Here is a 57,671-nt window from a genome sequence, read left to right as displayed (position 1 = left end):
TGAGTTTGGTGCAACATTCAGATCCCCTGGACACGTTTGTCTTTTAAGAGGAGCAGACGGACTTGTAAAAAATAGACAGGGACACACTGAAATCGGTCTTGCATTATGTGAAATGGCTGGTGTCACTCCTGTTTGTGTAGTCTGTGAAATGATGGATGGTGAAACCGGACAGGCTACTTCTGTTGCAGATGCTCGCAAATACGCAGAAGAAAACGGATTGGTCTTGCTTAAAGGCGAAGACATCATCAATAAATATTTAGAAGAATAACTAATGAGTCTCATTAGACTTATTAGCTATATAATTTGCAATAAACTCAGTTATTTGCTTAATTTTATAGGAATTATAGATGCTGAATGTGACGTATTTTCCGTCACGCATTTTAATTTCTAAACCGTCCCTTACTTCTTTTGACTGGCTTATATGAGCCACTAAATTCCATGTAATTCTTAAATTTTTACTTTTAAGAGCTTTTTCAATATAAATTCCGTCATCTTTGAATTTGACGATTTTTACTAGACGGCGATTCTTATCAGAACCGATCTGTATATCTCCATTTTCATCAAATACATAATCCGGAATCAGGCATGTTGCTTTCCAGCCCTGTTTCATTTTTGATAAAACATGAGCTCTGTCTTTTTTTGTTAGTTTAACACCAGTTTCTGGGCTTAAATTAAGAGCCATTATATCACCTTACTTTTTATTTCTTCATATGAATAGATTTTGTTGAACTCCACTTCACGGGCCATACTGATAATTTCATCGATATTTAAATTATTTTCAATCAGATCCATGGCATGTGATGTAAACAGTTCATATCTGATTTCCACTTCGGGAATGAATCCTCTCATATCAGCGGACTTTAATTTTGGAAGTTTTAGTACTTTTTTGACATTTGTATTGTTTTCAATATAAGGTACCACATTGTCGAATATACTGTCATTGTATACTTTATTGAGCAGAATTGCCTCTACATCAACACCGAATTTTTCAAGCATATTCGCATGTGATACCAGATCTATTGCTGCTGATTCAATTCCACCTTTATTTACACCTGAAGCTAAAATCATTGGAATATTTGAAGACATTGCAATTTCTGCAGCGGAAAATGGTACTTTTTCATTTAAAAGACCGGTAAATACGCTCATAACTCCTTCAATAAGTACTATATCATAGTCTGATGAGTTGAGTTTTGCTATTGTAGATTCAATGTCCCTCCAACCTAAATGACCGATTTTTATTGATGCAAACTCTTCCATTTTGCCTTTGGTCAGGTAAAGTCCAGGTATAATGTCACGAACATCAGGACCAACTTTCAGAAGTGCTACTTTATAACCTCTTTTTCTAAGTGCTCCTGCAAGTCCTGTAAGTATGAAAGTTTTTCCGGAGTCGGACCCGTTACTTCCAATCATCAAGTATTTTGGTTTTCCGGTTGTTTTAATTGAAGGTACTTTAATGTTAGTGTTGATTCCTACTTCACTTTGTAAGAATTTTTTAACCTGTTTATTTCTACTGTAAATATCATCCATGTCATGTAGATGTATGTCTATTTGTTCTTTTAAGTTTTCTACAAGAATCGGATTTTCATCTAAAATTCCATGTATCATGGTACCGATAACATTTCCGTCATCGTTGCATGCACCGGAAAAGATATTGTAATCGCCTTTTTCGTTAGTGTCCCCGTAATTCATTCTCTGAACTTTAGAATAGAACAGCGGCTTTGCATCCCCTTCGACTTTGCCGTAGGTATGTGTGTGAAAACCGTCAACATCTTCTTTTTGATTTTTTACCAGAAATGAATTGTCAAAGACTTTTGCCTTGACACGGTCACTGGTAATTAACGGTGAGAAATTAACGTCAATAATACCAAGTCCGTCCTTAACGATTGGCACTGGTGATTTACGGCCGATATCTATCTGATTGGAAAGCAGCTGAAAACCTGCGCATATTCCTATTATAGGTTTCCCGTCACGTGCCATTTTTTTAATTTCCTTGTTTAATGGCATGTTAATGTCATTTGATTCAATCAGTGTACCGCCTGGAATAATTAAAGCATCAAGTTCTTGCGAAGCCTTATTACCGTTAACAAGTCCGTTTTCCTTAACAATGTCTGTTGGTAGGTTTCCAAAATCTTCAAATCCTGGAACTGCTCCACTAACATAAGCAAGTCCGATTTTTGTCATAAAAATACCTCTTGATAATCTATTGTATTTTATGCAGTATAAAATTTAGAGGTGTATTTCAAGTGTAAAAATTTCAATAAAAAAAAGAAGTTTATTGAGTGTTTTCAAAAACACTCATAGCTTTAATAATTTTTAAGTCATCCAATGGTTTAGCCTGAATCTGTAAACCAACAGGGATGCCGTCCACTTCACCTGCAGGTATGCTTGCTGCCGGAATTCCTGCAAGGTTAGCTATTACTGTTAAAATATCGTATGCATACATTTCCATTGGTTCTAACTCTTCACCAATTTCGTGAGGAAGTTTAGGAACTGTTGGTCCTACAATCATATCAACATTTTCAAGCATTGAAGTGATTTCAGATCTGATTACAGATCTTGCTTTTAAAGCTTGTTTGTAGTATTTACCACTGAATTCAGCTTCAGCAATGTGAGAACCTATTTTGATTCTTCTTAATACTTCATCACCGCATACTTCTTCAATTCTGGAACCGTAATCTCTTCCGTCATATTTTCTTGTAGCGGAGAAGAATTCCACATAGTTGATTAAGTAATATGTTGGTAAACATAAGTCGATGTAGTCAAAACTGACTTCAACAAGTTCAGCGCCTGCATCAACCAGTTTGTTGATAGCCTTATTCACTGTTTTGTTGATTTCATCGTCTGTAACATCAATGAATTCTTTACATACAGCTATTTTCATTCCTTCAAGGGAAGTATCTTCTAAAACTTCGGTAAAGTCAGGTTTTTCCCAGTCAAGAGTGGTACATTCGGTTTCATCATATTTTGCAATAGTATTTAAAGCTACTGCAATTCCGCTTACATCATTTGCAAGAGGTCCGATTTGGTCTAAACTCATTGACAAGTCAAGAAGACCTTGTCTAGAAACTGCACCGTAAGTTGGTTTAAATCCAACAACTCCACAATGGGATGCAGGGTTTCTGATGGATCCTCCGGTATCTGAACCGATAGAGATATCACACATGTCAGCTGCGATAGCTGCTGCACAACCTCCACTAGAACCTCCAGGAATTCTGCCCATAGCAGCTGGGTTTTGGGTAGGTCCGTAGTATGAAGTTTCGGTTGAACTTCCTGCTGCAAATTCATCCATATTTAAAATACCGATGATTATTCCGTCTTCTTTAAGAATTTCATCAACGACAGTTGCGTTATAGCTTCCGTAATAGTCTTCTAAGGTTTTGGAAGCTGCTGAAATAATCATATCTTCAACATTAATGTTTGCTTTTATACCAAATACTAATCCAGCTAAAGCACCAACGTCTTCACCATTAGCTATTTTTTCATCTATGGCTTCAGCTTGTTTTAATGCATTTTCATAGTTCAATTCAATAAATGCATTAATTTTTTCGTTATTTTCATCGATAACTTTAATGAAGCTTTCCACATTTTCTTTAGCTGTCATTTCTCCATTTTTTATGGAGTTTAACTTTTCAATAACGTTCATTAAAACACCTAAATAATCATAAATTATAATATTATTATTTTATTTTTCAAGGTTTATATAGGTTGTTTTTTTTAAGGTGTTTTAAAAATAAAAATGATTAATTATCAATAACTTTGATGTTGGATTAAAAAAAGAAAAAAGTTAGTGAGATGGAATCTCACTATTTAATTGTTATTTTTACTGATTTGCTTGAAGCTTTGTATGTTACGTCACCATCGTATTTAATGGAAGCTGCGAATTTGCCTTTTTTGGTTATTTTAAGGCTGAATGTTGCCTGACCTTTAGCATTGGTTTTTGCTGTGTAGGTTTTTCCATTGATTTTCATGGTAACTTTTTTGCCTGCTGCAAGGTATGTTTTTCCATCGATGGATGATCCTGGGATGGTTTTTAAAGTTACTGTGTATTTTTTGGTTTTTGCAGTAGCTTTAAATGTTTTTGCACTTGCAGAGATGGATGTAGGTTTTTTGTCGATAACTACTTTGTGAACTGCCATGGAAGCGTTGTAGTTTTCATCACCAAGGAATACTACTACAAATGTGTATAAACCTGCGTTTTTGAGGTTAATTTGAACATTTGCGAAACCGTTTTCATCGGTTGTTCTGTTTAATGTTACACCGTTGTAACCGATGTAGATGGTTTTATTTGCAAGAGGATTGCCTACCATGTCCAAGAGCTGGAATGTGAAGTTTCCACCACGTTCTCCTTCATAGAAATCACAGGCATATTGTGTGAAGTCACTACTGTTGATAACAGTAGCGGTTCTTGTAGGAGCTACGTTTTCTAACTTAATTGAAATGTTAGTTGGCAGGTAGTAATCGTCACCAGCGTATGAAATTTCAACATCAGTACTTTTAGTAATGTTTATTATGAATGCACCATATTCATCAGTTGTAGTGTTGTATTTTACACCATCTAATGTGTAGAATATGACTGTGTTGTTCATTGCATCGCCAAGGCTGTTTACTAAAACACCATCAATGAATCCGCTTCCGTCAAGAGTTAGGTTTGTAAATTCAGTAGCGAATACTTCAAGATAGAAACCTGTTACGTTATATGATGGGTTAAGAGTGTCATCTCCAGAATAAATTGCAACAATTGAATGTTCACCTGCAGCAATAGCATCCATAATATAAGTTGCAATACCATTTTCTAAAGGTAATACATTAACAGCACCGTCAACAATAAGAGTAACATTTCCGGTTGCGTTTTCAACTGAAATAAGAACAGCTAAATCGTCTCCAATTTTGATTTCTTCAGGAACTGTAATTACAGTAGTTGAATTTTCTTTTACAACTCCGTCAAATGTGAAAGTTTTATTGCAACCAAAGTTACTGCCTGTTGCTTCAAATTTAATTAATGCTTCACCGTTAGCAACGCATGGAATGTTAAAGTTACCATTTTCATCAGTGGTGACATTTCCTTTAACATCACCGATTTCGTATGAAACAGTTGCATTGCTTAGAGGTTTGCCGTCAATATCAGTTAATGTAGCATTAATGCTTAAATCTTTATTGATGGAATCAATGCTTATTTGGGTGTCTTTTCTTACAACAGTTAAGTTGACAGTTTCATTGTCAACAGTTGCTTCAATTTCATAACTGTCACCGTCAACACTAACAGGAGTTGTAACTTTATTTGCAATAGTTCCGTTGTTGGTTCCTAAAACAGCACCTGTTGCATTAATTGTGAATTCTCTAGCAGGTAAGGATCCGTCATAATCAGTTAAGTTTTCACCATCAAATGATTTGAATGCTAATTCAACATCGTTTCCAGTTTGGTTTAAGGTTAAAACCAGATAGTTTTCAGGGTTTACTACTTCTGAGCTGATTTCTCTGAGTTTTAAAACATAATTGGAAATGAAATTGGAAGTTCCAATAGTAGCATTCTTAAATGTAGCGTTGTTGCTTCCCCACCAGTTGTTGGAAACATCCATTTCAAGAGTTTTACCGGAAGCAATTCCTATTTTGGCAGTATCATTTGATAAAATAACAGAATTGTGTATGTCTACTGAGAAATTACCTGAGTTGAGAGCTGCGATTATATATTCTACATTTTCAAATAAACATCCGTCAAATAATCTGTGGGAAGCATATGAAGTTCCGTCAGTTCTTGAGTAGAATAAGCTTACTGCCTGTAAATTTCTGAATGTTGAGTTATAGACCTCAATATCTCCAGGTACTATGGTATAACCTCCTCCTGCAAGGTTCCAGGAGTTGATTCCGCCAAATGCATTTGGAGTGTATCTTCCACCTTGATCTTCGAATGTAGAGTTGATAATTGTTACATGTTCACTGGATCCGATTGCAAGGCATGTCAATGAATTTTGAGGCATGTATATGCGGTTGGACAGTTCATTAACTGTTCTGTTGGTAACAGTGAAAACAGTGTTTTCTATTGTGATATTACCTTTTTGACCGCCAAATGCACCGATAGCCACTAAGTCCATATTCATTGCGTAAGCGTCAAGGCTGTCAATTACCTGTGAATTTTTCATGTATAATGTACCTTGACTTGCAATAGTGGATAATCTGCCTGCATGGTTTGCTTCAAATGTTGAATTATCAATTATTAAAACACCATCATTGTAAATAGCTCCACCATAATAAGCGTTTGCTCTTTTAGTTACATCTGCATAACCGTTATCGAAGAAGTAGGAATTGTTTATAGTTAAAGTACCTGCAGTATTGATAGCACCACCATTGTTACCTTGTCCGCCGATGAATTTGACAGTGTCAATTTCTACATTAGCGCCTTCTTCAACATAAATTGCAGATTGGGTATCACGAGCAGCTCTGTTTAAAGTTACATTAGCTAATGTTAATTTAGCATTACCTGCTAAAGCAGTAATGAAGTAATCAGCAGCACTGTCTGAGACAATGACTTTGTCTGCGTCTTCACCGACTAACAATACGTCAACAGTTGTTGGAATTCTTAAATTGGTATTTAATTCACCGGTGTAATTACCTTCTAAAACATGAACAGTAATGTTTGTGGATTTTGTATAACCTTCACTTAATGCTTTAGAAATGGATTTGAATGGATTGTCTTTACTACCTGTTCCGTTTTCATCATCACCAAGGCTGTCAGATACATAGAATTCTACGCTTTCTAAAGCATCAGCAATGTTTGTAGATATAGTACCGTTTACATAGGTATCGTTTTCGGTTGCATATTCATAAACGCTTGTGAATTGATATTCAGTATCATTTTTAAATCCGACGTATTCTAAGGTTGCATTTTGATTGATTAAATCAGCCTTACCGACTACATTACCATCGAAGTAGAAGGTTACTTGACCCCCTCCAATGATTGCACCTGATGGGTGGGATACGGTTACGGTTATGATGTCTGATAATTCAGTTACATTTTTGCTGTTTGCAGTGATTGTTAAATCAGTTAAGTTTGCAAATACATTGTTTCCTTGACCTGGAGCAATGAATATATCATTTCCGCAAGATGCAGTATTATTTTCAAAAGTAACATCTTCAATGCTCATTTCACTTACTTGAGCTGTTTTTCCGTGGTTTAATAAGTATATTGCACCACCATTTCCTGCAGCAGTGTTGTTTATGAATTTTCCGCCTTTGATATTAGCACCGGTAGTTACTAATCCTGCACCATTTGCAGATGCCCTATTGTTGATGAAAGTAATGTTTTCTACAATAATTTCACTAGCATAATTACCGTTGCTTCTATATTGAGCAACATAACTTGGAACTTCATTATTGATGAACTTATCATTGATTGAAGTAATGTTATTACCTGTTGCATAAGCAATATTTGATGCACTTCCGGTTACGGTATTTGAATCAAAGGTGTTGTTGATACTTACTAAATCAGATTGAACATAATATGCTGCACCACCTGAATAACCCTCGATTGTGTTGCCTTTAAAGGTATTGTTTTCTAAATATGTTACACGATCGCCATTGGTAGTTAACCAGAGTAAACCGGTTGAAGTTTTACCATTACAGTTTTCAATCACTGAATTGGTTAAAACTAAATTATAAGCGTTGATTGCTTGATTTGTTCCGTTGATGATTTTTATATTGTCAATGATTACTCCTTCATTTGGTGATTGAGCACGGATAGTGCTGGAGTTTATTACAATATTATCTTTCATTGTTAATCCATATGCATCTACAGGATTACCTTCACAGTTGATTAAGGTTAAGTTAACCAATTTGATTTCAAGGTTTTGACCAAATTTGAATATGTTTGATCCGGATGCCCACCATCCTTCGCCGGATTTTGCATGTTCAGCATCGATGATGACATTTCCATAGGATTCACCGATAATTGTAATTTTTCCAACATTGGAATAGGATAAATCTCTGTTTTGAGATCCGTTGTATAAACCATTTTTAATGTGTACGGTTAAATCTACAGTAGCTGCAGTTCCATAATCTAAAGCTTTTTTAAGGGTTAAGAACGGATTGTCTTCACTACCGTTACCTGTTTCGTCATTTCCTTCAGTTGAAACCCATACCTCTGCAGGGGAGTGATCGAAGTCTACAGTTGCAGTACCGTTATTTACAGTTACATCAAATGGATTTTCATTATCATATGCTTGTGTACCGGAAATTTGGTGTTCGCCGTTTTCCAATAATTTGTTTACATTTAAGGTTGCAACACCCTCTGCATTTGAAGTTGCAGTACCGACATTTGCACCGTCAATAGTGAAAATTACTTTTGCACCTACAACTGAATTTCCCATGTCATCTGTTACATTAGCTTTTAAGGTAAAACTTGTACCGTCGACAGCTACATCTTCAAAAGCAAGTTTTGCATTGAAATCAGTTACAGAATAAAGTAAAGATGTTCTGGATGTGCAGTTGATGAATTTGTTACCTTTAAGATATGAATTTTGGAAAAATACAATTCCTCCATTTGAACCTGTGTAGGTACAGTTTATGAAGGTATTGTCAGTAATATTTGCAAAATTATCTCCGTTATTGTATCTTACAGCTAATGCTGCTGCACTGCGGGAGCTGGTTAAATTTTTAAAGGTATTTCCTCTAATAACTGGTTTACCAGTACCTACATAAACTGCAGGAGTATCTGCCCAGGAGCTTGTTGCAACACCGTTTTCAAATGTGTTGTTTATTAAGGTTACAAAACCATCATGTGAGAAATATAAATCAACATATTGGTTACCTGAATTTTTGTTAAATTTAGAATTTGTGATAGTTAAATTACCTTTTTCAGAATAAACAGCAGCTAAATTGGTAACATAATTTTCTTCAAATACACAGTTATCAATAGTTAAGTCACCTGCAGAAGTTACTACAGAACCCATATTTGCTTTACCATTTTTGAATATGATGTTTTTTAAAGTAACAATTGAGTCACTGCTTATTGCCGCAATAATTGGAGATTCCTCGCTTCCGTCAATTACAGTGGTACCGTCTTCAGCACCGATTAAGGTTAAACTTCCACCATAATTTCTATGGGATAAATCAATTTTTAAGTTTGTATTGTTATCTCCAGAATAAGTTCCACTACCTAAATAAATAACAGTATTATCGGATGCATTAACATCACTGATTGCTTTATTTATTGTTGCGTATGGACTTGCTTCACTTCCCGCTCCGGTGTCTGAACCTTTTGCAGTTTCAACATATACTGTTTTGTTATATGTTGTTGAAGCGTCGTCACTAAGTTTTGAATCGTCATTTATTGTTAATTGTATTGAATTGTCCTGGCTGACTGATGTTACATCATCAGTTCCATTATCTTGAGCACTTACTGCTCCTAAAGATAATATGGCCATTAAAACAATTGTAAAAAATAAAATCTTATTAAATTTCAAAAGTTTCGACCTCTATAAAATTTATGTAATCAACTGAATTGATTACATGGAAATTATGTTTGTCATAAAGTATATTTAAATTTTTTTAATATATAATTTAATAAAATAATAATTATTAAACTTAATTTTAAATGAATTATTCAATAAATAGATAATTTCGATGAATAAAAAAAAGTAATTTAAAAAATAAGGTATATTTTTCCCTATTTTTTAATAGTTATTGTATTGGTAATTTTGGATTTTCCATAAATGGATTGTATCTTGTATTTTCCAGGGCTTAAAGTTAATTTAATGGTAGCTATTCCTTTACTATTTGTTTTTGCAGTATATTTATTGTTTTTAAATTTAAAAGTTATTTTTTTGTTTTTAGCTACTTTTCCTTTATTTGTAACGAGTTTTGCTTTAAAGGTAACTTTTTTAACATTCTTTTTGGAAATATTTTTTGCAGTCAATAAAGGTTTCACTGTTATCTTATTTGTTGCTTTATATTTTCCATATTGGGTTGTTACTGTGTATTTTTTGGCTTTCAAGTTAATTTTTAATGATGCATAGCCGTTTTTGTTTGTTTTAGAAGTATATGTTTTTCCATTAATTTTAAATTTAACAGTTTTTCCTGCACCGACTGCTTTTCCGCCTGCAGCAATGATGCGCACTTTAAATTTAGATCCGCTTGTGAAATACATGGTTAAATCTTTATTTTCACTTATTGGACTAAGAACTTTAACTGTATTTTCGACATATTCTCCGGTTATAGGATTTATTGCTGTTACAAGATAGCTGTCTGGATTAAATTCCATGCTTAATTTTATTTTACCGTTGCTATCTGTTTTGTAAGTGTGATTAATTCCATTAATGATAACATTAACGTTTTTATTTGTCACCGGTGAGTTATTTTTATCATAAAATGTTGCTGTGTAGTATTGGCCGTCTCCCAATACTTTTATAAGATTATTTACTATTACTGTTGGTTTTATTGTCAATTTATAGCTTTCAGATAATCCGTCAAAAGGATTTATAACTGAAATTACATGATTTCCAGCATTCAAATTCAAATCAAAGTAGAATATTCCTTCATCATTTGTGGTTGCAAAATAATTTGTTCTGTCAATTCCTATCACGAAATCCTTATTTTTGAGTCCATTTCCTACGCCATCTAAAAACTTAATAGTTAGATATGGGCTATCTCCATAAATTTTAACTTCGTCCTGGCCTAATATTGTTGTTAAAACATCAATAGTTGTTTTGTTGAATGAATATTCTTCAGAGCTTTCATTTGCAAAATGACATTCCACATCATAGTGGCCCGGTTTTAAGTTAATGTCTAATGTTATCCAGCCGTTTTCATCTGTAGTGCAGTTGTATATTGCATTATCCAGGATTACACTGATAATTTGATTAGCCAGTGGCCTTCCGGAATCGCTTGTAAGCAATGCATGGAATTGTGTTGAATTTCTGTAATATTTTACTAGGCTAGGTGCATAAATTTTTGTAGATAAATTGGAAACATACAATTTAACCTTATTGAAACTAGGTCTTAGATTGTCATCACCATTAAAGACTACATTAATGTTGTGTATTCCTGATGCTACATCAGCTTTAACGAAAGCTTCTCCTTTGCTGTTTGTTTTTGTGCTATATGTCATGTTTTTGAAAATGAATGTAATTTCTTTATTTGAAAGCAATTTTCCGTTTTCATCACATAAAACGATATTGAATGTATCGTTAGCGCTAATCTGAACGTCACCTGTATATATCACGGTTTTTGTACGATTATCACTGGTTTTGATGTTAGCTATATTAATGCTGCTGCTTGCCAAATACAAATCATTTCCCTTGAAGTCTGATTTAAGTGTATATCTTCCATAATCCAAAGTGAACTTAAATATGACATTGCCGTTTGCATCACTAACGTCAGTAATCTTTTTGATTGTTTTTCCTTCCAGGTCAATAATTTCAAGTGTAACTTCACTGTAGGATATGCCGTTATGAAGGCAGTCTGTTAATGTTAATGTGAAATTAATCAGATTGTTTTCATCTTCAGTAATATCCTCAGCAATTATCTGTGTAGATGTTTGTTTGGTGTCAACAACTAAAATCTTATTTGTATTTGATGAGTAAATGTAGTTAGGATGTGTTAAGCTGTATTCGATTTCATATTCTCCTATATTTAAATTAAGAGGAAGGCTAGCTACTCCCTTGTCGTTAGTTGTAATATCATATTCCTTTCCATTTAATTTCACATGAATCTGCATATTTGAGATTGCTTTGCCGTTAGTGTCTTTTAATGTTGCCTCGAAGAGTCTTTGATCATTAACATTCATGATTAAGTCATTAGATGTTAATGTTACTGGCATTTTATAGACAGTTATTTTATTTGAACCGCTTCCATAAATGTTATAATATTGATTGGAGTATTTGTAAGTGACATTGTACTCACCAGGGTTTAATTTTATCTGTAAACGTGCAGTACCAAACGCATCTGTTACAGCTTCAAAAGACTGGGACCATTTTTCATTAGATATGCTCACGGTTATTGTTTTTCCGTACTGATCATATGCATTCGGATCGTTAAAGTCAATTGCAAAGAACTTGTTTTCGCCATAGTATTGCACTAAATCTGTCGCATTAAGACGTACAGACTCCAGAACTGCGTTTTTATCAACCACTATTGTCGCTGCATTTGTTGCATCACTATACCATAGACTTCCGTCATAATCTATTGTTGTCAGATAGGTTCCTTCAGCCAAATCGATTATAAATGAAGCTTCTCCGTTAGGGTCGGTAGTGTTTGTGTAGGTTTTCACCAGCTTTCCCTGATAGCAGTTCAGTGTTACAGTTCCATTGTTAATTCTTTTTCCGTACATGTCGCTTAAAACAACAGTATAAAGACCATTTAAAGGAATTATTTTATGATGGAAGCCTGAAACTATTGTTAAAACCTTATTAACAGTAATTTTACCTGAATCTTCAGCAGAACCATAGATGTCATCTCCTTTGTATGTTGCTTTAACATTATAGGTTCCGGGCATATAGTTTACAGTTAAGCTCGCTATTCCATTTTCATTTGTTTGCAATATGAAATTGTCTGTTTTGTTTGCCTGTGAAATTGCAACTTGAATGTTTTCCCCTCTGATTAAAGTTCCATATGAATCTTTTAATGTGATATTGTAAAGGTTTCCTTCACCGTATAATGTCACATCAGGCACTGTAATTGTTGAATTGACAGGTTTAATTATTATGTGGGAGTAACTTGAACTGTATGCGTACCATGAATCTCCGGGATATTCTACTTTAATGTCGTATTCTCCAACGGCCAGATTAAGTATGATTTCACTTCTGCCATAATAATCGGTATTTGAAGTGACTGTTCTTTTCTCTCCGTTAGCAGAGATGATTGTAAATGTTAAATTGTAGTTAACTAAATTTTTACCGTTTTCATCCTTTAAAATTCCATAAAATACATTATTCTTACCGAAATAGGTGTAGTTGTATGAAATGACTTCAGTAAAGGAGGTTACAATTTCAATTTTTGCCAAAGCGCTGGATTTTTCATAGTATCCGTTTCCATAGTAATTAACCAGAACTTCATATTTTCCGGTAGGATAGTCAATGTCAAAACTTCCACGGCCATTTTCATCAGTTTTAATTGTAAACACTTTGCTTTCATTGTTTGAATTAATAATCTGCACTGTCAAAGTCTGATTTGCAATTTTAAAACCGTTTGCATTAATCAAATCAATATAATATTTGTTGTCGTTTCCTTTAACAGTAACATTTTCTATTAATATCATTGTATTTGTGTTTCTGAGGTTTAAATCTAAAACCTGATTGTCAATAGTAGCATATACCTTAAAATCACTGGAATTTAAATCATAACTTATATTTGCATAAGCGACATTTCTTTTAAGATAATCAAAGCTAGGAGTAATGTTTCCTAAATCAATAGCGAAATAAACAGGTCTTGAAGGAAGTATTTTTCCAATTTTTTTGATGCTTCCGTCATCATCTATTAAATTATCAAGGGATGCTTCAACAGTATTTTCATGGTATGATTCAAAGGTCATTATTACCCAGTCGGTTAATTTTAAATTTCCGAGGAAAATGAATATTTTGGAGTCATCCGGCTTTTTATTGTCTCCCCACCAGTTGCTTGAATAGTCAACGTCACCTGAATTGGAGTAGATGTCGTTACCTGAATAAAGTGCAGTGTTATTTACAAATACACAGTAGTGAATTTCTTTTGAATTTGAAACAGCTCCGCCGAATGATGCCTCATTGTTTATGAAGGTTGAATAGGTGATTGTCTGTGCGCTGGCTATTCCTTCACCGTAGGATGCCTGACTGTAGTCTGTGTATCTGTTTAAATTACTGATAAAAACGGAATTGTTAATCAGTTCAGCTTCAATTAAAGCTCTGCCTCCATAATCAAGTCCATGATTGTTGTAAAATGATGAGGAATTAACTGAAGTTGCCTTAGCTATTTTTCCGGTGTTGTCTTTAAAGGTACAGTTGTTTATATATCCATAAAATGTCCCGTAACTATCTGCAATATCAAATCCTACGCCAATAGTTGAGTAGGAATTGCCCATATTTGTAAAGAGATTCTTTGTAAATGTTGAATTTTCAATATAAGCGTATCTGTTCTGGTTGGAATACTGGGAATTTGAAGCTCCAAGTAATCCGGAACCTGAATATGTGTACGGGTGAAGGGTTATGATTCCCATAGTGTTGTTTGTGAATTCGGAGTTGTAAATTTCAATTGAGGATGTGACTGTAAACAGTGCATTGTAGTTTTCCATACCTGCAACTGAATAGAAATTGGAAATTTTTTCAAAAGAACAATTATCCACATTTACTTTGGCAGGTCCGCTAACAACAGATCCTTTAATGTCTGAAAATTCACTGTCTCTTATTTGTATTAAACCGTTATTGCTGACTCCGGGGGAGGTATAAATAACTGACGCTGAACTAATTGCGCTAAAGGTACAGTTTTCAATAGTTAAAGTACCTCCTGTAACTGTAAACAGGTTATCATTATATTCTCTTACTTCGCAGCCGAAATTAATGTTTTTAACAATAACGTTTCCTAATTCACGCACAGTCATTATGCTGGCGCCGCTAACTCTTAAAAAATTAACATTTCCAAGTCCGATTATTGTAAGGTTTTTTGAAATGGATATTTTTGAATTTTCACTGCCGTTGTAGATTCCTTCAAGCAGACATATTGTATTTCCGTCTACAGCTTTGGATATGGCATATCCAAGGGTCCTGTACGGATTTTCTGAACTTCCCGCTTCAGGTCTGTCTTCTCCCCATGGAGCTACAAAATAATTATATGCGGAATATCCATTTCCAATTGTTAAAGTTAATTTCTGATTGTCAACTGTTGAATAAACACTGCAGTCCAGTGTATTTCCAATCAGATAGTTTTCAAATGATTTTGTTAAGCTTCCGGTAGTGTATAAAAATCTTCCGTTTTGCGCTTCAAAGTGAACCGGACGTGTTGGAATTGATTCATTTTCTTTTAAATCGAAGCTATTGTTTCCATCAAACCATTTAAATGAAGTAATAAATTTTGATGTGGTTCCTATAGAATTGTTTCCGTCTTCTATTTCAAAAGACGCTATAGCCCAGTTTCTTATATCTATATTTTTGAAATATTCTATTTCAGGGCCTGAATTAACTCCCCACCAGTTGTAAGGAGCATATAATACAGATTTATCTCCTCCGCCTAAAATTCCATGTAAAATAGAAGAATATGTTATGTTAAAGTCTGTGTGTCCGCTTGATATTGGTGCATCAAAAATTGTGTTAATTGCTGTAAAATTTGATTTAAAGATTGATAATGTGTTAAATAGTCCTGAGGATGGAATTATTTTACTGTTTTCAACATATACATTACATCCGTTAAATGAAAATCTCCTGTTAATGTTTGAATTTAAAAGCTTTATATCTGCTTTTTCGGCTTCTATAAGTGTTAAAGTTGAATTTTTAATTAGAATGATGCTTGTCTGATATGATGATGCATCATATTCGTCATTTGACTTTAAATGTGAAATCTGAGATTCTATAATGTCGATATTTTTAAAGTTATATACGTTAGGTAAATCACTGTCGCTTGCAGTTGCATCATTCAATTTTGAATTGGATATTGTACAGTCACCTAAATTTGTTATACTTTTTGCAATGTTTTTGGATTTTGAATTTGAAATGATTGAATTGTCAATAATTAATTCACCTTCATTGTAAAATGTTGACATTACTGTATCCATTTTACTAAATGAAGTATTGTTAACCAGTAGTTTTCCCTGATTTTTAATTGCTCCCAGCTGTGAATATGAGTCGGTATAACCATTAATGAATTTTATATTATTCAGTATCAATGATGAATCCTTATTTACTTTGAAGAAATAATTTTTACCTTCACCATTTAATGTAACGTCTCCTTGAGTTTCTATTGTTAAATATTTGTTGATGTTAATGTTGGTGTTTGATGATCCGATGTATGTTCCGTCTTTTAAAATAATTTTGGAGTTGTTACCAGCCATATCAACTGCATGGGATATTGATTGGAATGGAGAATCGCTGCTTCCTATTCCTTCCTTATCACTTCCGTCAGGGCTTACATATATTTCATTTATATTTAGTTCGTCATTAGGTTCTATAAATGTCGCATTGTCATCATTAGCACTAACAACCATCATTGATGATAGAATTACAGTTAATAATAACAATACTAATGTGATTTTCTTTTTTAAAATTAATAACACCTCAACAAATTTATAAAATAGTCAATTATAATATAAATTTATTAAAAAATCTTATAAAAAAGTTTTCATTAAAAAAAGTAAAATAGAAAAGAAAAAATGAATTTATTCTTCATTTTCCCTTTCTTTTCGTTTATAACCGATAATTAACAACAACAATACAATTATTGCTAAAGCAATAAAGGTCATCATTGATTTGTCATCATCGATTAATTCATCCAATTTTTCTTTTATTTCGTAGGATTTACTTACACTTTGTGCACCGGACTGTGAACTGTCTGTGCTGGAAGTTTCACCCTGTCCTCCACCATCAGAACCTGATGATGCAGCGGCATTGGATATCATTCCAACTGTAGACAGGCTTGAATCATGATTTGAACTGTTCACTTTACTTTGACTGTTGGAATTTGATGTTCCATCAACCTTTGAGTTCGCATTTGATGAACTTGAATTATAGTTTCCAGTTACTTTCTGACCAGTATAGGTATTTCCCGGAATATGTCCGTATGCATTTGTGTTTCCACCGTCTCCCGGATTATATGGTGTTCCAGGATGGCCTGTACCACTGCCTGTTCCGCCAGTACCGCTTCCAGGACCATAATTGTTTCCACTACCGTCATTATTTCCGTTTCCACCAATATTTCTGCCAGTTGAAGTACTTGATTCTGTTGAACTTGGATTGTAGTCAATTGAAGGTTTGTCTTCATTTCCTCCATGTCCTTTAGAATCGTCATCAGGATTAACGTCAATTGCAGGGTTTGAAGGTTCATCGTCAATGACTTGAGGATTCCAATTTATCATTTCTCTTGTAATTGGATAGAAACTGTCCCGATTCATTGCTTTCCAGACTGAATCATCGGGACCATTCTTTCCCCAGTAGTTATATCTCATATCAATGTCCTGCTCGCCTCCAATAACTGTGGAATGGAATGTATTTCCGCCTGGTGCTACATTGTCCACAATATTTGTATTGCGTACGGTAATATTTGCATATCCTATGTTAAATGCACCACCGCCATTTAAAGCTCTGTTGTGTGATATTGTAGAGTTATAAATGTTAATGTGGTCTTGAACATGGCCATAATATTCATATGAATTGTATTCGATAGCACCGCCGTATCTGGCTGAATTGTTTGAGATTATGCATCTTTCTATGATGAAATTTTTAGAGATTTCCAATACGCCACCGCTTGTTCCTGCAGTGTTTAGCATAAATATTGAATCTAAAAGTTTTCCATCATTAGCTTTTGCATAGATTACTCCACCGTTATTGGTTGCCTGATTGTAATAGAACTCTGAATTTCTAGTTTCTAAGTTATTATAAGCTCCATAAATTACTCCACCATTAAATCCACTGTAATAACGATAATTGTTTAAATCAATAGATCCTGAAGATTTTCTTGTATCATTTGCTCTATTGTTTATAAATTCACAGTTATTGATTTTTAAATTAACTTTGGCATTGCTTGAACGTGATGTCAAACTGTCAAGCGGTGCGGAAATGACTCCTCCGGTTTTAGCGCAATTATCTCTAAATGTTGAATTTTCCATTAGGATGCCTGTATTTTTACTGTATATTACTCCCCCTTCACCAACAGGATTTTCACAAAGTGAAGAGTAGGTGTAAGTGTATCCTTTGTCGATTGACCATGTGCTTGCACCAATTCTTACAGTACAATAATCAAGGGATGTCAATGCGGTATTGTTCATGAATAATGAATTTTTAATGTTTATTTCATTATTTGAGTTGGTAAAGATAACTCCACCATGAACTGCCTGATTTCTGTAAAATACTGATGAATCAATATTTAATTTACCGTAATCAGCGATAACTCCTCCGGTATGGCCTAAATTATTGTAAAATACTGATGAGTTAATGTATAATTCACCATTATTTAATATGGCTCCTCCTTTACCTGTTCCACTACAGTTAAGTGTGTGAGCAGATTTCATTTCTCCGTCTTCGTCTATTTCAACGTCATGGTCAAATACCGGATGGGAATTGTCGTAGTAAGATGAGGAATTGCAAATAACTGAATTGGAAATGGATAACTTACCGTTATTTATAAATGCTGATCCTCCATCCACATTATGAGCATTTTGAATAATTATTCCGTAAATTGAAAGAATTCCATTTTGAGCGATATCGAATAATTGGCCAGATTGAGCATCAATTATAACATTTTCACCATTGCCATGTATTGTAACGTTCTTGTTAATGATTAAATTTGTTTCATTGTATTGTCCTGAACCTACATAAATAACCGCATGATTTAAACTGTTTTCTAAAGCTTTTGAGATTGAAGCGTATGGATTATAAATGCTTCCGTCTCCGCTCTCATCACTGCCGTTAGCTGAAACATAAAGGTCAATAGGTGTATTGTCTTTAATAGTTCCGTATTTACTATAAACCGCTTCATTTGCTCTTTTAGCTCCATTGGAACTTATCAGGAAGTTATTGATTATTGTGTTGTGAAGATTACTGTTAGCTATTACCATAACTGCATAGTCATCACCATTTTTGGAAAATGATTCAATATGGTTGTTGATTACCTCATTTATCATTGATGAACCTTTGAAATAAACTCCTGACTGTTCAGTTATGTTTGATGTTCCTCTAATCTCAATGATATTATTACCAATGTGTCCGTAATTGGAATTGCTTGCATAATATCCATATACAGATGAGGCATTACCTCTTAATGTGTTTTGAGTAATGTTGTCATACAATGATTTTGTTGATTCAATGAAAATCAAATCATTTGCATCTGAAAGAATTATATTTCCTTCAATGACAGTATTTCTTGATGAATCTAAAATTATTGCTTTAACACTATCTCCTTTGAGGTTAAACTCATTATCTAAAATATTATTGGATTTTGTTTTAGCCAATTTAATTGCTGAAATCTTTTCGCCGTTCATATTGACAGTATTGTTTGCAAATGTATTATTTTCACCATTGTTAATGATTAATATAGTTGGGGTTTGTGAATTAAAGCTATTATTAAATATAGTATTGTTTGATGAACTTTTAAGTTCAATTGTTGAATTTACAAAGTTTATATTGTAAATTGTCACATTTGAAGCTTTATTCAAGATTAATGAAGCAATAATTGGAATATTGTTGTCATATGAGCTGATAACAATTGGAGTTGTTATCTCCATTTTTTGGCCGTTTGTAATGTTATATAATAACAGTACAGCATTTTCCTCAACATTTCCTTTAATAAACTCATTATTCTTGAAATATGTGTTAAAGTTATTATTACTGACAATATATGAATTTGATGATATATTTACCTCGGATTCATTATTTGCCTTGATTTTGGAAATCGGATTTGTAATATTGGTTATAATTAAGTTATTATTTATTGTAATATTATTTACAAAGTTTATTGCTGAAATTGCAGCATTTCCAATACCTAATACATCATCAACTGACTTTATATTTTTCAAATCTCCGCCAAATGCTGAAATTCTATTGTTTTCTATTGTCACGTTAGATGAACTGTAAACTCCAACACCATATATTCCATTACTTTCACCGTATAATGTGTTGTTTGCAATGGTAGTGTTTTCTGTCATGTGCAGCTCAATCAGATAAGCCATTTCATCAGTGTAGATTACAATTTCATTGTTTTTTATACTGTTGTTGGTTAATTTACCTATTATATTTGCAAGAGCAATACCATATGCATAACCATTAGCTTTAATGTTAATCTTATTGTTGTTAAATTCACTAAAAGCTAGTGCATCAGTATAAATTGCTTCTGCCATGCCTGTTGAAATGATAATTATTGTATTGTCATTTATTGCAAATCCTTTGGAAAATTCTCTGTTTAATAATCCCTTAGAATTTAGAGCAGGTGCTGTTATAGCATAAACATAATCGGTTTTGGCATTTATGTAAATATTGTTTTTGGAAATAATTTCATTATTACAAACGCCCTGAACTAAAACAGCGGAATTTGACTTGCTTGCTTTCTTATAGATGTCTGTAATATTATTATTGCTGACAGTAATGTCATCAACATTATTTATAATGACAGCTTCTTTATCGTAGTTTATGAAATTAAAATCTCTTAGAACAGATCCTTCTGAATCGCCTTCAAATGTTACTGTAACATTAAAAAGGAGATTATCCATTTTATTACTAATTACAGTGATTTTTTCATCAAAAATCAGATTTTTATTGGTCAAAAATGTTAAAAAGATAACTTTTGGGGTATCTTCTTCAAATTCATAAACGAAATATCCCTCTTCATCGAAGAATTGGTAGAAGTTATTGTCATTGATAATAATTGATGTAGCGTTTAAAATCACTCCATTGACAATATTGTCCAGTTCCGTATTGGATTTCTTATCGGTAATCTGTATATTTATACCTACAGTCATGTTTGTTTCAATGATATTGTTTTTAATAATTGAATTATAAACCAGACCTTCAATTGAAATACCGTAACTTTCACTGGTTATCCTATTGTCAGTAATGGTGTTGTTGTAATATCTTACATTACTGTTTATTGCAGAAGGTATTGCCACACCTATACTGTTAGTGGTTATAATGTTTTTACTAACCGTATTATAGCTGCCCAGTATTGAAACACCTGTATCATGATTATTTTTAATATTATTGTGATGGACTGTAGTATTTTCACCGGACAGTGAAATGCCTACACCGTAATTTTTAATATTGATGTTATTGTTATATGCTTCAATATTGTTTGTCAGTGACATACCGTTTGAAACATCGCTGAATGTAATATTATTGTCATAGATGATACCTTTTGAATTTTCAATACAATTGGCTCTGATTCCTGTCTGCTGACTTGTTCCGCTCACAGTATTGTTTGTGACAGTAAAATCACCTCCGCTTACAGAAATACCCACGCCACTGTCAGTAACTATATTTCCATAAACTGAAACATTATTACCATTCAGATTTATTCCGATTGATCCTTTAATAATTGTATTATTTGCAACGACTGTGCCGTCGTGGCTTGCATATTCAAATTGCAAAATTATAGACATAGGCAATGTACAAAAACCTTTCAAATAATTGTAGGAAATTATGTTGCCTTTACATAATGGAGTTCCAGCATAATCTGCGTGAGTAAATGGATTGAAGTAAATCAGATTTGTAACAGACATGTCTGAATAAGACAATACTTCTAAACTATTATGTGAAATCAGGTTATAATGTGAATCTCCCATAATAATATTTGTGCTCACGTAAGTTTTCATATCATTGTAAATAATACGATTATTACTGGACCATCCCATAGGCATTGCATAAACTCCTCCAGAATTTGCTATTCTTATTGTATTGTAAGAAATAAGGTTATTGTTGGAATGAGACAACCATATGCCGTGAAGTTGACCTACAGTAACGCCTCGAATATTTAATGTATTTTTCGTATTATTAATAGTTAAATTTGTAATTGTGGATCCGTCACTTCCTTTAATCAAATGTATAAAACCGTTTTTTATTTGATCATTGGGAGTAATGGGCATTAAAGTTAGTTGGCGATCAATAACAAATGCTCTTTCGGAAATATTTCCAATTTTTAATGTATCCCCGCTTGAAATACTAGCTGAAGCTAATATTTTACCTGTTCTGGCATCAAAGTAATTATCATAATTGTCTTGACTAATTTCAATTACCTTGCCTTCTGAGGCATTTAAAGTATCTTTTATTTGAATATCATTTTGTGCCTGAAGTAGGGGTTCGCTTGTTAAGGATACACTTTCATTTCCAGATATTGTTTGATTATTTGCAGCAACAAAATTTAATGATAACATTATCAAACAAATAAACATTAATGAAATCAATATTTTTCTCTTTATTTTTTCACCTCCTTTTTAAATTAATTAAACAAAATAATAATCAATTAAAATTTATTTAGGATAATTTTTCATTGATTATGCTTAAATTTTTTATTTTGAAATTATTTAAATATTTCACAATTTTGTCAAATTGAATAAAATAAGGGATATTATAATAATTTTAAAATTATTTATGATATAATAAAAAAGAGGTAGTTTTTGATATCTATTGAAAATAATTAAAAAAATATGGCCATTTAGGAAACTTATATTTAATTTCCTAGATTTGACCAGAAAAATAGTCTGATTTTAGATTGGCACATCAGGTATTCTTTCATTGGTGTTTTGACGTGCGTATTTCATGCCCATACTTTTGTAGAAGCAGTTCATTTTAGTTTTAGTGGTTTTGCTTATCTTATAATTAGGTTTAACAATTATGCCTGCGCCCTGGAATTTCTTGTTGAATTTTGTTAATGATACCCAACCTGTCGGAATTCTGGTGTCTCCTCCAACATTATATTTTCCATAAGAGTTGCTAACCAGTATCTTCTTGCCGTCTTTGCTGACATCTAAAACGGATACATAATGGTTTGGAAGGTATGCAATTACCGCACATCCTCCTTTAGCCAATTGCTTTACAGCAGTACTCATGGAATAGAAATAAGTTGATTTAAAATTACTGCTGTCCACAGCACTTTTAAGGACATTTAAATTTACTCCATGTGTTACGTGTGCTTTTGTCTGGAAGTATTTTTCAGAATAATAATTTCTTAGAGCCTGACTGCAAGAGCTTGCGGATGTCGGACCGCAGGTATATTCTGTATTCTGCACATCACGAACTTCTGAGTAGGTATATGATTTTCCTTTAAGTGAAGCGGATACATAACTTGGCCAGTAATTGTACTTGTTTTTCTTTACAAGCTTAATGTTTAGGGCCTGTTCAATAACATTCCATTTTTCACGTTTTAAGATATGATAAATTTTAGGAGAAGATTTTGTCTTAAAGAAAGTGTACTTTGATAATTTTCCATATAAAAATAAACAGTAACTGTCTCTTTTTAAAACTTCTTTGTACTGATCTTTTAAAACTGTATATTTGGCATCATTATCGCCCATAACATAATTTGAAGGCATCCTGTCAATGTCAGGTACACCATTTACCATAGCTATTGCTTTTTTAAATGGATTAACAACATCTCCCGCTATACATTTGATTTTTTTGGAAACTGTATAATTTCCATATGTTAAAGTTACGGTATAAGTGCCTTTGCTGAGTTTTGGCTTTATGACAACAAAACCTTCATCAGTTGTTTTTTTGGTAAAAACCTTATTTCCGATTTGTATTTTAACTGTTTTTCCTGCAATTGCTGCAGCAGATCCTTTTAGATAAATTCTTAAAAAACCGTTTGTAAGCAATTTTGTATTTCCGATGGTCATTGTCATTGATTTATCTATATAAAATTTAATTATCTGGGAAAATGCATTATAATCAGCATCACCGCCATAGGAAATTTTCATTGATGATTCTGATTCAGGCAGGTTAACTAAAATTCCAAATTTACCTTCACTGTCTGTAGTTTTTTGATAAGTAGTTCCCTTTAAGTCTATAGTTAACTTTTTACTTGCTACTGCTTTTCCGTTCATATCTGTCAGGTACAAATACAATGTATCTCCTTTTTTAACAAAATTGGTATAATTTATAACTTTTAAGTTTGATTTGCCTGTACTTGCGCCTAACTTGTCATCGCTTTGCTGTGAATTAAGAGTAACATCTACAGAAGTAGATAAATTGGTATTTATTTCTTCACTTTTCAATATTTCTTCATTGTTATTTAAATTATCGTTTGAATATTCGTTAATTGCAATAACGGGTTCGTTTTCAGGTGTTTCCAGTATTGGATCTGTCATATTTTCCTCGTCTGCTGATACGCATCCGACTGCTAAAAATAATAAAACTACAAAAACGAACGCAATATGTAATTTTTTCATCATATTTTATAATTTGATTTTCAATTATATTTATATAATATTATTATTCAGTTAACAGTTTAGTTTAAGTTACATTTTGAAATATTTATGTACAAGTAGTTTCAGATTTTTAATTACTGTGTGATACTATGAAAAAAGCTGTTGTGTTTGATAACTCAGGAACTTTAATTGAAAGATATAGAGTTGTAAAGGATGTGTTAAACGGAAATATTTTCACAGATATCAATTCATTGGATATTATTGATGCGGCCGATTCTCTGGCTTTGGTTGTACTTCAGTTTAATACAAATAAGCTTCTGAATCTGAATCCTGACATTTTAATTTCAGATGTCATTAAGGAATATAAAATTGACTTTGACATCAGCTTTTCCACCCGTCAGGTTTCAAAAGCCGAAGTTAAAGAGATTCTTGACGGTGAGTCATCCACCACCATTTCAGATATTACCGACGGATTTGATATTTTGAGAGAAAAGATTCCGTATATGGAGCTGTGCAACGGGTCAGCTTTAATTGTAGATATGGATCTGGGCCAGGTAGCGTATACCATTACTTCTGCAGGCAAATTTTTCCCGAAAGTTTTTGAAACAATTGAAACATTGAAATCTAGGGGAATAGAGATATTCATTGCATCAGGAGATAGAAAAGGGGCCATTAACAGACTGGCTAACATGCTTGATATTCCTGAGGATAATGCCTATGGTACAGTATCAACTAGGGGAAAATGTGAAATCGTTTCCATTTTAAAGGAAGGCGGATACAAGGTCATGATGGTAGGTGATGGTTTAAATGATATTTTAGCATTTAAAGAGGCGGATGTCAGTGTTTTAACCATCGAACAGCAGGAAGAAGTCTCTCCAAAGATGATGGACAAGACTGATTATGTTATAGAGGATATTATTGAAGTTACAATGATTGATTTTTAACTTAAATTTTTTTATAAGTTATCAGTTATAAGTTATAACTTATAACTTAGCAGTTATAAAAAAATAATAACTTATAAGTTATCAATGACTTCTTTACTTTTCAATACATTATCGAAGTTGTTCAGCTCTATAATAGCCGTATCAATCTTTTTCAGTAAATTCAAGTCAAGTGTACCTTCACCAAGAGTAATGTGCTGGTCTTTAACTCCATCATTATCGTTTAAGTGACAGTAACTGATGTTTTTAAGTGAAAGCATTTCCTCAAGGTTTCCGCAGGTATTTCCGTGACCGGTATCTATGGTGAGGCTGCAGCCGGTTTCCTCCTGGATCATTTCAATTTCTTCAACAGTATTTCCTAAAAATTTTCCCCGTACAGGCATGTTTTCAACTGATATTTCGACATTTGTATTGTCGATAATTTCCCCGACACTTTCAACAGCCAGTTCCAGCGCCCATTTTCTAAGATGAGGTTCATTTCTACCGATTATTCCGGGATGAACTGTTATGGTATTGGCATTAATGCTTTCTGCATAATGGCCGCACTGAATCATTTGTTTTACACTTTCAGCTCTAATCCCCTTATTTAAACTTGCTATGTTAATGTCGACAGTTGCTGCATGTATTCTCATGTCTAGTCCGCAGTCTTTGAATTCCCCATGGTCTTTTTCATAAAAAGGGTCTTCTCCGAGAATCTCCACTATTTCAAATCCGTGTTTTTTAGCTAAATTGATGATGTCATTGTTGGGTTCCATAAATACAGCTAGTGTTGTAAAACCTAGTTTCATATTTATATATAAGTAAAAATAATATAATAAATGTTTACATATATCAAATTTTGACATATGGTGAATTATGACTGATGAAAATTTTGACGAAACTCATAAAAAATTCTTTAAGCATTTCTCCAACGGAATAATACGTAACCTTATCCTGTGGATTATTTCAAAGGAATCTGTTCATGGATATGGAATCATGAAGATATTGGATGAATTTTTTAGCTTTGATGGTGCTAAATGTGATTTGAATATTAATTCCAGCAAGGTTTATCCAATTTTATCTGGAATGGAGAAAAAAGGATTGATAATGGGTGAATGGAAAACTAATGAAAATAATAAGAGGGTTAAATATTATTCAATTACTGAAGAGGGCATTTTAGTTTTAAATGATATCCAATCTCACATGAATAGTATTTTATCTAATCCCAGTTGGTTAGCTTTTTTTGAAGATATGACCGGAAAGGAGATTAACGATGAAAAACGCAATTGAAACTGAAAACTTAACAAAAATTTACAATAATAGTTTCACTGCAGTCAATTCTCTTAATTTGGAAATTCCAAATAAAACTATTTTTGGAATGCTTGGTCCGAACGGTGCGGGAAAAACAACCACAATAAAGATGCTCACTTGTTTAATCCAGCCTACCTCAGGTAAGGCTACAGTCGGAGGATATGATGTCCAGAAAAATCCCGATGAAGTCAGAAACCTGTTGGGAATGGTTCCGCAGCAGGTAAGTCTTTATAAGGATTTGACCGTAATGGAAAATTCACAATTGTGCGCCGATTATTATGGCGTTCCTGTTGATGAGAGGGATTCCCGTATTGAGGATTTAATGGAACTGGTAGACATTAAATATGCTAAGGATAAAAGGGTAGGTCAGCTTTCAGGTGGTCAAAAACAGAAAGCTTCACTCGTTGCAAGTCTTGTACACAGACCAGATATTTTATTTTTAGACGAGCCTACTATCGGTTTGGATCCAACTACCAAACGAACATTATGGGATTTAATCAGAGAATTGAATGACAGTGGTCACACTATAATCTTATGTTCTCACGACATGCATGAAGTGGATATGCTGTGTGACAATGTTGGAATCATAAATACAGGTAATTTAGTAGCTTATGATACTCCGCAGGGTCTCAAAGATTCTCTTTTGGAAAGCAATAAAAAGGAGATGACCGAGGCTTTGGGAAAGATATCTCAAGAAAATGAAGTTTCAACTTCAACACAGGAAGATATGGAGAACTTAAGTTTAAAAAAGATGTCCTTTTTGCTTAAAAATCAAAGTGATGATATTATTGATGCTATTAAAAAATCTAGTGATGTTAAAAGCTTTGAACTGGCACATAATGGACGTATTAATTTAAGAGTTGACAGCTTTGATGATATGGCTGTTCAAAATGTTTTAAATGATGTTATTTCTGCAGGAGGTATCATCAAATCAATTTCAACCGAAGAGCCGTCTTTGGAAGATGTTTTTATTAAAGCCACTTCAGAGGTGAATGAAGATGATAGAGCCTAAGAAATTTTGGTGGATGATTAAAAAGGAACTGATTTCCCTTAAAAGACATCCTGCTAGACTGGTATCTATTTTAGCATTTCCTATAATCATGATTTTGCTTTTTGGTTATGGAATGGGTGGAGAAATGACAGACTTGCCTATAGTTGTTGTTTCTCAAAGTGACGGAAATCTGACAGATTTGACTTTGGATACAATTAAAAATACAGAAACTTATCATGTTGTTGAGGTAATGGACAGTTTAAGCGATGCTAAAGCTCGTGTTGATTCGGGAGAAGTAAAGGCCGCTATTATACTGCCGAGTGATTATGATGATGACTCTACGCAGCAGAAAGGCGTAACGCTTTATCTGGATTCGTCAGATCAGATGGCATCCCAAATCCTTGAATCTTCAACACAGGGAATATTCTATAGATTGTCAAATATGGTGGCATCACAGACAAGTGTCACTTCCCAGGATGCCAATATCACTCCTTCTTTAGGACATTCCTTAGAAAATTTCAAGGATGATATCAGCCTCCACATCAACAGAATTTACGGCCATATCAAATATATTGACTTTTTGGTTCCTGCAATTTTGGGAATGACAATAATGATGAGCTGTATGATGGGTATGGGTGCAACCATAGCTGGTGAGAGAGAAACAGGTGAACTTGCAAGACTCTTTATGACTCCTACTTCAGTTTCAACTGTAATCGGAGGTAAGATTGCTGCAAAGCTGTTAATTGAACTGGTGAGGGCTTTAATACTTATATTCATGGCAGTGCTGCTCTTTAATGTCAGTATTAAAGGCGGTTTCCTCCAGACATTTATAGTTTTGGTAATCGGTGCATTGTGCTTTGTTGGATTTGGTATAATGCTTTCTGCAAGAACATCAACTCAGGAAGATTACGCTCAGATTTCACTTCCGTTTTCAATGCCGATGATGTTTGTTTCAGGGGTATTCTATCCTATTGAAACCATGCCTTGGATATTGCAGAAATTAGCATACATCTTCCCGTTAACTTATTTGAATGATGCAATGAGAGGAATTATGCTTAAAGGGCAAACATTAGGTGATGTCTGGGTGGATATTGTTGTTCTTTTAGGTTTCACACTTTTATTCTTTATAATTGGTGTAAAACGATTTAATAGGGATGTATAGGAGGTTTTAATATGTATAAAAAATTAGGAATAGGATTTGTAATTTGTCTTTTATGTTTATCTCCAATCGCAGCTGCAGACTGGAATTCATTTGCAGGTGGAGTGGACCATAGCGGATATAGGGATGAAAATTCAGATTTTGTAACAAATCTGTGGACTGCAAATATGGGATCTCCTGTCAAGTCATCTCCTGCTATCTATAACGATTATATGTATATCGTTTCAGCTGATGGTATCCTGAAAGCTATTGATATGGAAACAGGAAAAGTCGAATGGGATTTGGATTTGAAATCAAAAACCAATTCTTCACCGATTGTAAACTCAAACAGATTATATATAGGATGTGAAGATGGACTTAAAGCCATAAACATTAACAGTCACAAAGTCGTATGGGACTATGACTGCAGCAATGTTCAGTCAACTCCATTTTTCTATGAAGATATTGTTTACTTCGGATGTGACGATGGCCATTTATATGGTTTGGATAAGCAGGACGGAAGCGTAGAGTTAAACAAAAAATTGGACGGTGAACTCAAGGCTTCCCCAATTGTTGTAGATGATTCCATTTATATTGGTTCCACCAACGGAAGACTTTATAGTGTTGATACAGACAAACAAAGCAATTGGGAGTTCAATACAGGAGATGAAATACTTTCTTCCCCTAGCTTTGTAAATGATACAGTTATATTTGGTTCAACAGACGGCAATTTATACTGTTTAAATGAATCTGATGGTTCTTTAAACTGGAAAGTTGACTTAAACAATAAAATCATTTCCTCTCCTACTGTGGATGAATATAACAATAATGTTTACATAGGTTCAGATGAAGGTAATTTAACATGCCTTGACACCCGTGACGGTAATGTTAAATGGAGCCATAGCGTTGGCAATAAGGTTCAAACAACTGCTGCCATCAAAGGCAATCTTGTGGCTTTTGCATCCAACAACGGTTACTTATATGTATTAAATAAATTCACAGGGCTTGAAGAGTTTACCTATAACCCTGGAACTGTTTTATTTAATTCTCCGATTACCTCTTCACCTGTAATAAATGGTAACAGTTTATTGTTCGGTGATGATTCCGGCAATGTTTATTCATTGAACATTGAAAAATATGAAGTTCCGGGATCTATGCAGATGTACTATTCATTAGCTGTTTTAATTGTTATAATTATTGTAGCTATTGTTTTAGTGCGTAAAGTTAAAGGTAGAAAATAATATCTATCTTTAACATTAAATTTATTTAATAAAAATTATTATTGTGATACAATGCCTAATCAGAAATATTCAGAAATTAACTTGGCTAATAAAATATACATTTTCGATACAACTCTAAGAGATGGTGAACAAACACCTGGTGTTGCATTGACTGTTGATGAAAAGATTCAAATTGCACAAAAACTTAATAATCTGGGTGTAGATAAAATTGAAGTCGGTTTTCCAGCTTCTTCTCCCGGTGAAATAAAAGCTGCTAAAGAAATCAATGCTTTAAATTTGGATTCAACTCTTGTTGGTCTTTCACGTTCTTTAAATAAAGATATTGATGCTGTTTTGGATTCAGATTTAAGTTATATTCATACATTTATAGGTACTTCACCTTTACATAGGGATTATAAACTCAAAAAATCCAAAGAAGAAATAATTGAAAGTGCCGTAAGCTCAGTCGAATATGCTAAAGACCATGGACTGACTGTTGAATTTTCTGCAGAGGATTCCACCAGAACAGAAAGAGAATTCTTATTGGAAATTTTTAGCGAGGTTGAAAGTGCAGGTGCTGACTTTTTGGATGTACCGGATACCGTAGGGGTTTTAACACCTGTTCATACACGTGAACTTATTTCTGATATTAAAAATAACTTCAAGACTCCTGTAAGTGTTCATTTCCATAATGATTTCGGTCTTGCAACAGCTAATACTTTAACTGCTATGGAATGTGGAGCTGACCAGGCTCATGTAACCGTCAATGGATTAGGTGAAAGAACTGGTAACTGCTCTTTAGAAGAGCTTGTCGTTACATTAAAAGTTGCTTATGGTGTTGATTTAGGACTGGACACTACTAGACTTTACAGTTTATCACATCTTGTCGGCCGTTTAACCGGTATTAAAATGCCTGTCAATAAGCCTATTGTAGGAGATAACGCATTTGCCCACGAATCCGGTATTCATGTTCATGGTATTTTAAATAATGCATTTACTTATGAACCAATGTCTCCTGAAATGGTTGGCCATTCAAGAAAAATCGTTTTGGGAAAGCACACTGGTGCAAATTCCTTAAAATCCAAACTTAAGGAGTATCATATAGACTTGAATCAAGAACAGTTCAACAATGTTTTTGCTCAAATCAAAAGTCTTGGGGACAGTGGAAGATGTGTAACTGATGATGATCTGATTTCCATTGCTATTACTGAACTTGCTTCAGCTCGTGAAACTCCTATAATTATTAAAGGCATGAATATTTCAATGGGAGCTAATGTTTCACCTACTGCTACTGTTAAATTGGAGATAGATGGTGACGAAAAAGAAACTGCAAGTACTGGTGTCGGACCTATTGATGCAGCATTGAATGCCGTACGTACTTTAGTTCAGGATACTATCGATTTGGAACTTGAAGAATATAATCTGGAAGCTATTAACGGCGGTACAGATGCGTTGGCTGAGGTTTTTGTTATCACTTCTGATTCACATGGTAATAAATCCACAGGCAGGTCAACCAATCAGGATGTAGTTCTTGCAAGTATCCTTGCAGTTATTGATTCTATGAATAAATTATTGTTAATAAATAGAAACCAATAATTAATTTTTTTCAATTTTTATTTATTTTTTTATTTATTTTCAATCATTTGACTTTTTGTTTATTTAATTTTATTTTTTTTTATTTTTTTTATATATTTTTTAAATTTTCATATATATTTTTCTAATTTTTTTATTTAATTTTTATGTAAAATTTTATATACATTGAAAATAAATATTTTATATGGTGAGTTAATATGGAAAATAATACAATTTTTGTAGGTAGTAAACCTGTTATGAATTATGTTTTAGCAGTTGTTACTCAATTTAATGAGGGTTCTGATAAAGTATTACTTCGTGCTAGAGGTAAAGCTATAAGTCGGGCTGTTGATGCTGCTGAAATTGTTCGCAACAGATTTGTACCAGATTCCGATGTTACAGATATTCAAATTTCTACTGAAGAAATTGAAAATTACAATCAGGAAAAAACAAATGTGTCTATTATTGAAATTTTAATTGAAAAGAGTAACTAAGCTCTTTTTAATCAAATTTCTTTAATACATTTCGCTCAAACAAGTATTTTGAAAGCAACATGTTTGATGTACCCTTTCCATGAGCCTCTACATTATTTTTAACTATTGCTTTAAAAATGCTGTCAATATCTTTTTCAGCATCAACCAGACTATAACAGTCCCCAACGAATTCCCAGTAATGGGCATCACTTGCTCCCAGGGAAGGAATATTTTCTTTTTGTGATAATTTTTTTGCTTTATTATTGCAGTAACCTGCAATAAATCTGGCGTTTTTTGTTTCTATTGCATCTATTTTTAATTTTTTATAGTCTGTTTTATGCAGCAGTCCATGTCTGTAAAAACAATATGGATGAGGTATAATTGCAAGACCTCCTAAATCATGGATTCTGTCAATTGTATCTTCAGGAGTTAGGTCTCTAGGTATGTTTTCCTCACAGCCAAAACCAAGTATATGGCCTTCTGTTGAAGAAATTTCTATAGATGGAATGGCTAATATATCTGTGTTTCTTGTTTTTCTTAAAACTTCACTGGTTCCATCAACGGTATTGTGGTCACTAATTGCAATCACATCTATATTTCTTTTTCTGGCTACATCCAGTATGTAATCTATTTTTGAATTTGAGTCCGGCGAATATTCGCTGTGGATATGTGAGTCCATTTTTAGCATTTTATCATCCTAATATTGTCTTTACTAATCCTACAGTACCGGTCATCATCACATCACCTCCAGGTGCAGCATGATGCCAGTCAAGATTTGTTTTTTCAATCAGTTCCCTTTTAGGCCCGCTCACTATTACTTTTTCCAATTTTGAAATCGGATTTAAAACATGTGCGCCGTGGCCATGGTCATTGTAAACTTCTTCATGGGTTATTTCACCTGATGCCAGTCTTTTTATGTATCTTTCAAGTGATTCACCAGTTAAACTTGATGTATGATGTTCAAATACTCCTTGAATTTTACCGTTTTCTATTGATGCTGCTGTTGTGTGACCGTTTCCTATATCTATTACCACAAAACTGTTTAATTTTTCAACCATTTCATCGTAACACATTCCAGCTATTGATGCAAATTTGGTATCCATTACCAATGGTGTATCTTCTATTCCTTCAGATTTTATCTGTCTTTTTACAGCCTGCATTCTTGTGAAATATTCAGGAATGTCTTCAACAAATCCGAACTCCAGTGGTGAAATAGGTTTTGAGACTTTTTCTCTTATTTTTTCGAATCTGAAATCCCGATCTCCCATATTTTCATTGTATCCGTGATCCTGTACAGCTATTGCAATCTTATCAAAGTCAAATTCCAGGTCATATCCAAGTAAAAATTCTGAAAGTTTTGTAATGTTTATATCTCCAAGGGAAATTTTTGTATAGTCTTTGAATTCCTTTTCATTTTCAGATATTTTTATTCCGAATGATTTTACCTGTTCAAGGTTGTCTCTGATTGTTCTTGCACATGTAGGGTGCATTACAACGTCATATCCTTTATCCATATGCTCCTGGATAGTCTTTTTTAATTTTCCTCCGCCCATTATTTCTCCTTTAAAGTAGATGTCATTTTCTATTTCTCTTATTTTTTGTGAAATGAACAAATGCGGGGAAGGCAATACCAATTTTATGGAATTTTCCAGTTCTTTTTCAGTATCGTATATCATTATATCCTGGGTACCTGTTCCTACATCAATAGCTAATATTCTCATGGTTTTAAATTGTTTTTTATATTATTAATAATTAAACTGTACATTTTTGTACAAAAAAGATTTATATAGTACATTGATGTTAGTATTATTATGGATTACAAAATTACTTTAAACTCTAATGAAGTGCCTAAAGAATGGTACAATATTATCGCTGATTTGCCAGTTGAACTTCCTATGCCTATTAATAGTGAAGGTAAAGATCAGATTGCATCTCTTCAGTTGGCTTTTACAAAAGCAGGTTTGGAACAGGAATTTGCTCAAGATCAATATATTAAAATACCAAATGACGTAAGAAAACTTTATATGCAGATGGGCAGACCTTCTCCATTATTTAGAGCTACTAAACTTGAAGAGTATCTTAATACTCCTGCTAAAATCTATTATAAGCGTGAAGATACTTCGCCAACGGGTTCACATAAGTTGAACTCAGCTATCCCTCAGGCTTATTTTGCTAAAAAAGAGGGTGTTGAAAGATTAACTACTGAAACCGGTGCTGGCCAATGGGGTACGGCTTTATCTCTTGCATGTAATTTGCTTGACATTGAATGTACAGTTTATATGGTTAAAGTATCATTCAACCAAAAGCCTGACAGAAAAAATATAATGAATATCTATAACGGTAATGTCTATGCTTCTCCAAGTGAAAATACTAAAGTAGGCAGAGGTATTTTAGCTGAAAATCCAGACCATCCAGGCTCTTTAGGAGTAGCTATTTCTGAAGCTATGGAAGAAGCTCTGGAAAATGATGAAGTCAAATACTCTTTAGGTAGTGTATTGAACCATGTAATGCTTCATCAAACCATTATCGGTCAGGAACTTAAAAAACAGCTTGAAATTGCTGAAGAAACTCCTGATGTGATGATTGCTTGTGCAGGTGGTGGAAGTAATCTTGCAGGTTGTTTATTCCCATTTATTAAAGATAAAATTAACGGTGAATCTGAAACTCAGTTTATTGCAGTTGAACCTAGCGCTTGTCCTACATTAACTAAAGGAAGTTATGAATACGATTTCGGTGATGTCAGCGGATTTACTCCAATGCTTAAGATGTTTACCTTAGGTCATGACTTCGTTGCTCCTACTGTTCATGCAGGAGGTTTAAGATACCATGGTATGTCACCTTTAGTATCACTATTAACTAAAGAGGGCTATATTGAACCTAGATCTGCTCATCAAAGAGATGTTTTCGAAGCCGGTATTACATTTGCACGTAATGAAGGTATATTGCCTGCTCCTGAAACCACTCATGCAATTAAAGTTGCTATTGATGAAGCATTAAAATGCAAACAGACTGGTGAGGAAAAAACCATTGTCATGAACTTCTCAGGTCATGGAATGTTGGACTTAAAAGGATATGCTAGCTATTTCGAAGGATCTATGGAAAACGCTAAATAATCCTTCTTTATTTTTTTTATAATTTTTGACTTATAAGTTATAACTTATCATTTTTTCTTAATGTTATAAGTTATAACTAATAACTTGCAAGTGTTAACTAATAACTTATTTGTGAAAACGAATAATTTATAAGATAGAAGTTATAAAATATAACTTATTTGTTAAAAGTTAGTTATGATAAGTTATTTCTTAAAACTTATTTTTTATAACTTTGAAGTTTTAACTTAAAACTTAATTCCTATCCCTTAGAAGTTAGAACTTAGAAGTTATTTCCTTTAAGTTTTAATTTAAAAGTAATAACTTAATCCTTTTAACTTATACTGGATAACTGAAAAGTTATTCTTTAAAAAATATAATTTTTAAGTTATAAATCATAACTGATAACTTAAAACTTATCAGAAATAGGAGAATTCTTGAATGAGTGAAGTAATTGCGGTGATGAATCAAAAAGGGGGTTGTGGTAAAACAACAACTGTTGTAAATACTGCAACATCTCTAGCAGTGATGGGAAAATCTGTTTTAGTTGTAGATATGGATCCTCAGGCTAATGCTACAACTAGTTTCGGGATTGATAAAACTAAAATAGAAAATACAATCTACGATGCTATCATAGGGGATATAAGTATTAAAAAAGCAACAATTCCTACGTTTATTAAAAATTTGTTTATTATCCCAAGTAATATATCCCTTAGTGGAGCAGGAATGGAGCTTTCTAAACGTGAAAATTATCATATAATTTTAAAAGAAACTCTAAAAGATGTTGTCCCATTATTTGATTACGTTTTCATCGATTTACCTCCTTCATTAGGTGTCATAACAGTCAATGCATTAGTAGCTTCCGATAGTGTTTTAATACCTATCCAAGCTGAGTATTATGCCCTTGAAGGTGTTGCTGACTTAATTAATACTATTCAGTTAGTTGAAAAGAGACTTAGAAGTCCAACCCCAATAAAAGGAATTCTCCTAACTCTATATGATAAGAGAACCAGACTTAGTAAGGATGTACATAAAGAGCTTAAAAGTCATTTTGGTGAAAGCAATCTGCTGTTTAAAACTGTTATTCCTAGAAATATTAGATTAGCTGAGGCTCCAAGTTTTGGAAAACCTTGTTTAATTTATGATCCGGACAGTACTGGAACAAAAGCTTATTTAAAATTAGCAAAAGAAATCTTAAAAAGAGATGAGGAGGGTATCTAATGCCTCGTAAAGGTCTTGGAAAAGGATTGGATTCTTTAATCCCGGATATTTATGATGAAAATTTTGATAGTAATTCCACTCCATCTTTAGAAGATATGTTAAATGATACTGAGCCTGAAGAAACTCCAAAAGAACCGGAAACTCCTAAAGAAGAACCTCCAAAAGAGGAAGAAAAGCCTAGTGATGATAAAAATATTTTTGAGGAAATAGAGGAAGAGGACGATGTTGAAGAAGATAAACCAACTTCAGAAGGAAGTGAAGAAAGCGGAGAAGAGGTCTCAGAGGAAGAAACAGAGGAAGAAACTTCAGAGGAGACTGGAACATCCGAAGACTTATCTGGCGATAGCAGTAGCGAAGAGACTGTACAAACATCACAAGAAGTCCCAGAAATCCGAGTAAATATGGCTCATGTTGATGAAGTTAAAGAAATAGTAAATAAAAATCCAAGGATTACACTTTGGTCTGCTAGATCTTCAGCAGTATTTAGATACTTACGTAAAACTGAACCTGAATTCAGTATTTCTAAAGAAGCTTCCACTTTAATTGATGAAGCTGTTTCTAAAAAATATCCTGAAATATGGAAATTATTTGAAGAATTCTAATTTCTTATAATCTACTTTTTTTTATTATATTTTATAATATTACTATTTGATATTTTTTGTCGATTTTTACAGTTGAAATTGTGCTCTGTATATTTTCAATAAAATATATTATTACTATTTTTTTTCTATTGATATTGTCAAATCTACACTCAATTATTATAAAATAAATATGCTTCATTCATTAAATAATCTATCATAAAAACTAAAAATCAAAAGTAGTTTGATATTGTCCGCTTATTTTGATATATGGTTCAGCTCTGTCTACTACAACACCTAATTTTCGAAGCTGTTCTTTATTCGTAAATGGTGATTTTTTCCTAATAGAAATTATTTGTTTTGCAGATTTTATACCAATACCTGGAACTCTTATCAGTTCTATCAATGGTGCAGAGTTGACTTCTACAGGGAATATATCCATATTTTTTGCAGCTAATATCTTCGGATCTTGTCTCAGAGATAACTTATCATTATCATCAAATACCAGTTCCTTTACGCTGTAGTGATAATCATTAAGTAAACTGTCTGCATTGTATAATTTTGCGGTCCTGTCTGTTGAACATGCCTCTTTATTGCTGAAATCTGTTTCTTCAATTGGGGTAAAAGCAGAAAAATATGTCCTTTTCAGATCGGATTTTTTGTAGATTTTTTCCATTCTTGATAAAATCTCCTTGTCACTTTCATCATTTGCACCGACAATAAGCTGGGTGGTATGAGTAGAATTTGGATATGTTGTACTTTTATGCTGTAGAGAATTTATCCAGGATAATCTTCTCAGTATATCTTTGTTATAGTCTTTAGTAGATGATAATTCCGCAAGACCTGAAGGAGTTGCAGCTTCAATGTTAATACTTACTCTATTTGCCAATGCCATTGCCCTTCTAATGGAATCCTTGCTTGCTCCAGGTACAATTTTAAGGTGGATGTAGTCATCATATCCATATTTTTTTCTTAAAAGATGAACAGTTTCAATCTGTTTTTCCATTGTGGAGTCTACATCATCACTTATTCCAGAGCTTAAAAATAGACCGTTTACAAGGCCTCTGTTGTAATATCCAAGAAATGCCTTTGCAAGTTCCTCAGGTGACAGTTCCAGTCTTGTAAAGTTTCTTTTAGACTGGTTTATGCAATACTTGCAATCGTTTTTGCATTTATTTGATTGGAGTGTTTTAAAAAGAGGAATTTTACATCCGTTATGGCCTATAGCTTCATAGATTCCGGGTAAATTTATTTGTGAGCTCTTATTGTGACTGACATAATCACATAAGTCATATTGTGCGGAATCTGTAAGAATTTTCATCTTTTCTAAAGTACTCATACTAATACTATATTTGTTCTGTTAAATAAGAATTATTTTTACAATATATTATATCTCATATTTTTTACATTTATACAATAATGAATTTTATCCAGTTTTTTTATACATTATTTTAATTTCTTTGAAAACTTTTCATTTCAATTCATTATATTTTCATGATTTTTATAAAAAGCAGGATATATTGTAATTTGTATAAAAAATATCAAATAGACATCAATTTGTATATTTTAATCGAATTTTTTGTTATTTTTGTAAAGTATATATATGATAAAAAGATTACATAACATTAGTTATTATTTTAATTTAACATTATGAAATAATAGCTGTGAAGAAAAATATTGTTGTACAATATTATATATAGAATAAAATTGAATGAAATGAAAGGTGTCGATGATGAACTTGAAATCTAAAATATTAAAATTATCCATTATATTAATGTTTGTTTTAGTATTAATTCCTGTAGCTAGTGCTATGGATTCAGATGAAAGTTTTTATCAGGAATATGAAACCGCATCTGATATTGAATGTCAAGATTATGAGGGCATCGTCGAAGAGTATGGCAACTGGCAAGTTGTAGATGCTCAAGAAGAAATATCTTCGGATTCTGATTATGATGGTTTTGATGAAATTGATACGGAATATTCAGATCAAAGTCAACCTCAAGTAGATAATGAAGATAATATAATAAATGTTGCAGAATTTGAAGAAAATTCTGTTATAGAAACTCATGAAATAATAAATGAGGATACTTCTGTTGAAGTCGAATATGAAATTTCATCTCAAAATGTAGATGATATACTTAATAATATTAATGAAAATAGTGTTGAAGACTTAACAATAGAAAGTATTGTGAATCAAGGTTCAATTTTAATTTCTAAGTATGATGATGAAGTAATTGTTAATTGTGTAAAAATTAACCAAATTCTATCTGCTGAAATGGAAAGTACTGAGTTAACGAATTTAAATCGTAATATAGACAAAGTACTGGAGTTGAAGAATAATCTTTTATTAAAACAGGATGTCCAAGCTACATTTTCAGGCGTAAACATTAATGAATTAGAGGACATTGTAAGTTGTATGAATTATATCAATACTGATTTTGCATATAGTATAGATAACTCTATAGTGGGAAATCATGCAGGAATTTTTTTCGCTGGTCAATCTTGTTTTATAAAATTATCTCCTTGTTTTGCTGCTACTTTTTGTGACTTTTTATCTGTTGAATGTTTTTTCTTTGGTGATTTTATTATTGCTTCTGGAATTTTTTGTGATTTTGTTGTAGAATATAGTCAATGTAATCTGTGTTTAATAGAATTTTTAGTATAAAATTTAACCCTGTCAGAGGTCTATCTGATAATTATTGTAAATATAATATATAGATTAAATAACTATAATGCCGGATTGATCGTTTTAAATTTATGGCTGAGATATATTAATGTGGTTGATTTTGGTTTATATGTAAGGAAATATTACTAGGCAGTTATTTTAAATCAGTAAAGTGATTTTCACATGGCTGTTACAAATTTAGTTATTTTAATTCAATATATTCTTCCAGAAAATATATTGGTATACAGTATATTTTATATTGGTTCTTTTTTAGCACATGCCAGCGTAAGCTCTGTTTAATTTTTATACCTATTTTTTAATCAAACAGTTAATTTATTTCTAAATAATACAAACATTTATATACTATTAAGATATATATTAATAATTAGTGCAGAAATGTACTTCTTTCATATCTATTCTAATTTTATAAAAAAATATAATATATATTGTATGTGGTTTTTTTCTTCAATAAAATAAAATATTTGAGGTAAAAAACATGAACTTTAATGCGAAACTTTTAGTAGTCGCTTTAATTGTTGCAATGATCTTTTCTGTAGGTGCAGTCAGTGCAGCTGAAAATAATTTAAATGCAACATCAAGCGATTTAACTCAAGTTCCACATGAACAGGTTGTTTCAGTTGCTGAGCCAACAGTTCAGGAAGTTGAAACAATCGATTTAGAAACGTCTGATACTAAAGATACGGCTGTAACAAATGAAATCACATCTGGGTCAGACAATCTAAAAAGTACTGATTCTACTAAAGAATCTTTAAAAGAGAGTAAAAAAGGTAGTTCCCTTTTAGGGGTTTCAAATGAGGAAAATGTTTTAGCAGCTACAATTTATCCTACTGGAAGTGCATTTTCCGATATTCGTGATGCTATTGCCCGGGCAAATAATGGAGATATAATTGATTTGCAGGGTAATACTTTTTATGGATTTGGTGGAAATATTATATGTGAAAAAGCAGTAACAATTGCCAACGGTAAGTTGGACGGCAATAACTATACTGCAACTTTCAAGTTCATAGGTTGTGTTTTAGAAAATTTAACTGTCTCTAATCTGCATACTCCTGGTGGTACTACTATCCGAAACTGTCAATTAAACAATGTTTCATTTGACAATATAATATCAGATGACTCCTGTGACTTTCTGATAAGGAATACTAAGTTAGAAGGAGTTAATTTTACTAATTGTCATTCTTTAAAGCCTGCAGATCCTCAGGGAAAAGATTTTGAACATTCAGTTATGATTGTTTCATATGGAACTAATTTTAATAACTGTTATTTCATAAACTGTTCTTCAAATAGGCATTCCGGTGCAATCTGTGTGGCAGGTGAACCAGGTAATACTGCAAATATCACAAACTGTGTATTTGACAATTGTACTTCCGGTGTAGGTGGAGCTGTTTATTTACACGGAACCGGTTTAAGTGCAAATCGTCACAGTAATATTATTAACTGTACATTTAAAAATTGTGAAGCAACTGAATGGGGTGGAGCTTTAGGTTCCAGTCAGGATTATTTAAATGTTGAAAATTGTAAATTTATAAATAACACTGCTAAACAAGGTGCAGCTTTCATGGTTGGAGGAATCACTCATGGTTTAGATGGTGATAACTCACAAGGTCACTATAACACTATGAAAAATAGTTATTTCTTCAACAACACTGGTACTGAAGAAGGTGGTGCGGTACATATTACTGGTCACCATAACAGTGCAATCGACTGTACATTTGATGATAACTTTGCTGAAAAAGGTAAAGGTGCAGCAATTTATGTAGAAGGTGATTATGCTTCTATTGACGGTTCTATATTTACTCGTCATCAATCTGAATCAGGTACTGTTTATATTGAAGGTAACCACTTCACTTGTAATAACTCTGAATTTAAAAATAACACTGCAAGCCACGGTGGTGCAGGTATTTATGTAGAAGGTGACTACTCCTATATTGATAATTCTGTATTCATCAACAACAATGCATCAAGACATGGTGGTGCTATTCACACTACTGGTGATAATGCTAAAATTTATAATTCAGAATTCAGAGAAAATAATGCTATACCAAGTGCGACTGATTCAGATTATGGATTAGGTGGAGCTATCTTTATTAATGGTAAGAACAATGATATTTCATATTCTAAATTCAAATATAATACTGCTCGTAATGGTTCTGCAATTTATAATAGGGGAGATGACTTAAAGTTAACTGATGACTTATTTGAAAACAACCAGGCATGGAGTTACTTCTTGTTTACTGAAGCTAAACCTCCTGAGGCTTACTGGTCTGAAGATATGGAATTTGCAGTAAATGTAACTCTTGTAGCAGGTGATAATCTTATTAATGCTATTTACAATGATCGTGGTATTTATGAAATTTATTTCTATAATGTTACATACACTTTAAAACCAACAGAATTATACCCAACTGGTATTAAAACCACAACTCCTGAAGAACTTCACCCTGTTAAAGGTGTTGGAAACAGTCAAGGCGGTAAATATCTTTACCAAGATGCTCGTGAGGATGACCAAGTAGTAAACATTAACATTACTTTTAAAGATGGTAAAGTTTTCGAATACACTGGTAAGACTAATATGTATGGTAGTGTTTCATTCCCAATTACTAAAGAAAACATGTCTGATGGTCAGTTCCATCCGGGAATATATACTGTAAATGCAGAGCACCCTAACGATGATATTTATACATATATTTCTAACTCTACTAAATTCACTATTCTTCCTAATGTAGATGTAAGTGTAACAAAAACAAGTGACAAGGATGTATACATTATTGGTGAAAATGCAACATTTACCATTAGGGTAAGTGGTGTTGGAACCAATGCAACAGATGTTAGAGTAAAAGATATTCTTCCTGATTCTTTGAAATTTGTTAGCTATACTGCTACTAAAGGAACTTATGACTCTGTAAATAATGAATGGTATATTGGATTCTTACCACATCTCGGATCTGAAACATTAACATTAACAGTTCTAACTACAAAATTAGGTACTTATGACAATGTCGTTAATGTTACTTCCGCAGAAAGAGACTGGAACTTATCCAACAATGTAGATAACAAAACTATTCATGTAGATGTATACTACACAAAAGAAGCTAATGTAACCAATGTTTCTGCTGGTGAAAACTTAGAATACTACTTAAGAGTATTCAACACTGGTAGCTCTGATTATACTCAAGTAATTCAAATTAGAGATACTCTTCCACAAGGAATTAGATATCTCGGTCAATATGAATTGCAAGGTGCTGATCTTGTTAGATACATTAACTACGGCGATCAGCAAATCTGGTATATTACCAATATTACTGCTGGTACTCGTGCTAAAATAACTATTAAAGCTAAAGCTTTAGAAGAAGGTCTTTGGAACAACACAATGAACGTATGGGATTTACCTGAAGTAAATGCAACTGTTAATGTAACTCACAATGCTGATTTGGAAATTATCAAAACAGTATCTGTTCCTCAAGTAAGTAAAGGAGATATCATTAACTGGACTGTTGTTGTAATCAACCATGGTCCTAGTGTCGCATCTGATGTTGTTGTAAAAGATATATTGCCATACGGATTAGAACAATATGGTGTTGCTATTCCAGATTATCCAACAAGATTTAATAGAAATACTGGTACCTGGACAATCGGTACTTTAGAAGTTGAAAGACCTGTAAAATTAATTATCCCTACTAGAGTAACTATTTATGGTAGAAACATTACAAATACAGCTAATGTAACTTCAACTACTCCTGATCCAGTTCCAGAAAACAATGAAGACAATGAAACTGTTGAATTCTATCCTGATGTAACTGTTGTAAAAACTGTATCCAATAGAACCACTTCTCATGGATCTATTGTTACATGGACTATTAAAGTTACCAACAATGGTCCTCACGATGCAACTGGTGTATATATAATTGATAAATTACCTGCAGGATTAAGATATGTTGGCTCAACTGCTGATGTAGGTGAATATATGCCTGGAAGCGGAAGATGGACTATTGGTGATTTAGCAGAAAATCAATCTGTAACCTTAACTATCAACACTGAAGTTACTGTGTATGATGGTTTCATTACAAACAATGTTACTGTATATGCACCAAATGACGGTGATCCAACAAACAACTTTGATGAAGACTACACTGAAGTAATTACCAAAGCTGACGTTGGTGTAGTTAAATTGGTATCCAGTCAAACTTCCCGCTATGGTGATGAAATTACCTGGACTATTAAAGTTACTAATTACGGTCCTAATGTAGCTGAAAATGTTGTTTTAATTGATTACTTGCCTATTGACGATTTACAACAAACAAAACAACCATATGTATCCAAAGGACAAATTTCCCACGAAGGTGTTACTGGAAGATGGGATATTGGTAATATGACTGTTGGTGAAACTCAATATATGGAAGTTTACACCAAAGTTATCACAACTGATAAAACTATTATTAATACAGTTGTTGTAACTTCTGATACAGAAGATCCAGACCTTTCCAACAATCGTGCTGAAAACGGTACTGTCGTACCTCCTGAAGCTGATGTACAAGTAATCAAAAGAGTAAGCAACTTCACTCCTAACAAATATGATAATGTAAATTGGACTATTACAGTTTATAATGTAGGTCCAAATGTTGCTAAAAATGTAGTTGTAACCGATGTATTGCCAAATGGATTAAGATATGTATCTAATGCCCCTCCAACTGGAGGTAAAGGAACTTATAGTCACACTTCAAATACATGGAATGTTGGTACTTTAGAAGTTGGTGTAAGATATGAATTAACAATTACTACTCAAGTTGTTGACACTGGTAGAATTACTAATGAAGTAAATGTAACCACTTCAACCTATGATACTAACTTGACTAACAACTATGACAATGAAACTATTGATGTACCGGCTATTGCTGATTTGGAAATTACAAAAATCGTATCAAATAAAACTCCTAAATATGGGGATGTTATTACCTGGACTATAACTGTTCACAATAACGGTCCAAACAACGCAAGAAATGTTGTTGTAAATGATACTTTGCCTGCTGGATTAATTTATATGACTCACAAAGTTAGTGTGGGATTATATGATTATGCTCAAGGAATCTGGCAAATTGGTGATTTAGGAATTGATAAAACTGTAACATTGACTATTACAACCAGAGTAAACGTTACCAATGCAACTATTACCAATGTTGCTGTTGTAAATTCAACTACTCCGGACAATGATACTACAAACAATGAAGCTAATAACACTACTGATGTTGATCCAATGGCTGATTTAGCTATTGATAAGACTGTAGATAATCACGGTCCTAAGAAAGGGGATAACATTACATGGATTATTACTGTAGTAAATAAAGGTCCTGATGCTGCTATAAATGCATTTGCTATTGATATTTTACCAAATGGTTTAACATTTGTTAATGCTAGTGGTAACGGTACATATGATAAAGATACTAATATATGGACTATTGGCGACATTGAAAATGGTGGAAGCAGAGTATTATATATTGTAACTACTGTAGAGGTATCCGAAGAAGTAATCACTAACACTGTAAATGTAACTTCTGAAACTCCTGATCCTGACTTAACAAACAATGAAGATAATTCTACTATTGATGTAGGTCACGAAGCTGATTTGGGTATTATTAAAACAGTATCAAACAGCACTCCTAAATTTAATGATGAAATTACATGGACTATTACAGTTAAGAATAATGGTCCTGACGATGCTGTAGATATATATGTAAATGATACCTTGCCAAAAGGATTAGTTTGGATTTCAGATAATGGTAATGGAACATATAATCATAATACTGGTATTTGGACTATTGGAAATTTGACAAATCAATCCAGCATTACTTTAATTATTAGAACTTTAGTGAATGTAACTAATGCTAACATTACTAATATTGCTGTTGTGGATAGTGATACATACGATCCAAACCCTGAAAACAACACTGACAATGATACAATTAATGTTAGACCTGAAGCTGATTTAGAAGTTATTAAAGTAGTATCCAACAAAAAACCTCACTTCGGTGAAAATATTACTTGGACAATAACTGTAATTAATAACGGTCCTAATGATGCTGTTGATGTATATGTAAATGATACATTACCTAAAGGATTAATCTATCAAACTGATGATTCAAATGGTAAATATAATCCTGAAACTGGTGTTTGGACTATTGGTAATTTAACTAATGGTGCTAGAGTTGTATTAAACATTAAAACTTTAGTGAACATTACTAATGCTACTATTACAAATGTTGCTGTAGTAAACTCCACTACTCCAGATAACAACACTGACAACAACAAAGGAAACAACACTACTGATGTTGACCCTGAAGCTGACCTTGAAATCATCAAATTGGTATCCAACAAAACCGCTCAAAAAGGCGATGTAATTACCTGGACAATTATAGTAACCAATAAAGGTCCGGATAATGCATTGGAAGTATATGTAAAAGACACTTTACCTAAAGGTTTAGTATTAACAGGTTATTCAAGAACCAAAGGAATATTCGATCAAAATGACATGACCTGGTACATTAAATCATTGGCTAAAGGCGAATCACAGAATTTAACTTTAACTACTTTGGTTAATGTTACCAACATGACCTTGAGAAATATTGTAAACGTAACTAATGATGTATATGATCCTAATGAAACCAACAACGAAGCTAACAATACTACTAATGTTGACCCAGAAGCTGATTTGGAAGTAATAAAAACAGCTATGAATTCAACATATAATAAAGGAGATATTGTAGTTTGGAACATTACTGTAATAAATCACGGTCCTGATGCAGCGGTTGATGTCCGTTTAATTGATTTTGCTCAAGAAGGATTAATATTCATTGATGAAACCTATGAAATTTATCACCAGATTATTGGTAGATACTTGGGAACATTGCAAGTCGGAGAATCAGTCACATTATTCATTAAAACTTTAGTGAATGCTACAAATATTACATTGGTAAATCAGGTTGCTGTATTTGCAGTTGAAACTCACGACCCTAACCCTGACAATAATTATGACAATGATACAATCAAAGCAAATCCTAAAGCAGACCTTGTTGTAGAGAAATTTGTTTCTGCAAATGTAACCAAGACTGGTGAAGAAATTACTTGGACAATTAAAGTAACTAACAACGGTCCTGATGTATCTGTTAACACAAAAGTCTCTGATAAGTTGCCTGCAGGATTGATTTACAACGGTCATAAGGCTGAAATCGGTAATTATGATCCTGAATCAGGTGTATGGATTATTGGTGATTTGGCTAACGGTGAAAGTAAAGTATTAGAAATTTCCACTATTGTAAATATTACCAACAAGACTATTGTTAACGTTGCAAATGTAACCAGTGATACTCCTGGTAACAGAACCAACGGTACTAACAACACTACTAGTTTCGGCGATATTGCTGATTTAGAAGTAATCAAATTGGTATCCAATGCAACTCCTAAGAAAGGAGATGTAATTACCTGGACAATTATTGTAACTAACCATGGTCCTGATAAAGCAATAGGTGTAAATGTGACTGATGAGTTGCCTGCTGGTTTAATCTACAACGGTCACGATGCTGAAAGTGGTCTTTATGATCCATCTAGAGGTATTTGGATTATTGGTGATATGGCATCCGGTGATTCCTACAAATTATTCATAAGAACTATTGTAGACATTTCAAATGGTACAATTGAAAACATTGCTGTTGCAAATTCATCCACTCCGGATAACAACACTGACAACAACAAAGGAAACAATACTACTACTGTCAACGATGACGCTGATTTAGAAATTGTTAAAGTTGTATCTAACAAAAACCCTAAATACGGTGAAACAATCACTTGGACTATTACTGTAACAAACAATGGCCCATCTGATGCGAAAAATGTAAAAGTTACTGATAAATTGCCTGCTGGATTAATTTTCAACGGCGCTAACGGTAACTATAATAAAGATACTGGTGAATGGATTGTTGGAGACTTAGCTAACGGTAAATCTGCAAGTTTAGTAATAACCACTATCGTAAACATTACTAACAATACTATCAGAAACGTTGCTAATGTAACCAGTGACACTCCTGATTCCAATAAAACAAACAATGAAGCAAACAACACTACTGATGTTGATCCTAAAGCTGACTTAATTGTTGTTAAAGAAGTTTCAAAACAAACTGTAAAAACAGGTGAAGTAATTACTTGGACTGTTACTGTAACTAACAAAGGTCCTGATGCTGCTGTTAATACCAGAGTAACTGATAAATTGCCTGCTGGATTAATCTTCATCACTTCCGATGGTGATTATGACCCAATTACAGGTATTTGGACTGTTGGTGATTTGGCTAATGGTGCATCTGCAAAATTGGTCATTACAACCCAAGTTAACATTACCAATGCAACTATCAGAAACGTAGCTAACGCTACTTCCGATACTCCTGGTAACAATACTCCTGGTAACAACACTACTAATTCAGACCCTAAAGCCGATTTGGTTGTTGTTAAAGTTGTATCCAATAAGAATCCTAAGTTCGGTGAAATCATTACCTGGACTGTTACTGTAACTAATAAAGGTCCTGATGCAGCTGTAAACACTCGTGTAACTGATAAATTACCTGCTGGATTAATCTTCATTGATGCTAATGGTAATTATGATGCTGCTACTGGTGTTTGGACTGTTGGTGATTTAGCTAACGGTGCATCTGCAAGCTTAATAATCAGAACTCAAGTTAACATTACCAATGCTACTATCAGAAACGTAGCTAATGTAACTTCTGATACTCCTGGTAACAATACTCCTGGTAACAACACAACTGATGTAGATCCTAAAGCTGATTTGGTTGTTGTTAAAGTTGTATCAAATAAAAATCCTCACAAAGGAGAAATTATCACTTGGACTATTACTGTGACTAACAATGGTCCTGATAAAGCTGTAAATGTAAGAGTAACTGATAAATTGCCTGCTGGATTAATCTACATCGGATCCGATGGTAATTATAATAAAGATACTGGTGTCTGGATTGTTGGTGATTTGGCTAATGGTGCATCTGCAAGTTTAGTTATTACTACTCAAGTAGACATTACCAATGCGACTATTAGAAATGTTGCTAATGTAACTTCTGATACTCCTGGTAATAATACTCCTGGTAACAACACTACTGATGTTCCTCCTGAAGCTGATTTAGAAATTATCAAATTGGTATCCAATAAGACAACCAAAAAAGGTGAAATTGTCACCTGGACTATTGTTGTAACCAACAAAGGTCCTGATGCAGCTTCAAACATCTATGTGAAAGATACTTTACCTGCTGGTGTAACTTACAAAGCTCACACAACTTCAAAAGGATTATTCGATTCAAACAGCTTAACCTGGTTTATCACTGGATTAAACAATGGTGAATCCGCAACATTAACTATTAGTACTTTAGTGGATGTTGAAGATACCACATTAGTAAACAATGTAAATGTAACCAACGATGTTTACGATCCAAATAAAACCAACAACAAAGCTAACAACACTACTGTTGTAGACAAAGAGTTACCTGCAGACTTAGAAGTAACTAAAGTTGTATCTGATGCAAATCCTCACAAAGGAGATATCATTTCCTGGACTATTACTGTTGTTAACAATGGTCCTGGTGCTGCAAAAGATGTAAAAGTTACTGATAAATTACCTGCTGGTTTAATATTCATCTCAGCTAATGGTAATTATGATAAAGATACTGGTGTATGGACTGTTGGAGACTTAGCTAATAAAGCACAAGCAAGTTTAATCATTATTACTGTGGTAGATATTACCAACGCTAATATTACTAACGTTGCTGTTGCAAACTCAACTACTCCAGATCCAAATCCTGGAAACAACGAGGACAACGACACTACTGAAGTTGACCCTGAAGCTGATGTGAAAGTTATCAAAACAGTATCTAATCCAAATCCTTCCAAAGGAGATGTAATTACCTGGACTGTTGTTGTAACCAACCTTGGTCCTGACAAAGCTTTAAACGTAATTGTTGAAGAAAACTTACCTGAAGGATTACAATTAGTTTCCGCAAGAGGAAGCAAAGGTTCCTTTGAAGACAACATTTGGACTGTAGGAGACTTAAACAATGGTGAAATCGCTACATTAACTTTAACTACTAAAGTTTTAGTTTCAAGCGGTAAGATTGAAAACATCGTTGTTGCATCAAGTACCACATACGATCCAAATATGTCCAACAACAGAGATAAGGAAACTACTACTCCTAAGGATAAGTCTGGTAGTGCTGATTTGGAAATTATTAAAGTAGCTAATAAAGACAAAGTAAAAGTTGGAGATAAAATTATCTGGACTATTACTGTAATTAACCATGGTCCTGATAAAGCTGTTGGAGTTTACGTAAAAGATATCCTTAAAGCTGGAGATGCAATGTTAATTTCCGGTGACACTAATACTGGATTATTTGACGTAAATACTGGAATCTGGTATATTGGAAATATGGAAGCTGGAGAAACTGTAACATTAACAGTTGCTTTCAGAGCATTATCTGCTGGTGAAGCTGTAAACTATGCTGAAGTAAACAGCAGCACTCCAGATCCAAATCCAGATAACAACAAAGACAGTTCCACTGTTGTCATTGTAGATCCGGATGTTCCTCCTGTAGTTCCAGGTGAACCTTCCGAACCTTCAGAACCTTCAACTCCTACTATGCATGCTACTGGTAACCCAATTGTAATGGTTCTTTTAGCATTATTAGCTATTGTTGGTGTAACTTTAAGAAGAAAAGATTAAATTAAACACGATGGGAAATTAATTTTCCCATACTTTTTTATTTTTTGCTTGACATTTACTATCATTTTACTTTAAGATAGATATCATTATTTTAATAGATTTTGTCAAATATACTATTTTAATTAATTCAACTTTTAAAATTATTATAGCTATAGTCTTATTTTACTTAATTATATTGTTGAATGTATTCTCAAAATGCTTTTTAGTTAATTTTGGGATTTTAAACAAAATGTATATTTTTTTGAAAAATTTAAAAATTTATTAGGAATGTGTTAGTTTAATAGATTTTTTGAAGTTATTGTGATGGTAAATATAGTTTACATTATTCGATATTAATGGATTTTTGTAAAATATTTTTAACTATTAGGATAATTTATTAAATAATTATTTATTTTTTTTTCATGAAATTTATACTACTGATATAATATTTTATAATTAAATAATTAGTTTATTTAATATTAAAAAATAATAATATTTATTCCTATATTTTTGAAAAATATCTAGAAAATAATAATAACATATATATTTATTAAAAGGTAAAATATCAATTGCATATATGTTGGGATTGTAGAAAATATAACTAGGCATATGTGTTAATGAAAATTTGTACAAATAGTATTTAGATATTTTAAAAATTAAATGAAAATAGATACGTTTTGTATCAAAAAGCTTTTAATCAAAGCTTCAATCGTGTTTTATCACGATTTGATTTAGTGCTAAAAATAAAATAATTCAATCTTTCATGTATTTGCTAATCCCATAAGTTAGTTAAATATATTGGAGATTTTAAATCAAAATATAATATAATGATAATTAAATGGTTATTGCCCATATCTGAATTGGAATATTTTGGTATGGATTGATTTGATCATTACAGTTATTTTAAATCACGCCGTTGGTTTATACATGGCTGTCAATAGCTATTTATTTTATTTATTATATTATTATTTTACATTTCCTCATTTTTATATAACTTATTTTACTAGAATGTTCACTTTTTTATTAATTTATTAAATATTACTATTTTTATTAAAAAAATTAAAACATAAGCTTTATATTATTGAATATCTTAACTATAATTAGTACTATGTACATTTTCATTAATTTTTAAATATATTTTTTATACTATAGATGGATAATTTTCATTAGATTATTTAAACAAAATTATATAAAATTTGTTGTAAATGAGGAAAATTATGCATGTTAAGCGAAATTTGTTTTTCATTTTAATGCTAGTTTTAATAATTTTATCGTTTTCATTTGTAGCTGCGGCAGATAATGCTACGAGTGAAATTGGAAATGAAATTGGAATACTGGCTGTTTCAGATGAGTGTATAGTTGATGAGAATTTTAATGATAATTCTAAATTGAGCATATCAGAAAATGTGCAAGATTTGGATGTTAATGATAGTAAAACTTTGAATAAAAATGATGCTCAACTATTGGGTGTCAGTAATGATGAACCCGTACTTGGTGCTGTTCATACTTATACTTTTGATAGTGATTCTACTGCAAAGGCTATTGCTGATAAGATATTGGAATTTAGAAATACTGGTGGAATAATTTATCTTAATGGTAAAACATTTAATGCAATTAATCCTAATTGGTATACTCAGTATTCAGGTGATATAAAGGCAGGGGATAATGAAATTTTAGAAATCAATAATGTAAAGGTATTTGGAGGTTCTCCAGATAATCCTAATTTAATGGCTACTTTATTATCTAGTGGATATGGATTTAATTTCCATGGAAAAGACACAGGTAATTGGAGAGAAACTTGGGGTACTTCAGGTTGTAAATTGGTTAATGTTACTTTTGAAAATATTAATGCTACTGGTGGTTTAGTTAATTTTGCTAGTGGTTATGTAATAAATTGTACTATAAATAATTGTATATCTAAAACACAATTCATGGGTATGCAAGGTTCTTGTATGGATGGTGAACCAATACACATTTGGGGATGTAACTTTACTAATTGTCATCAAACTTATCCTGGTGCAAATGGTGTTAATGACGGTTCTGGTCAGTTAGGAGCTGTTTTTGGAATTGATATGAGGGATTGTAAATTTGAAAACACTTCTTCTGCACAACACGGTGGTGCTTTATGTATTGCTGATGAGTCAGAATGGGGTTCAGGTAATGTTTCTTCAACAATAACCAATACTAAATTTATAAATGTTACTTCTCGTTGGTTTGCGATTTATATTCACGGAAATTTCAGTACTTCTGTAAAATGGATTAAAAATCCAGAGGTAATTGATGGTTGTCAGTTTATAAATTGTACTGGTACTGGAGAATATTCTGCAGGTATTGGTATAAGTCATAATAATGTAATTGTTAGAAATTCAAATTTTACAAATAATCGTGGTGGACAAGGAGCCGCTATAATGGTTGGTGGTTTAAGCGGAGACCATGATGGATTCAGTGGTAGAAATTATCAGGGAAATAATGTAACAATAGAAAATTGTACTTTTACCAACAATGTAGCAACTATAGCAGGTCAATCTTCTTCATTTTGTGTTGCTGCATACAAAAAAATTTCTGAAGGGGGATATGTAGATCAACCACGTTATAGAAAAGATGGAGGTAATTATATTCCTGATCCAAATGGTGAATATTATTTAAAGCATGAAGATGTATGGTTTAATCCATCCGGTGATGCTGGAGCTGTATATGTTTATGGTAATGATACTAAAATTTTAAATTGTACTTTTGATTCAAATACAGCTGAAAGCGGAAACGGTTCTGCTATTTATATAGTTGGTGAAAGAGCTATTGTCAATGATACAAAATTCTATAATCATGAAGCTGTTAACGGTACAGTATTTATTAAAGGTAATAATGCTTTAATTTTCAATTCCACATTTATAAATAACACTGCTGATAATGGGGCTTGTATTTATATTGAAGGAAACAGGGCAAATATTAATAATTCCACATTAAATAACAATACTGCTGGCAATGGTACTATTTACATTATAGGTAATAATGCTGTAATTAATGACACTAATTTAAAGTATAATAATGCTAGCTATGGTGCTGGTATTTATATTAAAGGTAATTATTCAAAAATATTGAATTCTTCCTTGGATAACAATACTGCTTTTGATGGTGCTGGTATGTATATCAGCGGTAATAATGCAACAATCAATGGTACCAGTTTGAAATTTAATAATGCTACTAATGGTGGTGGTATTTATATTAAAGGTAATTATTCAATAATATTTAATTCTACTTTGGATAACAATACTGCTTTTGATGGTGCTGGTATGTATATTAATGGTAATGATGCGGTAATTAATGGTACTGGTTTGAAATTTAATAATGCTACTAATGGTGGTGGTATTTATATTCATGGTACTATTTCAAAAATTATTGCTTCCAATTTCACAAATAACACAGTTACCCATCAAGGTGGGGCTGTATATATTGATGGAAGTTATTCTTCTTTCATGAAAAATAATTTCATAAATAACACAGCTATTCCGCATGATAAGGATGAACTTTCAGGTCTTGGTGGTGCAATTTATGTAAAAGGAAGCAATACTGTTTCTATTGGAAATAATTTTGAACACAATAGTGCTCGTAATGGATCTGCATTTTATTCTAACGGAAAAAATTTAACCATTGTTGATGATTTGTTTAAGGAAAATCAAGCATGGAGTTATCTTTTAATTGTTATTGCTGATCCAGTTGAAAGTTATCTTAACACAAGTGATGTTGAAATTGAAGTTATTCATATCGGTGGGGACAACATACTTAATGCTATTCACAGTACTGCAGCATTCAATGAAACTCGTGTTAAAAATGTAACTTATATTAATTCGTTAGGTGATAAAATAGTCACCAATGCTACTGCATTCCAGTCTCCTGTGGATGGTGTGGAAAACAGTAAAAATGGAACTTTATTATATCAGGATAATCGTGAATATTTCCAACGTCTTAATATTAATGTAACTTTAGCTAATGGTACTGTTATACATCCAAAAATCCGTACAAATTCTAAAAGAGGACCTCTTGGTGCAAATAAAAATGAATGGACTTTTGAAGGCCTTCGTACAAACCTTTATGGTGATGTTTATATAACCATACCAAAAGAGGACTTGCAAGTTGGAGAATATTTGGTTACTGCAGAACACCCTGAAGATTGGAACTATAAATACATTAAAAATTCTACAAAGTTCTGGGTTTTACCTCACGTTGATTTGTCAGTTGTAAAAACCTGTAGTAATGTTACCTTCTTTGATGATGATATTGCTGTTTGGACAATAACAGTTTCCAATGCAGGAAATGCTTCCAACGCAACCAATGTTGTTGTAAAAGATTTACTTCCTTCCGAATTTGAATTTGTAAATTATACAGCTACAAATGGTACATATAATAATCATACTGGAGAATGGTTAATTCCAAAAATGGCCAACGGTACTAGTGAAACTTTAATAATTACTTCTATTGCAGAATCCTTTATTGATAGATTGAACAATATTGTCCATGTTGAATCCGATGAAAATAAGATTAAGGTGTCTGTTGATAGAACAAGTGAAAAGCAAATATATCATACTGATGATGTTGCTAACTGGACTATTACTGTTTCCAATGATGGGGATGTTGATGCTCATGATGTAAATTTAACAGATTTGATACCAATTGATTTTGAAGCTAATAATTACACTGCCACAAAAGGTACCTATGATATTGGTGCTGATAAATGGATTATAGGAGACTTACCTGCTCATACAAGTGTAACTTTAAAAATAAGTTCTCGTTCAATGGCTGATGATAATCATATTACTTATAATATTATAGTTGATTATAAGGAAAAACAATTAAACTTGGTTGCTAACAAAACTGCTGATAAGGATGAATATCATATAGGTGAAAATGTTATTTGCACAGTTACAGTTAAAAATGATGGCTGCTGCACTGCTACTAATGTGGTTTTAAAAGATATTTTACAACCTGAATTTAAATTCATAAGTGCTTCAGATTCTAGATTTAATCCTGATACAAATGAATGGACTATTGAGTCATTAGCAGTCGGTCAAAGCGAAACTTTAACAATTAATTGTGTTGCAGAAAGGGTCGAAGGTAATGTTACTAATTATGCTGAAATTTCCAGTGTTGAAGAAGATTGGAATAAACATAATAATATAGCTAATGCATCAGCTAGAGTTATTCCTCTCCCGCATCCGGTAAAATCTGTTGAAAATATTACTCCGTATTATAATGATGTTATTGAGTACAATTTAACTATCGTAAATACTGGAAATGTTACATATGGAAATAATTTAACAGTTATTGATAGCTTACCTGAAGGTTTAGTGTTTAATAAAACTGTTAAAGTCATTAATGCTTCTGTGGTTAACCAAACTGTTGACGGAAAATCAGTTGAATATGTTGTTGATGGTCAAAAAATTACTTGGATATTGACAAATATCACTGGAAATGCTACAATTGTTGTTAAAATTAAAGTTGTAGGTCTTGGTGATAAGATTATCAGGAACAGTACTTTTATTTCAAAGAATTTAACTTTAAATGCCTCTGTAGTTAAGTATGTTGGTAATTTGACTAATAATTTGACTGTTGTAGGTCCTAATGGTACTAATAAGACTGTAAACTGTACTGTTTATCCGGTTTCTATTGTAGATCTTTCTGTAAATATTACCAGTGACAAAGATGAATATTATGTAGATGATATTGCTGTTTGGACAATAACTGTATCAAATGCTGGAAATGGTACTAATGCGACTAATGTTACTTTGAAAGACTTCTTCCCGTCAGATAAATTCAAATTCATTAACTGTACTTTAGCTAATGGTACTACTTTCATTGGAGATACTTGGTATATCGGTAATTTAGCTAATGGTACTAATGTTACTTTCACAGTTTATTCCCTTGCTATTGCAACTGGAACTGCAAAACACAATGCTACTGTAACATGTAATGAGACTGAATGGAACTACACAAACAATAAAGCAAATAAAACAGTTAATGTTGTTCCTCTCCCATATCCAGTAAAAGATGTTTCTAACATTCTTCCTTACTATCATGACATGATTCAATATAATTTGACTATTGTAAACACAGGTAAAGGAACCTACACTAATATCTTGAATGTTACTGACAGTTTACCTGACGGTTTGAAATTCAACGGTACTTACAATGTTAAAGGTGCTGATGAGGTTAAATTTGTTAATGGTGGTCAAAAACTCACATGGACAATCACCAACATCACAGGTAAGAATGCAACTATAACTCTTTGGGTTAAAGTAGTTGAAATGGGCGACATAATAACAGATCGTGAAGTCATTGATGGATTAACTAATAATAAAACTATTACTTATCTTGGTAATTTGACTAACAACGTAACTGTTACAGGTCCAAACGGAACTAACAAAACTACAAACAAGACTGTTTATCCTAGACCTCTAGTTGATCTTTCAGTTAATATTACCAGTGACAAAGATGAGTACTTTGTCGACGATATTGCTGTTTGGACTATAACTGTTTCCAATGCTGGAAATGGTACTAATGCTACTAATGTTGCTTTAAAAGATTTATTCCCATCTGACAATTTCGAGTTCATTAATTGTACACCTGGTTTAAATTATGATAAAACAACTGGTATTTGGACAATCGGAAACCTTACTAACGGCACTAAACTTACTTTGGTAATTAATTCCCGTGCTATTCGTGAGGGTAAAGATATTAATCACACAGTTTCTGTAACCTGTAACGAAACTGAGTGGAATTACACTAACAATAAAGCTAATAAGACTGTAGATGTGGTTATTCTTCCATATCCTGTAAAAACTGTTAGCAATATTACTCCGTATTATCATGATGTAATCCAGTACAATTTAACTGTTGTAAACAATGGAACTACTATTTACACTGGTATTTTAAATGTTACTGATTGTTTGCCTGATGGTTTGGTATTCAATGGTACTTATAAAATTAGCGGTGCAAATGAAACTTCAAGATATGTTAATGTTAACAATCAATCACTCACATGGTTTATAACAAACATTACTGGAAAATCAAATGCTACTATTACTATTTATGTTAAAGTCAATGCTTTAGGTAGTAATTTAATTACTAACCGTACATTCATTGACAATATAACTAATAATAATAAGAATATTAAATATCTTGGTAATTTAACCAATAATTTAACTGTAACAGGTCCTAACGGAACTAAAAACACAACCAATAGGACTGTTTACCCAGTTCCTGTCGTTGATTTGTCTGTGAATAAGACTTCAGATAAACATGTTTACTTTGTAGATGATATTGCTGTTTGGACTATTGTTGTGTCTAATGCGGGTAATGGTACTAATGCTACTAATGTTATCTTAAAAGATCTTGTACCTTCTCAATTTGTCGTAATTAATGGAACTACACGTAACGGTACTTTTGAAAATGGTATTTGGACTATTGGTAATTTAGCTAATGGTACTAACGTTACATTGAAAATCTATTCACGTGTACTGGATACTATAACCAGTGTTGTAAATGTTACAAATACTGCTAACGTTACTTGCAATGAAACTGACTGGAACTTAACAAATAATGAAGATAATGTTACTGTCAAATTAGTTCCTCTTCCTGAACCAGTTAAAACTGTTAATAATACTGCTCCGTATTATAATGAAGTTATTGAGTATTATTTGACTGTTGTTAATGTTGGTGGAGTT

At 32.7% G+C, this 57,671-nt stretch carries 25 protein-coding genes (1 of these 25 running past the window's edge); 14 read left to right on the top strand and 11 right to left on the bottom strand.

The features are described from left to right. Positions 1-268, top strand: partial view of a 3,4-dihydroxy-2-butanone-4-phosphate synthase gene (ribB, locus tag QZN33_RS00845; protein ID WP_296788487.1) — the 3' end only. It extends 416 nt beyond the left edge of the window; the window shows 268 of its 684 coding nt (coding positions 417-684); its start codon lies off the left edge, out of view; it ends in the stop codon at positions 266-268. Here ribB and QZN33_RS00840 read toward each other — a convergent pair whose 3' ends face one another. The 7 genes from QZN33_RS00840 to QZN33_RS00810 all read right to left on the bottom strand — a co-directional run bounded on the left by QZN33_RS00840 (position 269) and on the right by QZN33_RS00810 (position 24,040). Next, on the bottom strand, positions 269-682 hold the full coding sequence (locus tag QZN33_RS00840) for a hypothetical protein (RefSeq protein WP_296788474.1): 414 nt from the start codon (positions 680-682) through the stop codon (positions 269-271). Beyond that, positions 682-2,181: a DJ-1/PfpI family protein gene (locus QZN33_RS00835; protein ID WP_296788471.1), complete on the bottom strand. Its 1,500-nt coding sequence runs from the start codon at positions 2,179-2,181 to the stop codon at positions 682-684. The genes QZN33_RS00840 and QZN33_RS00835 overlap by 1 nt, the downstream gene beginning before the upstream one ends. Positions 2,182-2,272: 91 nt before the next feature. Next, positions 2,273-3,643 carry an Asp-tRNA(Asn)/Glu-tRNA(Gln) amidotransferase subunit GatA gene (gene gatA / locus QZN33_RS00830; protein ID WP_296788469.1) on the bottom strand — a complete coding sequence of 457 codons (1,371 nt, stop codon included), beginning with the start codon at positions 3,641-3,643 and terminating at the stop codon, positions 2,273-2,275. Between the two features lie 160 nt (positions 3,644-3,803). Further along, on the bottom strand, positions 3,804-9,416 hold the full coding sequence (locus QZN33_RS00825; protein ID WP_296788467.1) for an Ig-like domain repeat protein: 5,613 nt from the start codon (positions 9,414-9,416) through the stop codon (positions 3,804-3,806). A 242-nt stretch (positions 9,417-9,658) separates the two neighbouring features. Continuing rightward, positions 9,659-16,159 (bottom strand): Ig-like domain repeat protein, encoded by a 6,501-nt coding sequence (locus QZN33_RS00820; protein ID WP_296788464.1) that lies wholly within the window; start codon positions 16,157-16,159, stop codon positions 9,659-9,661. Positions 16,160-16,327: 168 nt separating this feature from the next. Continuing rightward, complete coding sequence (locus QZN33_RS00815; RefSeq protein WP_296788461.1) at positions 16,328-22,024, bottom strand: right-handed parallel beta-helix repeat-containing protein; 5,697 nt, start codon at positions 22,022-22,024, stop codon at positions 16,328-16,330. 333 nt (positions 22,025-22,357) lie between these two features. Continuing rightward, the gene (locus QZN33_RS00810; protein ID WP_296788458.1) at positions 22,358-24,040 is read right to left on the bottom strand and encodes a hypothetical protein; all 1,683 of its coding nucleotides are present in this window, start codon (positions 24,038-24,040) and stop codon (positions 22,358-22,360) included. Positions 24,041-24,165: 125 nt separating this feature from the next. Here QZN33_RS00810 and QZN33_RS00805 point away from each other — a divergent pair, with 125 nt between their 5' ends. After that, entirely contained in the window at positions 24,166-24,960 is a 795-nt protein-coding gene (locus QZN33_RS00805; protein ID WP_296788456.1) for an HAD family hydrolase, read from the top strand. Between the two features lie 71 nt (positions 24,961-25,031). On the opposite strand, the gene QZN33_RS00800 is transcribed toward QZN33_RS00805, so the two are convergent. Further along, entirely contained in the window at positions 25,032-25,745 is a 714-nt protein-coding gene (locus QZN33_RS00800) for a sugar phosphate isomerase/epimerase (protein WP_296788453.1), read from the bottom strand. 67 nt (positions 25,746-25,812) lie between these two features. Here QZN33_RS00800 and QZN33_RS00795 point away from each other — a divergent pair, with 67 nt between their 5' ends. The 6 genes from QZN33_RS00795 to albA all read left to right on the top strand — a co-directional run bounded on the left by QZN33_RS00795 (position 25,813) and on the right by albA (position 31,662). Further along, entirely contained in the window at positions 25,813-26,226 is a 414-nt protein-coding gene (locus tag QZN33_RS00795; RefSeq protein ID WP_296788450.1) for a PadR family transcriptional regulator, read from the top strand. Continuing rightward, on the top strand, positions 26,210-27,259 hold the full coding sequence (locus QZN33_RS00790; RefSeq protein ID WP_296788447.1) for an ATP-binding cassette domain-containing protein: 1,050 nt from the start codon (positions 26,210-26,212) through the stop codon (positions 27,257-27,259). The genes QZN33_RS00795 and QZN33_RS00790 overlap by 17 nt, the downstream gene beginning before the upstream one ends. Continuing rightward, a complete protein-coding gene (locus QZN33_RS00785; RefSeq protein WP_296788445.1) occupies positions 27,246-28,400 on the top strand; it encodes an ABC transporter permease in 1,155 nt (384 codons plus the stop codon). Before QZN33_RS00790 ends, QZN33_RS00785 begins: the two co-directional genes overlap by 14 nt. 11 nt (positions 28,401-28,411) lie before the next feature. Continuing rightward, the gene (locus QZN33_RS00780) at positions 28,412-29,617 is read left to right on the top strand and encodes a PQQ-binding-like beta-propeller repeat protein (RefSeq protein ID WP_296788442.1); all 1,206 of its coding nucleotides are present in this window, start codon (positions 28,412-28,414) and stop codon (positions 29,615-29,617) included. Between the two features lie 51 nt (positions 29,618-29,668). After that, positions 29,669-31,192 (top strand): 2-isopropylmalate synthase, encoded by a 1,524-nt coding sequence (locus tag QZN33_RS00775; RefSeq protein ID WP_296788440.1) that lies wholly within the window; start codon positions 29,669-29,671, stop codon positions 31,190-31,192. 194 nt (positions 31,193-31,386) lie between these two features. Then, complete coding sequence (gene albA / locus QZN33_RS00770) at positions 31,387-31,662, top strand: DNA-binding protein Alba (protein WP_296788437.1); 276 nt, start codon at positions 31,387-31,389, stop codon at positions 31,660-31,662. Between the two features lie 7 nt (positions 31,663-31,669). On the opposite strand, the gene QZN33_RS00765 is transcribed toward albA, so the two are convergent. Further along, entirely contained in the window at positions 31,670-32,329 is a 660-nt protein-coding gene (locus QZN33_RS00765) for a PHP domain-containing protein (protein ID WP_296788434.1), read from the bottom strand. 4 nt (positions 32,330-32,333) lie between these two features. Beyond that, a complete protein-coding gene (locus tag QZN33_RS00760; RefSeq protein ID WP_296788433.1) occupies positions 32,334-33,362 on the bottom strand; it encodes a DUF1786 domain-containing protein in 1,029 nt (342 codons plus the stop codon). A 90-nt stretch (positions 33,363-33,452) separates the two neighbouring features. Here QZN33_RS00760 and QZN33_RS00755 point away from each other — a divergent pair, with 90 nt between their 5' ends. The 3 genes from QZN33_RS00755 to QZN33_RS00745 all read left to right on the top strand — a co-directional run bounded on the left by QZN33_RS00755 (position 33,453) and on the right by QZN33_RS00745 (position 36,553). Continuing rightward, positions 33,453-34,754, top strand: coding sequence for a TrpB-like pyridoxal phosphate-dependent enzyme (locus QZN33_RS00755; protein WP_296788432.1), 1,302 nt, complete (start codon positions 33,453-33,455; stop codon positions 34,752-34,754). Positions 34,755-35,171: 417 nt separating this feature from the next. Continuing rightward, positions 35,172-35,951: a ParA family protein gene (locus QZN33_RS00750; protein ID WP_296788429.1), complete on the top strand. Its 780-nt coding sequence runs from the start codon at positions 35,172-35,174 to the stop codon at positions 35,949-35,951. Continuing rightward, positions 35,951-36,553, top strand: a complete 603-nt coding sequence (locus tag QZN33_RS00745; RefSeq protein ID WP_296788426.1) for an AAA family ATPase — start codon at positions 35,951-35,953, stop codon at positions 36,551-36,553. Before QZN33_RS00750 ends, QZN33_RS00745 begins: the two co-directional genes overlap by 1 nt. A gap of 202 nt (positions 36,554-36,755) precedes the next feature. On the opposite strand, the gene QZN33_RS00740 is transcribed toward QZN33_RS00745, so the two are convergent. Then, the gene (locus QZN33_RS00740; RefSeq protein ID WP_296788421.1) at positions 36,756-37,868 is read right to left on the bottom strand and encodes a radical SAM protein; all 1,113 of its coding nucleotides are present in this window, start codon (positions 37,866-37,868) and stop codon (positions 36,756-36,758) included. Positions 37,869-38,267: 399 nt separating this feature from the next. Between QZN33_RS00740 and QZN33_RS00735 the strand changes: the two genes are divergently transcribed. The 3 genes from QZN33_RS00735 to QZN33_RS00725 form a co-directional block, all read left to right on the top strand. Further along, positions 38,268-39,194, top strand: coding sequence for a hypothetical protein (locus tag QZN33_RS00735; RefSeq protein ID WP_296788418.1), 927 nt, complete (start codon positions 38,268-38,270; stop codon positions 39,192-39,194). A gap of 496 nt (positions 39,195-39,690) precedes the next feature. Beyond that, positions 39,691-49,974 carry a CARDB domain-containing protein gene (locus QZN33_RS00730; protein ID WP_296788415.1) on the top strand — a complete coding sequence of 3,428 codons (10,284 nt, stop codon included), beginning with the start codon at positions 39,691-39,693 and terminating at the stop codon, positions 49,972-49,974. Between the two features lie 1,196 nt (positions 49,975-51,170). Further along, positions 51,171-57,671: right-handed parallel beta-helix repeat-containing protein (locus QZN33_RS00725; protein WP_296788411.1), on the top strand; the 6,501-nt coding region annotated here is incomplete at its 3' end.

The sequence above is a fragment of the uncultured Methanobrevibacter sp. genome, assembly GCF_900314615.1.
In the GTDB taxonomy this organism is placed as follows: Archaea; Methanobacteriota; Methanobacteria; order Methanobacteriales; family Methanobacteriaceae; genus Methanocatella.
The sequence above is the reverse complement of the archived record's forward strand: the minus strand, read 5'-3'. Positions and strand labels throughout refer to the sequence as shown.

Bases quoted from the DNA above. Each gene is read 5' to 3' on its own strand.
- gatA (WP_296788469.1), bottom strand. From the start codon at position 3,643: ATGAACGTTATTGAAAAGTTAAACTCCATAAAAAATGGAGAAATGACA.
- QZN33_RS00780 (WP_296788442.1), top strand. From the start codon at position 28,412: ATGTATAAAAAATTAGGAATAGGATTTGTAATTTGTCTTTTATGTTTA.
- QZN33_RS00815 (WP_296788461.1), bottom strand. From the start codon at position 22,024: ATGTTATCATTAAATTTTGTTGCTGCAAATAATCAAACAATATCTGGA.
- QZN33_RS00820 (WP_296788464.1), bottom strand. From the start codon at position 16,159: ATGATGGTTGTTAGTGCTAATGATGACAATGCGACATTTATAGAACCT.
- QZN33_RS00785 (WP_296788445.1), top strand. From the start codon at position 27,246: ATGATAGAGCCTAAGAAATTTTGGTGGATGATTAAAAAGGAACTGATT.
- QZN33_RS00805 (WP_296788456.1), top strand. From the start codon at position 24,166: ATGAAAAAAGCTGTTGTGTTTGATAACTCAGGAACTTTAATTGAAAGA.
- QZN33_RS00760 (WP_296788433.1), bottom strand. From the start codon at position 33,362: ATGAGAATATTAGCTATTGATGTAGGAACAGGTACCCAGGATATAATG.
- QZN33_RS00765 (WP_296788434.1), bottom strand. From the start codon at position 32,329: ATGCTAAAAATGGACTCACATATCCACAGCGAATATTCGCCGGACTCA.
- QZN33_RS00755 (WP_296788432.1), top strand. From the start codon at position 33,453: ATGGATTACAAAATTACTTTAAACTCTAATGAAGTGCCTAAAGAATGG.
- QZN33_RS00795 (WP_296788450.1), top strand. From the start codon at position 25,813: ATGACTGATGAAAATTTTGACGAAACTCATAAAAAATTCTTTAAGCAT.
- QZN33_RS00745 (WP_296788426.1), top strand. From the start codon at position 35,951: ATGCCTCGTAAAGGTCTTGGAAAAGGATTGGATTCTTTAATCCCGGAT.
- QZN33_RS00740 (WP_296788421.1), bottom strand. From the start codon at position 37,868: ATGAGTACTTTAGAAAAGATGAAAATTCTTACAGATTCCGCACAATAT.
- QZN33_RS00730 (WP_296788415.1), top strand. From the start codon at position 39,691: ATGAACTTTAATGCGAAACTTTTAGTAGTCGCTTTAATTGTTGCAATG.
- QZN33_RS00750 (WP_296788429.1), top strand. From the start codon at position 35,172: ATGAGTGAAGTAATTGCGGTGATGAATCAAAAAGGGGGTTGTGGTAAA.
- QZN33_RS00825 (WP_296788467.1), bottom strand. From the start codon at position 9,416: ATGGCCATATTATCTTTAGGAGCAGTAAGTGCTCAAGATAATGGAACT.
- albA (WP_296788437.1), top strand. From the start codon at position 31,387: ATGGAAAATAATACAATTTTTGTAGGTAGTAAACCTGTTATGAATTAT.
- QZN33_RS00800 (WP_296788453.1), bottom strand. From the start codon at position 25,745: ATGAAACTAGGTTTTACAACACTAGCTGTATTTATGGAACCCAACAAT.
- QZN33_RS00840 (WP_296788474.1), bottom strand. From the start codon at position 682: ATGGCTCTTAATTTAAGCCCAGAAACTGGTGTTAAACTAACAAAAAAA.
- QZN33_RS00835 (WP_296788471.1), bottom strand. From the start codon at position 2,181: ATGACAAAAATCGGACTTGCTTATGTTAGTGGAGCAGTTCCAGGATTT.
- QZN33_RS00810 (WP_296788458.1), bottom strand. From the start codon at position 24,040: ATGATGAAAAAATTACATATTGCGTTCGTTTTTGTAGTTTTATTATTT.
- QZN33_RS00775 (WP_296788440.1), top strand. From the start codon at position 29,669: ATGCCTAATCAGAAATATTCAGAAATTAACTTGGCTAATAAAATATAC.
- QZN33_RS00790 (WP_296788447.1), top strand. From the start codon at position 26,210: ATGAAAAACGCAATTGAAACTGAAAACTTAACAAAAATTTACAATAAT.